The 56445-nt window shown below is 67.0% G+C and carries 54 protein-coding genes, 2 tRNA genes and 1 pseudogene (2 of these 57 only partly in view); 33 read left to right on the top strand and 24 right to left on the bottom strand.

Annotated elements, in window-relative coordinates; genetic code table 11:
- From AC6RIC_RS05005 to AC6RIC_RS04990, 4 genes are all read right to left on the bottom strand, one after another.
- Positions 1-429, bottom strand: partial view of a S8 family serine peptidase gene (locus tag AC6RIC_RS05005; protein ID WP_499735351.1) — the 5' portion only. 1053 nt of this gene lie to the left of the window's left edge; only the first 429 of its 1482 coding nucleotides appear in the window; it begins with the start codon at positions 427-429; its stop codon lies off the left edge, out of view.
- Between the two features lie 61 nt (positions 430-490).
- The gene (locus tag AC6RIC_RS05000) at positions 491-1183 is read right to left on the bottom strand and encodes a hypothetical protein (protein WP_499735350.1); all 693 of its coding nucleotides are present in this window, start codon (positions 1181-1183) and stop codon (positions 491-493) included.
- A 48-nt stretch (positions 1184-1231) separates the two neighbouring features.
- Positions 1232-1792 carry a sigma-70 family RNA polymerase sigma factor gene (locus AC6RIC_RS04995; protein ID WP_454655183.1) on the bottom strand — a complete coding sequence of 187 codons (561 nt, stop codon included), beginning with the start codon at positions 1790-1792 and terminating at the stop codon, positions 1232-1234.
- 251 nt (positions 1793-2043) lie between these two features.
- Positions 2044-2418: a DUF6481 family protein gene (locus tag AC6RIC_RS04990; protein ID WP_454034762.1), complete on the bottom strand. Its 375-nt coding sequence runs from the start codon at positions 2416-2418 to the stop codon at positions 2044-2046.
- 344 nt (positions 2419-2762) lie between these two features.
- Here AC6RIC_RS04990 and proB point away from each other — a divergent pair, with 344 nt between their 5' ends.
- The 9 genes from proB to AC6RIC_RS04945 all read left to right on the top strand — a co-directional run bounded on the left by proB (position 2763) and on the right by AC6RIC_RS04945 (position 11462).
- Positions 2763-3887 carry a glutamate 5-kinase gene (proB, locus tag AC6RIC_RS04985; RefSeq protein ID WP_499735349.1) on the top strand — a complete coding sequence of 375 codons (1125 nt, stop codon included), beginning with the start codon at positions 2763-2765 and terminating at the stop codon, positions 3885-3887.
- A gap of 111 nt (positions 3888-3998) precedes the next feature.
- A complete protein-coding gene (locus tag AC6RIC_RS04980; protein ID WP_499736556.1) occupies positions 3999-5240 on the top strand; it encodes a glutamate-5-semialdehyde dehydrogenase in 1242 nt (413 codons plus the stop codon).
- 15 nt (positions 5241-5255) lie between these two features.
- On the top strand, positions 5256-5879 hold the full coding sequence (locus AC6RIC_RS04975; protein WP_499735348.1) for a nicotinate-nucleotide adenylyltransferase: 624 nt from the start codon (positions 5256-5258) through the stop codon (positions 5877-5879).
- Between the two features lie 181 nt (positions 5880-6060).
- On the top strand, positions 6061-6360 hold the full coding sequence (rsfS, locus tag AC6RIC_RS04970) for a ribosome silencing factor (protein ID WP_499735347.1): 300 nt from the start codon (positions 6061-6063) through the stop codon (positions 6358-6360).
- 12 nt (positions 6361-6372) lie between these two features.
- Positions 6373-6852, top strand: a complete 480-nt coding sequence (rlmH, locus tag AC6RIC_RS04965) for a 23S rRNA (pseudouridine(1915)-N(3))-methyltransferase RlmH (protein WP_499735346.1) — start codon at positions 6373-6375, stop codon at positions 6850-6852.
- Complete coding sequence (locus AC6RIC_RS04960) at positions 6849-8195, top strand: murein hydrolase activator EnvC family protein (RefSeq protein WP_499735345.1); 1347 nt, start codon at positions 6849-6851, stop codon at positions 8193-8195. Before rlmH ends, AC6RIC_RS04960 begins: the two co-directional genes overlap by 4 nt.
- On the top strand, positions 8195-9538 hold the full coding sequence (locus AC6RIC_RS04955) for a S41 family peptidase (RefSeq protein ID WP_499736555.1): 1344 nt from the start codon (positions 8195-8197) through the stop codon (positions 9536-9538). Before AC6RIC_RS04960 ends, AC6RIC_RS04955 begins: the two co-directional genes overlap by 1 nt.
- 275 nt (positions 9539-9813) lie before the next feature.
- Entirely contained in the window at positions 9814-10941 is a 1128-nt protein-coding gene (locus AC6RIC_RS04950; RefSeq protein WP_499735344.1) for a divergent polysaccharide deacetylase family protein, read from the top strand.
- Positions 10938-11462, top strand: a complete 525-nt coding sequence (locus AC6RIC_RS04945) for an RNA pyrophosphohydrolase (RefSeq protein ID WP_454655168.1) — start codon at positions 10938-10940, stop codon at positions 11460-11462. The genes AC6RIC_RS04950 and AC6RIC_RS04945 overlap by 4 nt, the downstream gene beginning before the upstream one ends.
- A 7-nt stretch (positions 11463-11469) precedes the next feature.
- On the opposite strand, the gene AC6RIC_RS04940 is transcribed toward AC6RIC_RS04945, so the two are convergent.
- From AC6RIC_RS04940 to pdxR, 6 genes are all read right to left on the bottom strand, one after another.
- Positions 11470-12057 carry a hypothetical protein gene (locus AC6RIC_RS04940; RefSeq protein WP_454655166.1) on the bottom strand — a complete coding sequence of 196 codons (588 nt, stop codon included), beginning with the start codon at positions 12055-12057 and terminating at the stop codon, positions 11470-11472.
- A gap of 63 nt (positions 12058-12120) precedes the next feature.
- The gene (locus tag AC6RIC_RS04935; RefSeq protein WP_499736554.1) at positions 12121-12309 is read right to left on the bottom strand and encodes a hypothetical protein; all 189 of its coding nucleotides are present in this window, start codon (positions 12307-12309) and stop codon (positions 12121-12123) included.
- A gap of 43 nt (positions 12310-12352) precedes the next feature.
- Positions 12353-13015 carry an RraA family protein gene (locus AC6RIC_RS04930; RefSeq protein WP_499735343.1) on the bottom strand — a complete coding sequence of 221 codons (663 nt, stop codon included), beginning with the start codon at positions 13013-13015 and terminating at the stop codon, positions 12353-12355.
- 42 nt (positions 13016-13057) lie between these two features.
- Positions 13058-14263 carry an aminotransferase-like domain-containing protein gene (locus AC6RIC_RS04925; protein ID WP_499735342.1) on the bottom strand — a complete coding sequence of 402 codons (1206 nt, stop codon included), beginning with the start codon at positions 14261-14263 and terminating at the stop codon, positions 13058-13060.
- 18 nt (positions 14264-14281) lie between these two features.
- Positions 14282-15064, bottom strand: a complete 783-nt coding sequence (locus AC6RIC_RS04920; RefSeq protein WP_499735341.1) for a 2-keto-4-pentenoate hydratase — start codon at positions 15062-15064, stop codon at positions 14282-14284.
- Positions 15065-15123: 59 nt separating this feature from the next.
- Positions 15124-16608: a MocR-like pyridoxine biosynthesis transcription factor PdxR gene (pdxR, locus tag AC6RIC_RS04915; RefSeq protein ID WP_499735340.1), complete on the bottom strand. Its 1485-nt coding sequence runs from the start codon at positions 16606-16608 to the stop codon at positions 15124-15126.
- A gap of 200 nt (positions 16609-16808) precedes the next feature.
- Here pdxR and AC6RIC_RS04910 point away from each other — a divergent pair, with 200 nt between their 5' ends.
- The 8 genes from AC6RIC_RS04910 (at position 16809) to AC6RIC_RS04875 (ending at position 24289) form a co-directional block, all read left to right on the top strand.
- On the top strand, positions 16809-17585 hold the full coding sequence (locus AC6RIC_RS04910; RefSeq protein WP_499735339.1) for an ABC transporter ATP-binding protein: 777 nt from the start codon (positions 16809-16811) through the stop codon (positions 17583-17585).
- Between the two features lie 11 nt (positions 17586-17596).
- Entirely contained in the window at positions 17597-18394 is a 798-nt protein-coding gene (locus AC6RIC_RS04905) for a transporter substrate-binding domain-containing protein (RefSeq protein WP_499735338.1), read from the top strand.
- A gap of 83 nt (positions 18395-18477) precedes the next feature.
- Entirely contained in the window at positions 18478-19176 is a 699-nt protein-coding gene (locus AC6RIC_RS04900; protein WP_499735337.1) for an ABC transporter permease, read from the top strand.
- 2 nt (positions 19177-19178) lie between these two features.
- On the top strand, positions 19179-19907 hold the full coding sequence (locus AC6RIC_RS04895) for an ABC transporter permease (protein WP_454655148.1): 729 nt from the start codon (positions 19179-19181) through the stop codon (positions 19905-19907).
- Positions 19897-20703 (top strand): inositol monophosphatase family protein, encoded by an 807-nt coding sequence (locus AC6RIC_RS04890; RefSeq protein WP_499735336.1) that lies wholly within the window; start codon positions 19897-19899, stop codon positions 20701-20703. The genes AC6RIC_RS04895 and AC6RIC_RS04890 overlap by 11 nt, the downstream gene beginning before the upstream one ends.
- A gap of 41 nt (positions 20704-20744) precedes the next feature.
- Positions 20745-21590 carry an inositol monophosphatase family protein gene (locus AC6RIC_RS04885; RefSeq protein ID WP_499735335.1) on the top strand — a complete coding sequence of 282 codons (846 nt, stop codon included), beginning with the start codon at positions 20745-20747 and terminating at the stop codon, positions 21588-21590.
- Between the two features lie 232 nt (positions 21591-21822).
- Positions 21823-23259, top strand: coding sequence for an MBOAT family O-acyltransferase (locus AC6RIC_RS04880; RefSeq protein WP_499735334.1), 1437 nt, complete (start codon positions 21823-21825; stop codon positions 23257-23259).
- Between the two features lie 19 nt (positions 23260-23278).
- Positions 23279-24289: a hypothetical protein gene (locus tag AC6RIC_RS04875; protein WP_499735333.1), complete on the top strand. Its 1011-nt coding sequence runs from the start codon at positions 23279-23281 to the stop codon at positions 24287-24289.
- Positions 24290-24351: 62 nt separating this feature from the next.
- On the opposite strand, the gene AC6RIC_RS04870 is transcribed toward AC6RIC_RS04875, so the two are convergent.
- A complete protein-coding gene (locus AC6RIC_RS04870; protein WP_499736674.1) occupies positions 24352-24534 on the bottom strand; it encodes a hypothetical protein in 183 nt (60 codons plus the stop codon).
- A 48-nt stretch (positions 24535-24582) separates the two neighbouring features.
- Here AC6RIC_RS04870 and AC6RIC_RS04865 point away from each other — a divergent pair.
- Positions 24583-24699, top strand: a pseudogene (locus AC6RIC_RS04865) (IS3 family transposase); the annotation flags it as partial.
- A 211-nt stretch (positions 24700-24910) separates the two neighbouring features.
- On the opposite strand, the gene AC6RIC_RS04860 reads toward AC6RIC_RS04865, so the two are convergent.
- Positions 24911-24987, bottom strand: a tRNA-Arg gene (locus AC6RIC_RS04860).
- 34 nt (positions 24988-25021) lie between these two features.
- Between AC6RIC_RS04860 and AC6RIC_RS04855 the strand changes: the two genes are divergently transcribed.
- The 3 genes from AC6RIC_RS04855 (at position 25022) to AC6RIC_RS04845 (ending at position 28243) form a co-directional block, all read left to right on the top strand.
- Positions 25022-25786, top strand: a complete 765-nt coding sequence (locus tag AC6RIC_RS04855) for a hypothetical protein (protein ID WP_499735332.1) — start codon at positions 25022-25024, stop codon at positions 25784-25786.
- Between the two features lie 4 nt (positions 25787-25790).
- Positions 25791-27275 (top strand): M48 family metalloprotease, encoded by a 1485-nt coding sequence (locus tag AC6RIC_RS04850; protein ID WP_499735331.1) that lies wholly within the window; start codon positions 25791-25793, stop codon positions 27273-27275.
- Between the two features lie 98 nt (positions 27276-27373).
- A complete protein-coding gene (locus AC6RIC_RS04845) occupies positions 27374-28243 on the top strand; it encodes a dienelactone hydrolase family protein (protein ID WP_499735330.1) in 870 nt (289 codons plus the stop codon).
- 82 nt (positions 28244-28325) lie between these two features.
- On the opposite strand, the gene AC6RIC_RS04840 is transcribed toward AC6RIC_RS04845, so the two are convergent.
- From AC6RIC_RS04840 to AC6RIC_RS04815, 6 genes are all read right to left on the bottom strand, one after another.
- Positions 28326-28922, bottom strand: a complete 597-nt coding sequence (locus AC6RIC_RS04840) for a CarD family transcriptional regulator (RefSeq protein WP_499735329.1) — start codon at positions 28920-28922, stop codon at positions 28326-28328.
- A 374-nt stretch (positions 28923-29296) separates the two neighbouring features.
- Entirely contained in the window at positions 29297-29632 is a 336-nt protein-coding gene (gene fdxA / locus AC6RIC_RS04835; RefSeq protein ID WP_291653498.1) for a ferredoxin FdxA, read from the bottom strand.
- 170 nt (positions 29633-29802) lie between these two features.
- Positions 29803-30111: an RNA-binding S4 domain-containing protein gene (locus AC6RIC_RS04830; protein ID WP_454655057.1), complete on the bottom strand. Its 309-nt coding sequence runs from the start codon at positions 30109-30111 to the stop codon at positions 29803-29805.
- Between the two features lie 179 nt (positions 30112-30290).
- Positions 30291-33488 carry a helicase-related protein gene (locus AC6RIC_RS04825; RefSeq protein ID WP_499736553.1) on the bottom strand — a complete coding sequence of 1066 codons (3198 nt, stop codon included), beginning with the start codon at positions 33486-33488 and terminating at the stop codon, positions 30291-30293.
- Between the two features lie 408 nt (positions 33489-33896).
- Positions 33897-34316, bottom strand: a complete 420-nt coding sequence (locus AC6RIC_RS04820; protein ID WP_091860771.1) for a MerR family transcriptional regulator — start codon at positions 34314-34316, stop codon at positions 33897-33899.
- A 95-nt stretch (positions 34317-34411) separates the two neighbouring features.
- Positions 34412-35386 carry a KpsF/GutQ family sugar-phosphate isomerase gene (locus AC6RIC_RS04815; RefSeq protein ID WP_499735328.1) on the bottom strand — a complete coding sequence of 325 codons (975 nt, stop codon included), beginning with the start codon at positions 35384-35386 and terminating at the stop codon, positions 34412-34414.
- A 104-nt stretch (positions 35387-35490) separates the two neighbouring features.
- Here AC6RIC_RS04815 and AC6RIC_RS04810 point away from each other — a divergent pair, with 104 nt between their 5' ends.
- Positions 35491-37068, top strand: coding sequence for an outer membrane beta-barrel protein (locus AC6RIC_RS04810; protein ID WP_499735327.1), 1578 nt, complete (start codon positions 35491-35493; stop codon positions 37066-37068).
- Between the two features lie 157 nt (positions 37069-37225).
- On the opposite strand, the gene AC6RIC_RS04805 is transcribed toward AC6RIC_RS04810, so the two are convergent.
- Complete coding sequence (locus AC6RIC_RS04805; RefSeq protein WP_454655051.1) at positions 37226-39067, bottom strand: M3 family oligoendopeptidase; 1842 nt, start codon at positions 39065-39067, stop codon at positions 37226-37228.
- A 330-nt stretch (positions 39068-39397) separates the two neighbouring features.
- Here AC6RIC_RS04805 and AC6RIC_RS04800 point away from each other — a divergent pair, with 330 nt between their 5' ends.
- The 3 genes from AC6RIC_RS04800 to AC6RIC_RS04790 all read left to right on the top strand — a co-directional run bounded on the left by AC6RIC_RS04800 (position 39398) and on the right by AC6RIC_RS04790 (position 44907).
- Positions 39398-40894, top strand: coding sequence for a sigma 54-interacting transcriptional regulator (locus tag AC6RIC_RS04800; RefSeq protein ID WP_499735326.1), 1497 nt, complete (start codon positions 39398-39400; stop codon positions 40892-40894).
- A gap of 106 nt (positions 40895-41000) precedes the next feature.
- Complete coding sequence (locus AC6RIC_RS04795; RefSeq protein ID WP_499735325.1) at positions 41001-42917, top strand: L,D-transpeptidase family protein; 1917 nt, start codon at positions 41001-41003, stop codon at positions 42915-42917.
- A gap of 259 nt (positions 42918-43176) precedes the next feature.
- Entirely contained in the window at positions 43177-44907 is a 1731-nt protein-coding gene (locus AC6RIC_RS04790) for a peptidoglycan L,D-endopeptidase MepK (RefSeq protein WP_499735324.1), read from the top strand.
- A 126-nt stretch (positions 44908-45033) separates the two neighbouring features.
- Here the strand turns inward: AC6RIC_RS04790 and AC6RIC_RS04785 are convergent, their stop codons facing one another.
- Together AC6RIC_RS04785 and AC6RIC_RS04780 are read right to left on the bottom strand one after the other, a co-directional pair.
- Positions 45034-45642, bottom strand: a complete 609-nt coding sequence (locus AC6RIC_RS04785) for a glutathione S-transferase family protein (protein WP_499735323.1) — start codon at positions 45640-45642, stop codon at positions 45034-45036.
- 78 nt (positions 45643-45720) lie between these two features.
- Entirely contained in the window at positions 45721-46713 is a 993-nt protein-coding gene (locus AC6RIC_RS04780; RefSeq protein ID WP_454655043.1) for a LysR family transcriptional regulator, read from the bottom strand.
- A gap of 111 nt (positions 46714-46824) precedes the next feature.
- Here AC6RIC_RS04780 and AC6RIC_RS04775 point away from each other — a divergent pair, with 111 nt between their 5' ends.
- On the top strand, positions 46825-47430 hold the full coding sequence (locus tag AC6RIC_RS04775; RefSeq protein WP_499735322.1) for an FMN-dependent NADH-azoreductase: 606 nt from the start codon (positions 46825-46827) through the stop codon (positions 47428-47430).
- 72 nt (positions 47431-47502) lie between these two features.
- Here AC6RIC_RS04775 and AC6RIC_RS04770 read toward each other — a convergent pair whose 3' ends face one another.
- Positions 47503-47745, bottom strand: coding sequence for a DUF2312 domain-containing protein (locus tag AC6RIC_RS04770; protein ID WP_454655041.1), 243 nt, complete (start codon positions 47743-47745; stop codon positions 47503-47505).
- Positions 47746-48039: 294 nt separating this feature from the next.
- Here AC6RIC_RS04770 and AC6RIC_RS04765 point away from each other — a divergent pair, with 294 nt between their 5' ends.
- The 3 genes from AC6RIC_RS04765 (at position 48040) to pyk (ending at position 51373) form a co-directional block, all read left to right on the top strand.
- Positions 48040-49314, top strand: coding sequence for a glycerate kinase type-2 family protein (locus AC6RIC_RS04765; RefSeq protein ID WP_499735321.1), 1275 nt, complete (start codon positions 48040-48042; stop codon positions 49312-49314).
- Between the two features lie 2 nt (positions 49315-49316).
- Positions 49317-49760, top strand: coding sequence for a DUF1036 domain-containing protein (locus AC6RIC_RS04760; protein ID WP_454655040.1), 444 nt, complete (start codon positions 49317-49319; stop codon positions 49758-49760).
- A 173-nt stretch (positions 49761-49933) separates the two neighbouring features.
- A complete protein-coding gene (pyk, locus tag AC6RIC_RS04755) occupies positions 49934-51373 on the top strand; it encodes a pyruvate kinase (protein ID WP_454655038.1) in 1440 nt (479 codons plus the stop codon).
- A gap of 163 nt (positions 51374-51536) precedes the next feature.
- Here the strand turns inward: pyk and AC6RIC_RS04750 are convergent, their stop codons facing one another.
- Together AC6RIC_RS04750 and ykgO are read right to left on the bottom strand one after the other, a co-directional pair.
- Positions 51537-52190 (bottom strand): tetratricopeptide repeat protein, encoded by a 654-nt coding sequence (locus AC6RIC_RS04750; RefSeq protein WP_499735320.1) that lies wholly within the window; start codon positions 52188-52190, stop codon positions 51537-51539.
- Positions 52191-52330: 140 nt separating this feature from the next.
- On the bottom strand, positions 52331-52456 hold the full coding sequence (gene ykgO / locus AC6RIC_RS04745) for a type B 50S ribosomal protein L36 (protein ID WP_038363015.1): 126 nt from the start codon (positions 52454-52456) through the stop codon (positions 52331-52333).
- A gap of 241 nt (positions 52457-52697) precedes the next feature.
- On the opposite strand from ykgO, the gene AC6RIC_RS04740 reads away from it, so the two are divergent.
- The 4 genes from AC6RIC_RS04740 to AC6RIC_RS04725 form a co-directional block, all read left to right on the top strand.
- Positions 52698-52904: a hypothetical protein gene (locus AC6RIC_RS04740; protein WP_454655035.1), complete on the top strand. Its 207-nt coding sequence runs from the start codon at positions 52698-52700 to the stop codon at positions 52902-52904.
- 240 nt (positions 52905-53144) lie between these two features.
- Positions 53145-53221: transfer RNA gene (locus tag AC6RIC_RS04735), tRNA-Arg, on the top strand.
- A 79-nt stretch (positions 53222-53300) separates the two neighbouring features.
- Positions 53301-54476, top strand: a complete 1176-nt coding sequence (locus AC6RIC_RS04730; RefSeq protein WP_499735319.1) for a DUF6538 domain-containing protein — start codon at positions 53301-53303, stop codon at positions 54474-54476.
- Positions 54477-54901: 425 nt separating this feature from the next.
- Positions 54902-56445, top strand: the 5' portion of a protein-coding gene (locus AC6RIC_RS04725; protein ID WP_499735291.1) for a DEAD/DEAH box helicase family protein. It continues 1024 nt past the right edge of the window; the window shows 1544 of its 2568 coding nt (coding positions 1-1544); it begins with the start codon at positions 54902-54904; the stop codon falls past the right edge of the window.

The raw sequence follows: 56445 nt of genomic DNA, 5'->3' as shown, positions 1-56445 counted from the left end.
CACGGCGCGCAGGTCGCGTCCCGCCTCGAGCTTGGCCCGGATGATGGTGACGCCGGCGAGATCGAAGCGCTGGCGCGCAATCAATGTCGCGCCATAGCGGCGCAGCACGGTTTCCGCCTCGACATTGGGCGCGAGCTCGAACAGCACCTCGTCGGGCACGAACCGGTTCTCGTCGAGCGCCGGAACGATGCTGCGCTGGGTCCGCGGCTGGAGCCAGGAGCCCGGCGGCACGCGCATCGAGCGATTGGTTCCGCCGGCCGAGGGCTGCTGCGGGCTCGTCGTCGGCGCGACACGCTTGCCGTCGCCGCTCCCGACAGCCGTTTGGGCGGAAGCCAGCCCCGGCACGAGCGCCAGCACGCATGCGAGCAGGCCGGCACCGGCGAGGCACCGAACCGTGGATTTGCGGAGAGCAAACGGGGACGGCAGCATGACCTGACCCTCCTGCGACGACGACATCATGCCATGGCGCCTTGCAACCGCACCAGCCGGATCACGGCGCCGGTGCGACGAAGCTGACGATCGCGCTCTCGCCCTTCATTCGCGTCGCGATCGCATCGAGCTGGGCGGAGGAGAGCGAGGCATCGCCGACGCGCACCTTGAAGAAGCCGTTTGCGCGCGGGCCATCGACCACCGAGGCATCGAAACGCTTGAAGAAGGAGGCGATCTCGCCGGCCCGCGCTTCGGGCGAGAAACTCAGGAGCACATAGCTTTCCGAAGGCCGCGCGCCCGGCGCCGAGGCGGTCTGGAAGCCCGGGCCGCCGTCACGCAGCGCAAGCCCGGTGATCGCCACGCCCTGCAGCGCGATCAGGGCGATGGCCGCAGCGCTGGCATAGGCGAGGCGGCGCGGCGACTGTGCGGCCAGAAGCCCGCCGAGCCAGCCGAGAAGGCCACGGCTGTTCTCCTGGGCGCGGGCTAGAAGAGGCACCGGACGGGCTTCGGCCTCGATACCGGCCATCAGCTTGTCGAGAGCGTTATGAGAGGGAGCCCCGAGGCTCTCGTTGAGCAGCACCGTCTCGGCCATGTCGTCGCGGATGAGGTCGAGCCGGGCGGCGAGCTCGGCATCGGCGGCGAGCGCGGTCTCGACGCGGCGCTTGTCGGCGTCGGAGATCCGGCCGTTGGCATAGAAGGGCAGCAGCTCCTCGAGCTCGCGGCGCTTCGGATCGCTGGCGATGCTGTCGTTCATCACGCCACTCCCTGGGCGGCGGGGCCGCGCCTCATGAAAACGGAAATCTTACGGCCAGCCGCGGTCGATGCCGGCTGCCTTGAGCATCTCGCCCAGCTTCTTGCGGGCGTGGAAAAGCCGGGTCTTGACGGTGTTCTCGGGGATGCCGACGATCCGCGCGACCTCCTCGACGGAAGTCTCGTGGTAATAGACGAGGTCGATGACCTCGCGATGCTCGACCGAGAGCCGCTCGAGGCAGGCGCGGATGGCGAGACCCTTGTCCTGCTTCTGCAGCACGATCTCGGGGCCGTCGGCGTCGTCTTCGAGGCTTTCGGCATAGTCCTCGTCCAGCTCGGCGTCGCGGCGCTTGCGCAGCAGCGACCAGGCCTTGTTCCGGGCAATGGCGAGCAGCCAGGTCGAGACCGAGGCGCGAGCCTCGAACCGGTCCGCCTGTCGCCACAGATCCATGAACACGTCACTGATCACATCCTCGGCAAGCGTCTCGTCGCGGACGAGCCGCAGCACGAAACGGTAGACCCGCACCTGATGCCGCGAAAACAGCACCTTCATCGCGAGCCGGTCACCAGAGGCGATCCGTTTGACGAGATCCTCGTCCGATTCCGTATGCATTGCCCCTCGAAGGCCAGGCATCCCGGCTCGCATCCGGTTGTCGCGGCGAGCGGGGAAAAGGTTCAACCCGGCGCGCACATTAATCTGCATGCGCGGATTTGCCGATAGGTCGGCGGGGATCGGAGAGGAGTTTTTTGCCCGAAAAGCAGCCATTGCGCGGCGCGGACGCTGCCAACACAGTTAAGCGGATATGAAAAGGGGCGCTCACGGCGCCCCAGATCGCATTCAGGTGTATGCGGAAATTCCTGGCCTCAGCGGCGCTTGCCGGCCGTGCGCATCTGCATGTACTGCACGGCTTCCAGCAGCACCTTGCGCGGACGCTCGGCATCGCGCTTGGCCTGTTCGGCCTTGCGGGCGACTTCGCGGGCGATCTCTTCCTGGCGCTTCTCTTCCTCGATGCGCGCACGCTCGATCGCTTCCAGGCGCTCCTTCTCGGCCCGGATCTTCGCCTTCTCGGCTTCGCGCTCGGCGCGAGCCTGGGCGATGGCTTCCCGCTCCTCGCGTCGCTGCACCATCACCGGGTCGTCGGCCTTCGGCCGGGCCTTGAAACGCTCGAGCAGCGCCTTCTTGGCATTGGCGGAATTGGACTGGCGGTCGGTAAAGCTGCGGTCGTTCGGGTTCTTCAAGGGTGATCTTCTCTCGGGTTGTTACGGGCGTTTACTCGGCCTGCGCGGGCGAGATAATCCAGATCCGGCCGGATTGGTATCGAAATCGACGCGCGGCAGCCCCGCTTCCAGCGCTTATCGGGCGGCAGGTCCTGCATACTGCACGCTTGAAACGCATGAGAACGGCAGGATCGGCACCCTTCAGGCGGGCGGGCCGGATCCTGCATATGGGCAGCCCGCCCCGCCCTGTCAATGCAAACGGCCGGTGGCGGACGGTATTGGGGCTCGAAAAGCAGCTCTATGCTTTACAAGCGCCGCATTTTCCCCAACAGGCAGGGCGACTGCCGCAACAACGTCGTGCTCCCGTGAAGACGCCTCAGCTCTCCGATTTCCGTCGCATCGTCGTCAAGGTCGGCTCCAGCCTGCTGGTCGACCGCAGCCGCGGCCGCCTACGTCATGCCTGGCTCGCGGCCCTGGCCGAGGACCTCGCCGACCTGCACCAGCGCGGTGCCGACGTGCTCGTCGTCTCCTCCGGTGCGATCGCGCTCGGGCGCACCGTGCTCGGCCTGCCCTCCGGCCCGCTGCGGCTGGAGGAGAGTCAGGCCGCTGCCGCCGTCGGCCAGATCGCGCTCGCCCGCAACTGGGCCGAAGCGCTCGGCGCCCATGGCCTGACCGCCGGACAGGTGCTGCTGACCCTGGCCGACACCGAGCAGCGCCGCCGCTATCTCAATGCGCGCGCGACGCTAGGCCGCCTGCTCGACCTGCGCGCCATCCCGGTCATCAACGAGAACGACACCGTCGCCACCACCGAGATTCGCTATGGCGACAACGACCGGCTCGCCGCCCGGGTCGCGACCATGGCCGGCGCTGATCTTCTGGTGCTGTTCTCCGATATCGACGGGCTCTATACCGCTCCGCCCGCGAAGGACCCGGGCGCGCGGCATATCCCCGTCGTCGAGCGGATCACCCCGGAGATCGACGCCATGGCCGGCGGGGCAGCCTCAGAATTGTCGCGCGGCGGCATGCGCACCAAGATCGAGGCCGGCAAGATCGCGGCGGCCGGAGGCACCCATATGCTGATCGCCGACGGACGCGCGAAGAACCCGCTCGCCAGCGTCGCCGAGGGCGGCCGCTGCACTTGGTTCCTCACCGGATCGACCCCCGCCACCGCGCGCAAGACCTGGATCGCCGGCTCGCTGGAGCCACGCGGCACGCTGCATCTCGATGCCGGCGCGGCCCGCGCGCTGCGCGGCGGCGCAAGCCTGCTGCCGGTCGGCGTCACCCGGATCGAGGGCGAGTTCGCGCGCGGCGACGCCGTGCTGATCCGCGATCCCGAAGGCCAGCTCCTCGGCCGCGGCCTCGTCGCCTATGACGCCTCCGACGCGGCGCTGGTGCTCGGCAAGGCCTCGCGCGATATCGAAGCCGTGCTGGGCTATCCCGGCCGCGCCGAGATGATCCACCGGGACGACATGGCGCTCGGGCTGGGCTAAGCTTCCTCACGGGCCGGCTTTCGCCGGCAAACCTTGGGCTTGAACGAGATGACCGGCGACAGCGCATTGCGCATCATCGCGACGAACGAGACGGCCGATGTCGGCCGCGTCATGCAGGAGCTAGGCCGCCGTGCCCGCACTGCCGCGCGCAAGGTCGCGCTCAGCCCGGCCGAACAGCGCAATGCGGCGCTCCTCGCCATGGCCGAGGCGCTGCGCGCCCGCACAGCCAAAATCCTCGCCGCCAATGCGCAGGACCTCGCGGACGGCAAGGCCGCAGGCTTGAGCGCTTCCTTCATGGACCGCCTCGCCCTCGACGAGAAACGCCTCGCGGCCATTGCGGACGCCGTCGCCGCGGTCGCCGACCTGCCCGATCCGCTCGGCCGCGTGCTGGCGGAATGGACCCGGCCGAACGGCCTGCGCTTCGAGCGTGTCGCGACGCCGCTCGGCGTCATCGCCGTGATCTTCGAGAGCCGCCCCAATGTGACGGCCGATGCCGGCGCGCTCTGCCTGAAGAGCGGCAATGCCGCGATCCTGCGGGCCGGCTCCGATTCCTTCCGCTCCTCGACCGAAATCGCCGCCGCGATGCGCGAAGGCCTGGAAGCCGCCGGCCTGCCCGCCGACGCGATCCAGCTCGTGCCGACGCGCGACCGCGCCGCTGTCGGCGAGATCCTCTCAGGGCTGAACGGCAATATCGACGTCGTCGTCCCGCGCGGCGGCAAGAGCTTGGTTGCCCGCGTCCAGAGCGAGGCGCGCGTGCCGGTCTTCGCCCATCTCGACGGCAACTGCCATGTCTATGTCGACGCGAAGGCCGATCTCGCCATGGCCCGCGAGATCCTGCTCAACGCCAAGCTCCGCCGCACCGGTGTCTGCGGCGCGGCCGAGACGCTGCTGGTCGACGAGGCCTGCGCGGCAACGCATCTCGCTCCGCTCGTCACCGCCCTGCTCGAAGCCGGTTGCGCCGTGCGCGGCGACGAGACCACCCGCGCCGTAGATGCGCGCGTGACCGCCGCGACCGAAGAGGACTGGGCGACCGAATATCTCGATCGGATCATTGCGGTGAAAACCGTGCCCGGCCTGGACGCAGCGATCGACCATATCGAGCGCTACGGCTCGCATCACACCGACGCGATCGTCACCGCCGACGAGGCCGCCGCCGCCCGCTTCCTCGCCGAGGTCGATTCCGCCATCGTCATCCACAACGCCTCGACCCAGTTCGCCGATGGCGGCGAATTCGGTTTCGGCGCCGAGATCGGCATCGCCACCGGCCGCATGCATGCGCGTGGTCCGGTCGGCGTCGAGCAGCTCTGCTCCTTCAAGTACCGCGTCCATGGCGCGGGCCAGACCCGGCCCTGAGGCGAAGCCCGGCGCATGACGAGCGAGCTTCCGCGCCTGCCGTCCCGGCTGCCCTCCTTCGCGCCGGGCTTGCGGATCGGACTGTTCGGCGGCAGCTTCAACCCGGCCCATGACGGTCACCGGCTGGCGAGCCTCACCGCGCTGCGCCGTCTCCAGCTTGATCGTGTCTGGTGGCTGGTCACGCCCGGCAATCCGCTCAAGGACAACGCCAGGCTACCCTCGCTCGCCGAGCGCATCCACCAGGCTGAGAACGTCGTGGGCCATGCCCGCATCGACGTCACCGGCGTCGAGGCGATGCTGCGCACGCGCTACACCGCCGACACGCTGCGCGCCTTGAAGCGGCGTTGCCCGGGCGTGAACTTCGTCTGGATCATGGGCTCCGACAATCTCGCCGGTTTCCACCGCTGGAACGAGTGGCGCGAGATCGCCCGGATGATGCCGATCGCGATCATCGACCGGCCGGGCTCGACCCACAGTGCCATGGCTTCGCCTGCCGCCAACTGGCTCTCGCGCTGGCGCCTGCCCGAAAGCCGGGCCGCGAGCCTGCCGCGCATGCAGCCTCCCGCCTGGGTCTTCCTGCATGGCAAGCGCTCGACGTTATCCTCGACGATGCTACGCCGGCAGGCCGGCCGCGATTGAACTCCGGCGCCTTCCGGCTTATTTTGGACCCATCGCGCCACACGCGCATCAGGATCGAGAGGATACGTCACTGACCCGTCAAACCCTTGGTGAAGCCGAGCCGAAGCCGCTTCCCCAGGCTGCCGTCGCGGACAATCCCTCTGCCGACAGCATCACCCTCGCCCTGCGTGTTCTCGAGGACATGAAGGCCGAGGACATCACGGTGATCGACCTCGTTGGCAAGACCTCGCTGGCCGACGCGATGATCATCGCCTCGGGCAACGTCAACCGCCATGTCGCCGCCATCTCGGATGCCCTGGTCGAAGCCCTCAAGGCTTCGGGACTGCCCACGCCCAACGTCGAAGGCGTCCCTGCCTGCGACTGGGTGCTGATCGATACCGGCGACATCATCATCCACGTCTTCCGGCCCGAAGTGCGCCAGTTCTACAATCTCGAGAAGATGTGGGGCACCGACCGGCCGAACGAACGCCTCGACAGCTGACGTTCGCTTCGCATGCGGCTCGCGGTCATCGCCGTCGGCCGGCTCAAGGATGGGCCGGAACGCGAACTCTGCGAGCGCTATCGTGAGCGCGGCCTCGCGCTTGGCCGCGGCATCGGCCTCAGCGGTCCCGACATCGTCGAGATCACCGAGGGCCGTGGCCGCCGCCCCGAGGAGCGCAAGCGCGAGGAAGCCCAAGCCATCCTTGCGAAAGTCCAACCCGGCCTGATCATCGCGCTCGACGAGCGCGGCCGCCAGCTCGGCAGCGATGCCTTCGCCACCCGCCTCGCCACCGCCCGCGATTCCGGCACCAGCCATGCCAGCCTGATCATCGGCGGTGCCGACGGCCTGAGCGAGGAGATCCGCGACAAGGCTGACATCACGCTGGCCTTCGGCGCGCTGACCATTCCGCACCAGATCGTGCGGGCGCTCGTGCTTGAGCAGCTCTATCGCGCGATGACGATTATCTCCGGCCACCCCTATCATCGCGTATGACCTTGCTGATTCGCCCCGGACTGCGCGGCCTGTGCCTTGCCGCCCTGCTGGCGAGTTCGGCCGCCGCCCTCGCCCAGGCGCCCCAGCCCGACCCGGAAGCCCTGCAGCGCGAGGCGATGCAGAAGCTCGTCGAGAAGCAGGCCCGCGAAAGCGAGCTCAAGGCGATCGAGCAGCGTCTCGCCGGAAACACCGAGGCTCGCGCGAATCTCGAAAAGGAAGTGGCTGCGATCCGCGCCGATCGCGCCGCCCTCAACAAGGCGTTGCTCGACACCACCGCGAAAACCCAGACCGCCGAAGAACGCTTGGGCGCGCTGGAAAACCGGCTCGGCCTGCTGCAATCCAGCGAAGCCGCGATCCGGCGCTCGCTCGAGGGCCGGCGCAACCTGATCGCCGAAGTGCTGGCCGCGTTGCAGCGCATCGGCCGGCGCCCGCCACCCGCCGTGCTGGTCCGCCCCGAGGATATCCTGGAAGCCGTGCGCGCCTCGATGCTGCTCGGCGCCGTCGTGCCGGACCTCCGGCAGGAGGTCGAGATCCTCGGCACCGACCTCGCCGAACTCGTGCGGCTGCGCCAGGGCATCGCCACCGAAAAAGGCCGGATCGGCACCGAGATGGAGCAGATCGCGGCCGAGCGCCAGCGCCTGGCCTCCCTGATCGAGGCGCGGCGCGAGCGCGAGGCCAGCGCCGCCAGGGATGTCGAGCAGCAAGCCGCCCTCGGCAAGGAGCTCGCCGGCCAGGCCCGCTCGATGCGGGATTTCGTCGAGAAGATCGAGAAGGAGATCTCCGTCGCCAACAAGGCGGCCGACGCCGCCCGTCAGGCGATCGAGCAGGAGACCCGCGAGCAGCGCGAGCGCATGACGGCGCTAGCCTTCAAGGATCCGGCGCGGCTTGCCCCCAAGATCGCCTTCGCCGAGGCGAAGGGCCTGCTCTCCCTGCCCGTATCGGGATCACGATTGCGTGGTTTCGGCGATCCTGACGGTGCCGGCGGCACCATTCGGGGGATTTCTCTGGAAACCCGCGCCAACGCCCTAGTTTCGGCGCCTTCCGACGCTTGGGTGGTGTATGCGGGACCGTTCCGTTCGTTCGGGCAACTCTTGATCCTGAACGCCGGCGGGGGGTACTACATCTTGCTAGCCGGCATGCAGCGGATCGATGTCGCGCTCAATCAGTTCGTGCTGGCCGGGGAGCCGGTTGCGACGATGGGCGAAACGTCGGAAGCTGCCGCGACGACTGTAGGGGTGGGAACCGGGCAGCCGGTTCTGTATATCGAATTCAGGAAAGACGGCGTCTCGATCGACCCGACGCCGTGGTGGACGAAATCGCAAGGCGAAAAGGTTCGCGGATGATGCGCAAGGTTTCCCTCGTTCTCGCCGGCGCCATCATGGGCGCGGGCCTGACAGGACTGGCTACCCAGACGAGGCTGCTGTCCTCGACCAGCGCGGTCGCGGCCTCGGCCGAGGTCTATCGCAGCCTCAACCTGTTCGGTGACATCTTCGAGAAGATCCGCACCGACTATGTCGACAAGCCCGACGAGCAGAAGCTGATCGAGGCCGCCATCAACGGCATGGTCTCCTCGCTTGACCCGCACTCCTCCTATCTCGACGCCAAGTCCTTCCGCGACATGGACACCGACATGCGCGGCCAGTTCGGCGGCCTCGGCATCGAGGTGACGATGGAGGACGGCGTCCTCAAGGTCGCCAAGCCGATCAGGGACACGCCCGCTTCCAAGGCCGGCATCCTCGCCAACGACATCATCCGCCAGATCGACGGCGCCGAGGTGAAGGGCCTGTCCCTGACCCAGGCGGTCGAGAAGATGCGCGGACTGATCAACACCCAGGTCACGCTGAAGATCGACCGCCCCGGCAAGACCGAGCCGCTCGAATTCACCCTGACCCGCTCGACCATCGTCGTCCCGGCCGTCGAGGAGCGTGTCGAGGGCGATATCGGCTATATCCGCATCGGCACCTTCTCCGAGCAGACCTATGACGGCCTGCGCAAGGCGATCGAGAAGACCACGAGCGAGATCGGCGCCGACAAGCTCAAGGGCTACATCATCGACCTCCGCAACAACCGCGGCGGGCGCCTCGACCAGTCTGTGCTGGTCTCCGACGCCTTCCTCGACCGCGGCAAGATCGTCTCGACCCGCGGCCGCAACGCCGAGGAGACCCAGGTCTTCAACGCCAAGTCGGGCGACCTGACCAAGGGCAAGCCGGTCGTGGTGCTGATCAACGGCTCGTCCGCCTCGGCGGCCGAGATCGTCGCCGGCGCCCTGCAGGACCACAAGCGCGCGACCGTGATGGGCACGCGCTCCTTCGGCAAGGGCTCGGTCCAGACCGTGATCCCGCTCGGCTCGAACGGCGGCCTGCGCCTGACCACGGCGCGCTACTACACGCCGTCGGGCAACTCGATCCAGGCCAAGGGTATCACGCCGGATATCGAGATCCAGCAGGAGATCCCGCAGGAGATCAAGGACAAGCTCGTCGAGAACAAGGGTGAAGCCGCACTCAAGGGCCATCTCAAGGCCGGCGAGGGCGAGGAGCAGTCCGGTTCGAGCTCCTATGTCCCCTCCGACGCGACCAAGGACACCCAGCTCGTCGCCGCGCTGAACCAGCTCCGCGGCGTCAAGAAGGATGTCGCGGCCCCCGCCGACAAGCCCGCGACGCCCGAAGCGCCCAAGCAGCCGAACTGAGCCTGCGGGCTTCCGAGGCGACAGGCCGAGAGCCGGTCCGGCTCTCGTTTCCAGATCGATAACGCGTGACCGATCGGATTGCGATGCAATCTGATCGGCGCGTACTCTGACGCGCGGGCTGCTGATTCGGGTCCGCGTCGCAATTTCGAGGACGGCCTCTCTCGGCCGATACGCCGCTGACGGAGCTCAATCGACCGCTCGGCCAGGATCGCCCGGCGGCCTCTGGCAGGCCCTGGGGACGTTGGCTCGCGACGGCGGCGGCCGGCAGCGTTGGCGTGGCCATTCTGGGGCTCGTGCTGACAGTGGCGCTGCTCCGCGATCCCGATGGCGGCGAGCCGATCGCAGTGGCCTCGATCGAGAAGCGTTCTGCCCCCGTCTCCTCCGCCCCCGCCACCGCCGATCCCGCGGCTGCCACGCCCCGCGGGCCTGCCACCGCCGCCCAGCTCGAGAACAGTGCAGGGGTGACCGTGGTACGCGTCGGCGAGGACGCTCCGGAAGCCATCGTCATCACCATTCCCGACACGGCGCGCACGATCAAGCTCGCGACGGCCCCCGACAATCGCCTGGTCGAGCGCTCGCGTTACGGCCTGCTGCCGAAATCCGGGCCCGAAGGTGCGACGCCGGCCAAGATCTATGCCCGCCCGCTCGGCCCGGAACCCGCGACCAAGCCGGTCGGCCGTATCGCCATCCTCGTCGGCGGGCTCGGCATCAGCCAGAGCGGCACGGCCGACGCGATCGCGAAACTGCCGGCGCCGGTCTCGCTCGCCTTCGCGCCCTATGGCGCCGAACTCGAACGCACCGTCCAGCGCGCCCGCAGCGAAGGCCATGAGGTCTTCCTGCAATTGCCGATGGAGCCCTTCGACTATCCCGACAACGATCCCGGCCCGCATACGCTGCTGACCGGCCCGAAGGCGCCCGACAACCTCGACAAGCTGCATTGGGCGCTCGGCCGCTTTACCGGCTATGTCGGCATCGTCAATTTTCTCGGCGGCCGCTTTACCGCAGACGAAAGCGCGCTCTCCCCTGTCCTGCGCGAGCTTGCCGGCCGCGGCCTGATGGTCGTCGACGACGGCTCCTCCGCGCGCAGCCTGCTCGCCGGCTCGGCCGACCGCGCCCGCATCCCCTCCCTGAAGATCGACCGCGTCATCGACGGCGTCACCCGTGCCGACGCGATCGACAAGGAACTGGCCGCGCTCGAAAACCTGTCGCGCGAGCAGGGCATTGCGGTCGCAGCCGCGAGCGCCCTGCCGGTCTCGATCGAGCGGATCAACCGCTGGGCGCAGTCTCTGGAAGCCAAGAAGATCGTGATCGTTCCCGTCAGCGCCGCCCGCGACTTCCGTTCGCCCAAGAGCACCGGGTCGATCTCGACCGGATCGATCAAGACCACCGGATCGCTGCAATGACCGACAAGGCCCCCGAAGGCTACCGTCCCTGCGTCGGGCTCGCCCTCTTCAACGCCGAGGGTCTCGTCTTCGTCGGCCGGCGTGCCGACAAGACCAAGCGCGAGCATGTCGCGCCCGGCCATGCCTGGCAGATGCCGCAGGGTGGCATCGACGAGGGCGAGACGCCGCTGGAGGCCGCGCGCCGCGAACTCGCCGAGGAAACCAACGTCACCTCGGTCGAGCTTCTCGCCGAGGCGCCGGGCTGGCTCGCCTATGATCTGCCGGTCGATATCGGCAAGGAAGCCTGGAAGGGGCGCTGGCGCGGCCAGGCGCAGAAATGGTTCGCCTTCCGCCTCATCGGTTCCGAGGACGAGGTCGACATCCTGACCCCGGCCGGCGGGCACAAGGCCGAGTTCGACGCCTGGCGCTGGGCGCGTCTCGACGAGACCCCGGGGCTCATCATCCCCTTCAAGCGGGAGGTCTACCGGCAGGTCGCGCAGCATTTCGCGCCCTTCGCGGACGCCTCCGGCAAAAGGCGCTGAACGCGCGTCAGCCCATCGTGTAGACGACCCGCACGACCCAGTAGCTCTGGTAGAGGATATGCACGCTGGCGAGCGCGATATGGACCCAGCGCCGTGCGGAAACATATGCGACGAGACAGAGTGCCAGTCCGATCGGGACCTGCACGAGATAGTCGCCGCTGAGCTGGCTCCAGTGCTCGTTGCCCTTGATCAGGGTATCGACGACATCGAGCACGAAGGTTGCCGCCAGCAAGCCGAAGAACCAGTGCCGCCGCCGGATGAAGAAATCCTCGTAGCCGGCATATTCGGCGATATTGTCCGGGAACAGCAACGCCGAGATCAGATAGAGCACGACGGCATAGCCGATCAGGAAGAGATAGGCGCCGAAGCTCCAGACCGGGATGCGCGACAGGCCGAACTCCCACCACCAGAACAGCACGAGTTCGAGCAGGATCGAGCCGACCCAGAGCATGTGGAGCAGCGAGACCCGATACCGCCCGGGATGCTGTATGAAGCCGGCGATCCCCGCCAGCATCCGCGTGATGCCGAGGCCGATGACCATGCCCATGACGATGCGGACATGGGTAAAGATTTCATGCGGCGAGACAGTCTCCATGCTTCGTGCTTAGAGCATGCCGCTTTTTCGCGGAAGCACCGTCATTCCGGACCGTCCGGTTGATCAATGTCGGCGCAGTCGGTCGAGGACCTCGCCATGCAGGGCCGAGCTGCCGCTTGCCACGACGCAGCGATGACCGGAATGGATCGTCAGCTCCCGGCCGTCCCAATCGGTGATCGCGCCGCCGGCATTGCGCACGATCGGCGCCATCGCGCAGTCGTCGGACGGGTCGAGACCGCCATCGACGCTGATATCGACCGCTCCATCCGAGACGCGGCCATAGGGGCATGGCAGGTTAAGCCGGCGTCAACCCGAAGACCGCCTGTGCCGTCTGACCGGCCTTCAGGGCTGCTTCCCATTTCGCTTCCAGCACCAGCCGGGCCTCGGCATCGGCGATGCGGCTGCGGATCGTCGCCGGCGTCAGCGCGACCAGCCCGTCGTCGTCGCCGATCAGGAGGTCGCCGGGCGAGACGATCGCGCCCCCGATCACCACCGGGCGGTTGATCTCGCCTCGCTCCGCCGAGGACGGGCCGCGCGGCGTTACCGAGCGCGTGAAGACCGAGAAATCCGTCCAGCCGGCGAGCGTCCCGACATCACGGATCGCCCCGTCGCAAACGAGGCCGACGGCACCCTTGCGGCGGATGTGGCCGCCGAGGATCTCGCCGATCATCGCGCTCTCCGCATGGCCCGCCGCCGCGATAACCAGGACGTCGCCGGGGCCGATCACATCCATGGCACGCACGACGGAGCCGAAATCCGGCGCCTCGCAGAAGGCGGTCACCGCGCGCCCGAACAGGCGCGGCTGCTGTCCGGGCGGCCTCAGCGGGCGGATCGCCGGATCGATCTGGTTGAGGTTGCGGCCGAGATCGACCGCGACCGCAACGGGGATCGCCTGCCAGCGCGCGATCTCGGCCTCCGTCAGGTCGTTCTTCGGGACGGGATGGATGATCACGGGCATGGTGCGGTCCTCATCTGCCGATATCGGGGGGGTAGGCTTCGCTCAGCCGCCTGCGCGCGACCCGAGATGGGCCTTCAGGACACGGCCGAGCGCCGTGATGCCGGCCACGAGCCGCTCGTCCGTCTGCGTCGAATAGCTCAGCCGGGCATGGTTCGGCCGCTGCTCGAGCGCGAAGAAGGTCGCGCCGGGCACATAGGCGACGCGGGCCTCCGGAAGCGCATGGTCGAGCATGAAGGCGGCGGCATCGAAGCCTTCGGGGAAGGTCAGCCAGGTGAAGAGCCCGCCGCTCGCATCGGTACAGGCGATCTCCTGCGGGAAGCTCCGCCGGATCGTCTCCAGCATCAGGTTCTTCTTGTGGCGATAGGCGCTGCGGATCGTGGCGATATGCGCGTCGATGTCGTAATCCGCGAGGAAGCGCGAGGCGACCGCCATGTTGAGCGTGCTCGTCTGCGTATCGGCCGCAAGCTTGAGCAGGCCGAGCTGCTCGATCAACTCGGTCGAAGCAACGGCCCAGCCGAGCCGGAGGCCCGGGGCCAGGATCTTCGAGAAGCTGCCGAGATAGATCACCCGGCCCTCGGTGTCGAAGCTCTTGATCGGCGGGATGCGCTCGCCCTCGAAGCGGATATCGCGATAGGGCGAATCCTCGAGGATGATCACATCATGCTCGTTGGCGATCTCGACCAACCGCTTGCGCCGCGCCAGGCTCATGGTGACGCCGGTCGGGTTCTGGAAATCGGGGACCGTATAGATGAACTTGGCTCCCGGATTGGCCTTCAGCGCCGCGTCGAGCGCCTCGACATCCATGCCGTCCTCATCCATGCCGACCGTGACATAGCGCGGCTCGCAGGGGTTGAAGGCGATCAGCGCCCCCAGGAAGGTCGGGTCCTCGACGATGATGATGTCGTCCTTGTCGATCAGCAGCTTGGCGACGAGATCGAGCCCCTGCTGGCCGCCCTGGAGGATCAGAACCTCGTCCTCTGTGCAGCGAACACCGTCGCGCGCCATCCGCTCGGCGATCTGCCGACGAAGCAGCGGCATGCCGTTCGAGACGGTGTATTGCAGCGCCTCCTGTCCGTTCTCGGCCAGCGTCTTGCGGAAGACCTCGTCCAGCCCCGCGATCGGGAACAGCGAGGCGTCGGGATAGCCGCCGCCGAATGAGATCACGCTGGGATCGGCGCCCAGCCGCAGAAGCTCGCGGATAGCGGAGGGCTTGACCCGGCTCATCCGGGCAGCGAGGCGATGCGCCATGATCTTGTTCTCCGGCACTCAGGCGGTGACGTTAAGCTCGACGGCGCCGATGCCTTCGAGCTCGAAGCGATAGGTTTCGGTCTCGGTCGGGAAGCGCGTGGTAACGAGGCTGCCGGTCATCACGATCTCGCCGGCACGCAGGCTCTGCCTCTTCGCCGCCAATGCATTGGCGAGCCAGGCAAGCGGCGCGAAGGGGTGGCCGAGCACGTCGCGGCCATGGCCACGGTCGATCTCCGTTCCATTGCGGCTGACCGTTCCCGGGACGGCATCCAGCGTCGGCCAGTTGCTGCGGAACGCCGACAGCACCACGCCGCCATTCCAGGAATTGTCGGCAACCAGCGAGAGCACGTCGAGCTCGGCATAGTCGGCAGCTCGGTCGTCGACGATCTCGATCGCGGCGCAGACGCCGGCGACATGCTCCGCGATGCTTTCCTGCGTCCAGGCCGGCCCTCCGACGGGTAGATCGCTGGCCATGCGCACCGCGATCTCGAACTCGAGGCCCATGCGGCCATAGTCGGCGGTCGCGAGGCGCGCGCCGGAATGGTGCAGCCGGTCGGCCAGCACAACGCCCGCTATCGGATGGGGAATGCCGCACATCGCCTGCATGCGCTGCGAGGTCAGGCCGATCTTGTAACCGATAGCTGCGCCGCAGCGCGGCTTCAGCAGCGAGACATAGCGCTCTTGCACGGCATAGGAATCGTCGAGCGAGGCGATGCCGTTCGCCGCGGCGAAAGGCCGGAACTTTTCGTTGCGGTCATGCTCATCGATCAGTCGCCGCGCCAACCCGTCCCTGTCCGTCATCCCGTCCTCCTGTCCCGGCCCTGCTGATGCCGGGGTGAAACGATCGATTCCCAAAAGCCCTAGGCCGCAGCCATGATCTCGGCGAAACGCCGCACCGCCGGGGTTATCCGTTCGGGCACGGTATTGCCGAAGCCGAAGACGAAGCCCGTGGCCGTCTTGTCTTGCAAGCGGTAGCGCGACAGCGCGGGCGCATCGATGCCGCGCTGGCGCGCTGCATCGGTAACGGCAGCGTCGTCCAGCGGACCCAGCGCATGGGCCGTCAGATGCAATCCCGCGGTCACGTCGGGAATGAGCAGGCGGTCACCGAGTGCCTGCCTGAGGGCATCGACCAGGATCGTCGCCCGCTCGCGATAGATGAGCCGCATGCGCCTGACATGCTTGGCGAGCACGCCGCGCCCCATGATGTCGGCCACCATCTGCTGCAGCGGCGGCGGCAGGTAGCAGGAAAACACCAGCTTCGCGCGATAGAACAGCTCGACCAGATCGGGCGGCAGCACCAGATAGGTCAGGCCGAAGGACGGCGAGAAGATCCGGTTGATATTGCCGATGAAGATGACGCGCTGGTCAGCATCGAGCGAGAGCAACGAGGGGAGCGGCTGGCGGTTGATGCCGATCGGGCTGCTGTAGTCGTATTCGATCACCCAGGCATTGCGGGCCCGTGCCCAGGCCAACAGGGAGAGCCGGCGCTCCATCGACATGGTCGAGCCATAGGGGAACTGGTTGGTCGGCGAAGCGATCACGATCCGGGCGTCGTCCGTCTCCGGCCCGAAGCGATCGGTGCTGAGGCCTTCCAGATCGACGCGCTGCGGCAGGATGCGGGCGCCGTTGGCCACCATGGCGGCTGTTCGCGTCGGATAGCCGGGGTCCTCGATGACGACGCCGTCGCCGGGATCGAGCAGCAATTGCGCCAGCAGGATGAAGGCCTGCGTCGTGCTGGCGACGACGGCGATCTGCTCCGGCCGGCAAGGCACGCCTTCGTATTCGCCGAGGTATTTCGCGATCTGCTGGCGCAAGGCGGGCAGGCCCAGCCGCTCGCTGAAATTGAACTGCGGCCAAGGCTCCGAGCCCCAATATTCGGCGGTGCTGCGGCTGATCTCCCCGAAGGGCAATTCGTCGAGCGCCGGCAGCAGGGGGCTGAGATCATAGCCGAGCTCGCGCTCGCTCGGCAGCGCCAGCCCCATCAGGGCATTGCCACGCGCGGCCAGCACGCGCGATTGCCGGGGCGGCTGCGGAGCGGGCGACGGCTCGCCGATCCGGCGATGCATGTCTTCGGGCAGGTCCTTCTCGATATAGGTCCCCGCACCCGTGCGCCCATGTGCGTAGCCTTCGTTCTTCAGGCGGTTATAGGCGAGCACGATGGTCGAGCGGGAGACGCCGAGCTCGTCTGCAAGCTTGCGCGACGGCGGCAGATGCATGCCGCGGGGGATCGCGCCGTCGACGACCAGCGCCCGAATTTGCCCGGCGATCTGGTCATAGAGCGGCTCCGGCCCGCCCGGCGCCAGCGCGATCGTGTTCCAGAAGGGATAATTGAAGCGCGCGTTCATAGCCTGTCGCGGTCGGGGCGGGTCCGGTCGGTAGCTCTCGGCGATTGAGCGGCGCGTCGCACGAGCGGTCAAGCATGTCGCCGGATTGGTATGCTCGACTCGAAAGAATTGGTACTTGAGGCTGTTTTTAGCCGTCGGTACCGTCCCTGCCAATCGCGATCGGACAAAGCCGGTCATCCAGCGCAAGCGGAGGGGAAAACGTGTCTCGACCCGAGGCGAAGACCGTCCTCACGGCGGACGACATCCACAAGAGCTATGGCGACTTCCCGGTGCTCAAGGGCGTCAGCCTGGCAGCCCGCGAACGCGACGTCATCTGCATGATCGGGGCAAGCGGCTCGGGCAAGAGCACCTTCCTGCGCTGCATCAACCTGCTTGAAACGCCCGAAGCCGGCTCGATCCACTTCGAAGGCGAACAGCTGAACCTCGGGCGCCGTGGCAATGGCACTGCGGCTCTGGACGCCCGCCAGATCAACCGCATCCGCAGCCGGATGGGCATGGTGTTCCAGAGCTTCAACCTCTGGAGCCACCTGACCGTCCTCGACAATGTCACGATCGCGCCGATCAAGGTGCTGGGCGTGCCCAAGGCGGAGGCAAAGGAGCGGGCCGAGGCCCTGCTCGCCAAGGTCGGCCTGTTCGACAAGCGCTTCCACTACCCCGCCCATATCTCCGGCGGCCAGCAGCAGCGCTGCGCCATTGCGCGTGCGCTCGCCATGGAGCCCAAGCTCCTGCTCTTCGACGAGCCGACCTCCGCCCTCGACCCGGAACTGGTCGGCGAGGTGCTGGGCGTCATGCGCCAACTCGCGGAGGAAGGGCGGACGATGATCGTCGTGACCCATGAAATGGCCTTCGCCCGCGAGGTATCCAACGAGGTGCTCTTCCTTCACGAAGGGAAGATCGAAGAGCGTGACACGCCGGAAAACATCTTCGGCAATCCAACGTCCGAGCGGTGCAGGCGCTTCCTGCAGCGGGTTCTGTGAGGAGAAGAACCATGAAGAAGACAGCACTCACCCTGCTGACTGGCGCAGCGCTGCTGCTGGCCGGCTCCGCCTTCGCCCGCGAGGTCAAGGTCGGCACGGAATGCACCAACCCGCCCTTCAACTTTCGTACGGCGGGCGGAGAGCTGACCGGTTTCGACGTCGACCTCGCCCGCGAGATCGGCAAGCGCGCGGGCTTCGAGCTGCAATTCGTCTGCCAGGCATTCGAGGGGCTGATACCGGCCCTCTCGGCCCGCAAGTTCGATCTCATCCTCGCCAGCCTTTCGATCACGGAAGCGCGCCAGAAGAGCATCGATTTCAGTGTTCCCTATCGCGCCTCGACCGGCCGCTTCGTCGGCCCGAAGGGTTCCAAGCTGGAGCCCGTGACCGCGGATGGGAAGCCCAATCCCAAGGCGCTCGACGGCAAGGTCGTCGGCATGATCCGCGCCAGCACCTATGACCGCTACTTCACCGAGCAGTTCCCCGGCGTGCAGATCTCGCGTTACGAGAATTACGAGACCTTGCTGCTCGACCTCATCTCGGGCCGGGTCGACCTGATCATGGCCGGGCCGATCAAGATGGAAGGCTTCTTCGAGGACAAGCAGGGCAAGGACTTCGCCTTTGTCGGCCCCGAGCTGGAAAGCATCAAGTATTTCGGGCCGGGTGTCGGCGTCGGGCTGCGCAAGAACGAGCCGGAGCTGCTGGCCAAGGTCGACGAAGCGCTGAAGGGCATGTTCGCCGACGGCACCTTCAAGGCGATCAATCGAAAATACTGGAAGTTCACGGTCATGCCGAGCGTCTGGACCGACTGAGCCACCCCGGCGGCAAGAGCATGATCCGATGCCGCAGGTGCCGGCCATGTCCGGCACCACCCTCCCCCTGACGGGAACGCAATATGACGGCAGACCTCTTTCAGGGTTGGGGCACCCAGCTCTTCTGGGGAACGATGGTCACGCTCAAGGTCGCGTTCCTGACCTTGGCGGCGGGGCTCGTGATCGGGCTCCTCGTCGCGCTCGCCAAGCTCTCTTCGTCGCGGTTTCTGCGCGCGGCGGGCGATCTCTACACCACCTGCATCCGCGGCACGCCGGAGCTGCTGATCATCCTGCTCGTCTATTTCGGCAGCACCGTCGCCTTGTCGGCCGCGCTGCGCTGGATCGGCGGGCCGAACACCTCTTTCGAGATGCCGGCGCTCGGCGCAGGCGTGCTGGCGCTGAGCCTGGTCTTCGGCGGTTACGCGGCCGAGATCTTCCGCGGCGCCTTTCTCGCCATCCCGCCCGGCCAGATCGAGGCGGCCAGGGCCTTCGGCATGTCGCCGCTGACCCTGTTCGTCCATATCCGCCTGCCGCTGATGTGGCGCTACGCCCTGCCGGCGCTCGGCAACATCTGGATCTCGCTGATCAAGAACACCTCCCTGATCTCGGTGGTCGGCCTCGAGGAGCTGATGCGCGTCAGCTACATCGCGACCTCGGTGACGCGCAGCCCGTTCCACTTCTACATGCTCGCGGCGCTCATCTATCTCCTGCTGACGATCGCCAATTCCCTCATCATCGAATGGCTGGAAACCCGCGCGAACCGCGGCGTCCGGAGGGTCTGATCATGGACCTCTCGCTCATGATCGAGAGCCTCCCGCGTCTGCTGCAAGGCGCGGTCCTCACCCTCAAGCTCCTGCTGCTGACGGAGGTCATCGGCTTCGTCTGCGCGCTGCCGCTCGGCATCCTCTACGCCAATGGCAGCCGCGCCGCCCGCGCGCCGATCTACGGCTTCGTCTATTTCTTCCGCGGCACGCCGCTGCTGGTGCAGATCTTCATTGTCTATTACGGCCTCGCCCAGTTCGAGTTCGTGCGCCAGAGCTTTCTCTGGCCCTGGCTGCGTCAGCCCTTCGTCTGCGCCTTGCTCGCCTGCGCGCTGCATTCGACCGCCTATACGACCAACATCCTGCGCGGCGCGATCCAGGCCGTGCCCGCCGGCGAGGTCGAGGCCGCACGTGCCTGCGGCATGTCCGCCTTCCAGGTCCAGCGCTTCATCGTGCTGCCGATCGCGCTCCGGCTCATGCTGCCCGCCTACAGCAACCAGGCGATCGGCATGCTGAAGGGCACCTCGCTCGCCAGCACGATCACGCTGATGGAGCTGACCGGCGTCGCCAACACCATCGTCGCCAGCACCTTCCAGCCCTACGAACTCTTCATCATGGCGGCACTGATCTACCTCGCGATCACCCTCGTGATCACGCGCTGCTTCAAATACCTCGAATACGCGCTCAGCAAGCACCAGCGCCCGCTCAAGAGCACAGCCGCGATATCCGTACAGGTCCGTCATGCCGACTAGCGACATCAGGAACTTCATCGCCTTCGCCCAGGGGTTGGCGGAAGCGAGCGGCACGATCATCCGCGACGCTGCCCGTCAGAACAACGCCTTCGTCTCCAAGGGCGACGACAGCCCGGTCACCGAGATCGACCGCGGCGTCGAGACGGAACTGCGCCGCCGCATCGGCGAGGCCTTCCCGGAACACGGCATCCACGGCGAGGAATTCGGCGCGCAGGCGACGGATGCCGAATATGTCTGGGTGCTCGACCCGATCGACGGCACCAAGGCTTTCGTCGCCGGCATCCCGGTCTTCGGCACGCTGATCGCGCTCACCCGCAAGGGCGTGCCCGTCCTCGGCGTCATCGACCAGCCGATGACGCGAGAACGCTGGATCGGCGCCGACGGCTACCCGACCACCCTCAACGACATCCGCGTCGCCACCTCCGGCCGCAGACTCCTCCCGGAAGCCGTCCTGTCGACCAGCAATATCGAGCTCTACGATCCGCAGACCCTGCCGGTCTTCCAGGCGCTGCGCGCGTCGGTGCATTGGTGCGTCTATGGCGGGAGTTGCTATTCCTACGGACGGCTCGCCTCGGGCGGGATCGACATCGCGATCGACCGCTTCACCACCCCGCATGACGTCCTCGCCCATGTCCCGGTCATCGCCAATGCCGGCGGTGTCATCACCGACTGGAGGGGCGCGGCGCTGACGTTGCATTCGAGCGGGCATTGCCTCGCCGCAGCCAATCCCGACCTGCACCAGGCGGCGCTGCGCGCGATCGCTGCCCCGCGAGCCGGGATCATGCCGGCGGCGTGAGCCGCCCGACCAGTGCACTCAACCCAGCCAGGTTAGCCGTCATGACCACCAAATCCCGGACCCGCAGCGAGATCGTCGAGGCCATGAAGGAGGCCGCTCGGATCGGCGGCGCCTCGCTCGCCGAGAATTTCGCGCGTCTCTCGGCCCTGCCCATCCTGGAAAAGGGCCCATCCGACTTCGTCTCCGCCGCCGATATCGAATCCGAGCGCCTGATCGTCGCCCATCTCAACCGGGAGCTGCCCGAGGTCGCGGTACTCGGCGAGGAAGGCGCGGCCTCTCCCGATGCCGGAAACGGGCTCAGGATCATCATCGACCCGCTCGACGGGACCAACAACTTCCTGCACGGCATCCCGCAATTCTCGGCCTCGCTCGCCCTGATGGAAGGCGACCAGGTGACGGCGGGCGTGACCTTCAATCCCCTGAGCGGCGAGATGTTCTGGGCCGTGGCCGGAGAGGGCGCCTATCTGGGCAATCGAAGACTGAACGGCTCCAGTCGCAAATCCCTCGCCCACGCGGTCGTCGGAACCTGCTTTCCCTATAACGGCAAGGGCGACACCGAGAAGGCCGCCCGCGAGATGGCGGCGATCATGCCGCGCGTCTCCGGCATCCGCAGCCCGGGCTCGGCGGCGCTGGAGATCGCCTATGTCGCGGAAGGTCGCTTCGACGGCTTCTGGACCTCCGGCGCCAAGCTCGACCTCTGGGACCTCGCCGCCGGCGTGATCATCGCGCGGGAGGCCGGCTGCCTGGCGACCGAGATCGATGGCGAGGGCGACCCCCTCCAATGCCGCAGCCTCGTCGTCGCGCCCCGGCAATTCCACGGGCAGTTCATCGATATTTTCCGCTCGACCCGTGCGACAGGCGCACTGAACAGAGCCGCTCTTGCCTAGCATCGCGCCCGATGTCCGGACGTGGGAGGGGATGGCGCACCAGCGTTGAGGCACCGACGGCCGGGTAGCGCGACGAACACCCACGGAAGCCCACGGCCCGGGCGAGGGCCCTGCTGGATCGCCGAGCCGTTGCCGCCGAGGGCGAACTGACCGGCATCAACAAACGCCGGCACGAAAGACGCTACCGGTGAACATCCGCTGACATCCAACGCCGACTTCCGGGTGAGCGCGAATGTTGTTCAACAGCTGGACGTTCTGGTTATTCTTCGCCGTCGTGCTCCCCGTCTACTGGCTTCTGCCGTTTCGTGCCCAGACGTTTTTCATCCTCGGGGCCAGCTACTTCTTCTACGGATGGTGGGACTGGCGCTTCCTGCCCCTGATCGCCTTCTCGACAGTGATGGATTTCTACCTTGGCTTGCTCGTGGCTTCGGCACCGTCGGACAAGGCCAAGCGGCGATACGTCTGGCTCTCGGTCGCCACGAACCTCGCGCTGCTGGGCTTCTTCAAGTACTACAACTTCTTCACCGCCGAGGTCGTGGCGGCGCTCAACGCAGTGGGCCTCGACGTCTCGCCGCCGCTCATCCAGGTGATCCTGCCGGTCGGGCTCTCGTTCTACACCTTCCAGAGCATGAGCTACGTCTTCGACATCGCCCGCGGCGTCACCAAGCCGGCGACGAGCTTTTGGAACTTCGCGCTCTATGTGTCCTTTTTCCCCCACCTGGTCGCCGGCCCCATCATGCGCTCCGGCGCCAAAGGCCAGGACCCGCTCGGCCGAGGCCTCCTAAAGCAGCTCGAGACCCCCCGGGTCCGGCGCTCCGACGATTTCGTGGTCGGCTTGTACTACATTCTGATCGGTCTCTTTAAGAAGGTCGTGATCGGCGACAACCTCGCGCTGGTGGTGAACTCCATCTTCGGTCGCGATCCGTCCCAGCTCACCGGGGTCGAATGCCTGATCGGCGTGTACGCGTTCGCCTGGCAAATCTACGCGGACTTCTCGGGGTACAGCTCCATCGCACAGGGCATCGCCCGGTGGCTGGGCATCGACCTGATGGACAACTTCAAGTCGCCCTATTTCGCCATTTCGCCGAGCGACTTCTGGCGGCGCTGGCACATCAGCCTGTCGACGTGGCTGCGCGACTACCTGTACGTCGCCCTCGGCGGCAATCGCGGGACCGGATACATGGTCATCCGCAACCTCATGATCACGATGCTCCTGGGCGGCATCTGGCACGGGGCCAACTGGACCTTCGTGTTCTGGGGCCTCTATCATGGCGTGCTGCTGTGCCTGTACCGGATCGCGGGGTGGGAGAAGGAGCGGCCTCTGAGCGCCTTCGCGCGCGGCTGGCGCATCGTGCTGATGTTCCACCTGGTCTGCTTCGGTTGGCTGCTGTTCCGGGCCGAGAGCATGCGGCAAGTCGGAACCTTCCTGCACCTGATGGCCACGGACTGGCGCGTGACGCCGGACGCCGTGTCCATGCTGCTCCTGATCGCCTTCTACGCCCTTCCGCTCTACCTGTTCGAGTACTGGACCGGCGTCCGAGCGAAGAATTCCCTCGCCCTGCTACGCAGCGCGTGGCCTGCCCGCGCGGCCGTCTACTCGTACGCCGTGTTGATGCTGATCTTCTTCCAATCGCCGAACAGTCACGAGTTCGTCTATTTCCAGTTCTGACGATCGAGGGGGGACGCCCGTGCTTCGAAGCGCTTTCGGCGGCGGATCCGACTGGAAGGTCCTCTCCTCCGTGCTGGCGATCCTTCTCGCCGGCGAACTCGGCCTGTACCTGGCCGAGCCCCGCCTGTCGCTCGACGTCCAGCACATCAGGAGCATTCCCACCATCGTGCGGAACTTCGAGGCGGCGCCGGGACCCGGCGTTCTCTTCCTTGGAAACTCGCTGACCCGGGCCGGAATCCGGCCCGACGTGGTCGAGGGCGCGTGGCCGCCCCACCGCCTGCCCCAGGCGAAGTTCGCCCTCGTCTACCCTGACGACACGAGACTGCTGGACTGGTTCTACGTATATCGGCGCTTCGTCGAGCCGGCTCGATCCCTGCCGCGCGTCATCGTCATCTGCTTCGCCCAGAGCCAGCTCGCGGACGGCCAGCCCCTGCAGCCCGAGCGCCTCGGCAGTCAGTTCGCCGGGTTCCCCCTCCTCTCGGAGGCCTTCTCCGACGACGTCCTCTCCGCGAGCGACCGGATCAGCTACCTGCTCGGTGCGACTTCGAGGGTGTGGGCCAACAGGGAGCGGGTGCAGACGCGCGTGCTCGCGCTCATTCCCGGCTACGAGGCGCTGGCGCAGACGTTGAACGAGGCCGCGAGCGTGCGCCAGCGTGCCTCCGGGAACGGCCGGCCTGACACCTACACCCGGCTGGCGCGCTTCATCGAGAGGGCCGGGAAGGACGGCGTCGGCGTCGTCTTCGTCGCGACCCCCCTGCCCAGGCGCTTCCCGTTGCCCGACGACCTTCGAAGAACGATCCGCGACGGCGGTGCCGAACTGCTCGACCTGCAGGGAACGGAGCCCGCCGATCCGCGCGACTTCCCGGACGGCTACCACTTGTCCCCGACGGCGGCCGAGCGGTTCTCCGAGTCCCTCGGCGTCGCACTGGCGGCGAACGCCTACTTTCGGACGGCCCTCCTGGGAAGGCGCCCGGCGGACCATTCGAGGTCGGCCGCAGGCCGATCCGACCTGGCGGCAGCGGCGCACTGAGCGAAACCCCAGCGGCGAGGGCCACGAAGCGGCTCGCCGCGCCGGGGCGACGGGTCCCCGATTTAGTCTCGTTTGAGGGTTCGCCGAAACTCGATGGGCGTGACGCCGGTCCAGCGCCTGAAGTCGCCGTTAAGCTGAGCGAAGTGGCGAACGGCCATTTCGGCCTCGATGACCGTCTGCGGGCGTGGCTTTCGGCCGCCAGCCATGCCGCTGCCTTCCTTCCATGCCGCCAGCGCCTTCGACAACGTCGGCCCGCGCTTCGCTTCCCCAGCCGCCAGATCGACCCCCGGTGCGAAGAGGCAAGGCAGGACGTGTTCGACTACATCGAGATGTTCTACAACCCAAAGCGCAAGCACGTCAGGAACGGGATGCTGTCACCCGTCGAGTTCGAACGGCAGCACGAGATGTAACCCGACGGCGTCTACGAAACTCGGGGCTATTCAGACATAAGGCTCGGCTAGGTCCTCCGGCACGCGGAAGTTCAGATACCAAGCCCCCCGCTTGTTACGACGCCATAGCTTCACGGACGTGCGTTTCCCGCGCATGTGTGTTGCAGGTTGACGCGTCGATAGTGCTGATATCTGAGGAAGTTGCAGCAAATCAAGGATTTGCGCGGAGAGCTGGCCTCCCGGAAGGGATTCGAACCCCTGACCTACGGTTTAGGAAACCGTTGCTCTATCCTGCTGAGCTACCGGGAGGCACAGAACTCCGTGTAGCATAATCACGATGCGGGTGAAGTCCCTTCTTGCCATCGTCATGTTCGCCGCCTTCGCGACAACTCCGGTGCGGGCAGCGCCCGGCTGCGCGCCCGACGCCGATGCGGCCACGACGGCGCAACTGACCGGGCTCGACCCAGCCGGAGACCCGCTTCTGGACGATGGCCGGAGATTGCGCCTCATCGGCCTCGCGCCACGCCAGAATGCCGAGGAGACGGCGCGCTTCGATGCGGGCCTGCGCGGCTTCCTCGGCCGACCGCTCGGCCTGTCCGTCCTCGGCGAGCCCGATCGCTGGGGCCGCCTGCCCGCACGGCTGTCCGTGCCGTCGGCGTCGGCGCCGGCACAGGACCTCGCGCAACTGCTGCTGCGGCAGGGAGCGGCCCTGCCCATGCCGGAACCTGGCTTGTCCCCGTGCGAAACGCCGCAGACGGCCCCCGTTCAGAAAACGGTAACATCTGGGACGCAAGTTTCGCCGCTGACGGCGGTCGATGGCCATGATCTCGCCGCGGTAAAGGCGCAGGAGGGTCGTTACGTCATGCTGGAAGGCCGGATCGCCTCGGTCGGCGAGCGCTCCCAGCGGACCTATCTGAACTTCTCCCGCCGCCCGAAGGAGGCTGCCTCGATCGTCCTGTCGCGCAGCCTCTGGCGCGAACTCAAGAGCGCCGGCTGGACCGCGAGCGATCTCGGCGGTAAACGGCTGCGCGCCTATGGTGTCCTGTCCGGGCGCGACGGCCTCCTGCTGGAGGTCGCATCCCGGGCCGCGCTGGAACTGATCGACTGAGGACATGCAGCAGCCCCCGCGAGCATCGCTTTCGCGACTTTCGAAGCAGCTGGCAGCCATCGTGCTGCCCGGTCTGCTGCTCGTTGGCTGCCTTGGCGACCAGAGCCCGCTACTGCCGGCGAGTTCCACCTCCGAAAACGAGATCGCGCCGCGCATCAGCACGGTCCAGCGCGCCTCCGACCAGGAGCATCAGCGCCTGCTCGCAGCCTTCGGCGGCGAGTATCGCGCGCCGCGCGCCCGCGCGGCCCTCGACGAGGTCGTCCAGCGCCTCGCCAAAGCCGGCGAGGGCCAGATCGGCCATTACGAGATCACCATCCTGAATTCGCCGGTGGTCAACGCCTTCGCCCTGCCCAATGGCCGACTCTATGTCACGCGCGGCCTGCTGGCATTAGCCAACGACACCTCCGAGATCGCCTCCGTGCTGGCGCATGAGATCGCCCATGTCACCGCGCAACACGCCGTCGAGCGCGCCGAGAAGGAAGCGGAATCGGCGTTGGTGAATCAGGTCGTCTCGCAGGTCCTGAAGGACCCCACGCGTGGCGCGGCTATCAGCGCCGGCTCGAAGCTCTCGCTCGCCAAGTTCTCGCGCCAGCAGGAACTGACCGCCGACCAGATCAGCGTCCGCAACATTTCCCGCGCCAGCTACGACCCCTATGGCGCCGGCCGCTTCCTCGCCACGCTCGGCCGCAACACCGCCTTCCGCAGCAGCGGCCAGAACCAGAGCGCCGACGACAAGCGGCTCGACATCCTCTCCAGCCATCCGCAGACGCCCGAGCGCATCGCCGCCGTCACCGCGGCAGCCCGCCAGATCGGCGCGCCCGGCATCGGCGAGCGCGACGCCAATCGCTGGCTCGCTGCGATCGAGGGCCTGGCCTATGGCGACGATCCACGCGACGGCGTGGTCCGGGGCCGGCGCTATCTCAACAGTGCGCTGCGCATCGGCTTCAGCGCGCCGGACGGCTTCAGCCTGGAGGCCGCCCAGGACATGGTCATCGGCGTCAGCGCCAATGGCACGCAGGCGCTGCGCTTCGATTCCGTCACGCTGAAGAGCGGCCAGACGCTGGAATCCTATGTCGCCGCCGGCTGGATCGAGGGCGTCGAGACCACTGGCATCGAGAAAATCGAGGTCGCCGGCCAGCCCGCCGTCCGCGCCCATGGCCGCGGCACCGACTGGACCTTCCGGCTCGCCGCCGTGCAGATCGGCGACCGGGTCTATCGCTTCATTCTGGCCGCACGTGGCGGCAGCGACCCGGAACGGCAGATGCGCGGCATCATCGACAGCTTCCGGGTGATGACGCCTGCGGAAGCGCAATCCATCCGCCCGATGCAGATCCGGCTGGTCGCAGCGGAAGCCGGCGACACGATCGCAAGCATGGCCGAGCGGATGCCCGAGCAGGATCGGCCTGGCGAGCTGTTTCAACTTCTCAACGGGCTCGACCGCAATGCCGCTCTGACGCCCGGCCAGCGCTACAAGGTCGTCGCCGAGTAGCCTTCGCCTTCACAAGGCCGCGAGTCGTTTCCCACCCCCCTCCTGCATCGCGCGGCGGACGCTATGCTCGGCGCAAGGCCATGATCAGGGAGGCAAGAATGGCGCTCGATCGCCGGATCGTCGAACTCTACGACGAATATACGCATAAGCCGCTCGACCGCCGCGTCTTCATGAACCGGCTGCTCGCCATCGCCGGCACCGCGGCGGCGGCCGAAGCCGCACTTGCCCTGCTGGAACCCAATTACGCGCATGCGCAGCAGGTGGCACCGGACGATGCCCGCATTACCGCCAGCCGGTTCGGCCAGACCGTCGATGGCGTGGCCTTGAAGGGCTATCTCGTCACGCCCAAGGCTGAGGCGAAGCGCGGCGGTGTCCTCGTCATCCACGAGAACCGCGGCCTCAACCCCCATATCGAAGACATCACCCGCCGCATGGCGCTGGAGGGCTTCACCGCGCTCGGCCTCGATTTCCTGACCCCTCTCGGCGGCACGCCGACCGACCCCGACGCCGCCCGCGCGCTCTTCCCGCAGCTTCCCGCCGAAGCGGTCATCGCCCAGGGCCGCACCGCGCTCAAATACCTGGCCTCACGCCCGGATGCGACCGGACGAACCGGTGCAGTCGGCTTCTGCTGGGGCGGCGGCGCGGTCAACGACCTCGCCGTCTCGGTGCCCGAGCTATCGGCCGGCGTCGTCTTCTACGGTCGCTCGCCCGATCTCGCCAAGGTGCCACAGATCAAGGCCCGTCTCCTGATCCAGCAGGCCTCGCGCGACACCCGCCTCGTTCAGATGCTGCCGGATTACGAGAAGGCGCTGAAGACAGCCAATATCCAGTACGAGGCCATCGTCTATCCCGATGTCGACCATGCTTTCATGAACGACACCAGCGCCGAGCGCTACAATGCCGCGACGGCTAAGCAGGCCTGGGCGCGGACGGTTGCGTTCCTCAAGGCTGAAACGGGGACGGCGTAGCGCCCTTTGGCTCAGCCTCAACCCAACAAAAAACCCGGCGGTCGCCCGCCGGGTTTTTCGTCGATAATGAATAGAACGCCGCTCAGGCGGCTTCTTCCGCCAGATCGTCGTTGTCGCCTTCCATCTCGGCTTCGGCTTCCGCCTCGGCCTTGCTGGCGCGGCGCGGAGACTTGGCGAGCTGGCCCTCGATCTTCTTGAGCGCCTCGGTCTCGGTGACGTCGTCGACCACGGCGATCTCGCGGGTCATGCGGTCGAGGGCAGCCTCATAGAGCTGGCGCTCGGAATAGGACTGCTCGGGCTGGGCCTCGGAACGGTAGAGGTCGCGCACCACTTCGGCGATGGCGACGAGATCGCCGGAATTGATCTTCGCTTCGTATTCCTGCGCGCGACGCGACCACATGGTGCGCTTGACGCGGGCGCGGCCGGTGAGCGTGGTCAGTGCCTTGGAGACGGATTCCGCATCGGCGAGCTTACGCAGGCCGACGCTGGCGGCCTTGGCGGTCGGAACACGCAGCGTCATCTTGTCCTTGGCGAAGCTGACGACGAACAGTTCCAGCTTGAACCCTGCGACTTCCTGCTCTTCGATCGCCGTGATCTGACCCACGCCATGGGAGGGATAGACGACGTATTCGCCCGTCTTGAAACCCTGGCGCACAACAGCTTTCTTCGCAGTGGACATGCCGTTACGACTCCTGACCGGCCCGCTCGACGCGAGCACGTGATGATCTGGCCTCCGGCCGGCTGGCAGGAGACTTCCGCCTGATGCGACGCTTTGAAAACGCACCGCTTCACGCTCCCTAGTCGATTGTTTCATTGGGCCCTGCCGAGAACGACCACCTAGGCCCGGCGCCGAAGCCGGCTCTCTCAGCGTTCGTGATCTTTGGGGGCGCCCCGATTGCTGGAATCTCGCAGGGGCATGCGGAACGACTTCGACTGGGCTAGCTTGTAGCACAAAAATCACGCCGAATCAAAGGTAAACGCCGGACGGCGCTCCCCTGCGGCAGCATGGCGAGGTCGTGATGAGTGCAGCGCGGGCGGCGAAAAGCGCCTGGTTCAGTCGCCTTCGCCCGGTTCGGGCGAGAGCATTTCGAGCTTGCCGGGGACGCCGTCAAACGCCTTGGCGTCCGCCGGCGGGTCCTTCTTCTGGGTGATGTTGGGCCAGCTCGCCGCAAACTTGCCGTTGAGCTGCAGCCAGCTTTCAAGGCCCGGCTCCGTGTCCGGCTTGATCGCCTCGGCCGGGCATTCCGGCTCGCAGACGCCGCAATCGATGCACTCGTCGGGATGGATGACGAGCATGTTCTCGCCTTCATAGAAGCAGTCGACCGGGCAAACTTCGACGCAATCCATGTACTTGCACTTGATGCAATTCTCGGTGACCACATAGGTCATGGGTCGGCCCTTCCAACGCTTCTAAACAGCCCCATAAACCCTTGCCCGGCGCAGGTTTCAAGGTCGTTTTCGTGATCTCTTGCAGAACGATTTGTCATTCGGGAGGCGCCGCGGAGAAGATTTCATTCCCCGGCCCACTTTCAGCATCTGCCGGCTGACAGGGCGCGGATTTAATCCTCGTCCCCCGGCTCCGCAAGCGACGCATCGCCGCTGCCGCCGTCGAGCCGCTCGTAAAGCTGCTGGGCCACCGCGAAGGAGCCACGCCGTTCGGCGAAGCCGAGGACCTGAACCACGACGGTCGCGTGCGGCAGAGCAAGCGTCAGCACGGCCCCGATCCGAATTCCCTGCGCCGGGTTGTCGCATCGACGCCCTGCGATGCGGACATGGCCATCCTCCACCAGACGCACGGCCGCCGGGCGGTTGCGGGCGAAGCGCGCGAACCAGAGCCATTTGTCGAGGCGCTGACGATCCTCCTGCAAGCCGCCCGCGCCTCCCTAGTCAGAGTGGGCCGAGGCAGCCGACTTGATGCGGAACCGCCTCGTCATCCCGGGCTTGCCCCGGGATCCATTGGAGAGCGCCGAGCCCTCCGATGGTTTCCGGATCGTCGCCGCCATCGCGGCTTGTCCGGAATGACGACGCGCGGTCACCGAAGCTTGCCTCAGTTCTTGCTGCCTTCGAGCTGGGCCTTGAGGGCCGCGAGCTTGGCGAAGGGCGAATCCGGGTCCGGCTCGCGATTGGCCGGGCGCGGACGCGGCGTCTGCTGGAAGCGCTCGGCCCCGCCCCGCTCCTCGCGACGCGGACCACCGGGGCGGCCGTCGCGCTTGAAATCGGGACGCGGACCGCGATTGCCCTCGGGACGGTCCTGCCGCTGCGGGCGGTCGTCGCGACGCGGACGGTCGTCCTGGCGCGGACGCGTATCCTGGCGCTGCGCCGGAGCTCCCTCGCCCGCGGCCGGACGGTTGTCGGGCCGCCCGTCACGGCGCGGGCCACCGGGGCGGCCCTCGCGCTGCGGCCGATCGCCGCCACGGCGCTCGCCACCTTCGCGGCGCTCACCGCCCTCACGACGGCCACGCGGATTGCCCTGCTCCGGCCGGCGTCCGCCCTGATGGCGATGCGGTCGCCAGATCTCGATCAGCTCAGGTTCGGCCGGCGTGGCTTCAGCGGCGGGAGCTTCGTCAGCAACGGCTTCGACAGAAGCCGTCTCCTCGGCCGCTGCAGCCGGAAGCGCGGCCATCGCGTCGGCCGGCACCGGCTCGCGCGCCGCGTCCAGTTCCGTTTCGGTCAGGATCGGAAGATCAGCGGCCTCGACGGCAGGCGTCTGGCCCTCAGTCGAACCATCCGCGTTCAGCGCGGTCGCCGGCTCGCTCGCGCCCTCGGTCTCTGCGGTCGCCTCGGCGACTTCGCCCGAAGCCGCAGTCTCTTCCGCTTCACCGGCCACGACAGGCTTCGCCGGCTCGGTCGCCGCCGGAGGCGGCGCCAGCGGCACGGTGATCGCCGGTCCCGGGCGCTTGACCGAAACATAGCCGAGCGAACGCAGGATCGAGGCGAAGTCCTCGCCCGCGCAGCCGACGAGCGAGGTCATCGCACCGGTCGCGACGAAGCCGTCCTGATCGGCGGCGCCAGCCGGCGGCGTGCCCTGTGTGACGCCGGGGCGATACGCGATCGCCGGGCGGATGAGGTCCGCAAGGCGTTCGAGGATGTCGACGCGCACGGCCCGCTCGCCACAGACGCGGTAGCCGGCAGCGCGGTACAGGCCCTTCGGCACGGCCTTGTCGACCGGGAACGAGGTCCGGCCCGAGGCCGCGAGATGGGCGATGTCGTCGAGCCCGGCCGTCTCCGGCCCGCCATGCTTCAGCGCCCAGAGCTGGGCGGCGAGCGCGCGCGGCGCAGGCTTCAGCAGCGCCGGCATATAGATGTGGAAAGCGCCGAAACGGATGCCGAGCTGGCGCAGCGCCGCGCGGCCTTCCTGATCGAGCGTCTTCATCTCCTCGCCGACCTTGGAACGCTCGAGCACGCCGAGCGCCTCGGCCGCCTGATAGGCGATGCCGCGCGCGATGCCGGTGACGTTCTCGGCCGCTTCCAGGATCTGCACGGCGCCGAGCAGGCGGGTGATGTGGTTCTTCAGCCAGAGATTGAGGCGGGCCTCGACCTGTTCGCGCGCGGGACCGCCGAGATGCTCTTCCACCAGCAGGCGCAGCCGCGGCTCCAGAACCTTCTCGCCGGCGGTAAGACGCGCCACCGGCTCGCCGGTCCAGCGGATCAGCCCATCATGCGACAGCACGAAGGCATCGTCGCCCGCCAGCACGACGCGCGCCGCCCTAGCCTCGATCTCGGAGCCCAGCGCCTTCATCGCCGCCAGGTTCAGGGCCTTGACCTCGGAACCGCCGGCCTTTGGATCCGCCGTGAAGCGGAAGCCCTGCAGCATCCCCACATGCTGGCCCTCGACGAGCACGTCGCCCGTCGCGGTGACCTCAGCCTCCAACATCGCATTCTCCCGCAAGCGGCGCATCAACACGCTGGTGCGCCGATCGACAAATCTGTGAGCCAGCCGCTCGTGCAGAGCGTCCGACAGCTTGTCCTCTACAAGACGCGCCATGCCCTGCCAATGCTCTGGATCAGGTAACCAGTCAGGACGATTGGCGACATAGGTCCAAGTCCGGACCTGCGCGATCCGTGCCGAGAGCGTGTCGATCTCGCCATCGGTGCGGTCGAGCGCGGCGAGTTGCGCGGCATACCAGTCGGCATCGAGCCGGCCGTGGCGCATCAGCCTGAGATACAGCGTCGTCGCGAGATCGGCGTGCTGCATCGGCGATATCTTGCGATAATCCGGCAGGCCGCAGACCTCCCAGAGCCGCTCGACCGCCGCGCGGCCCTGCGCCAGCTTCGCGATATCCGGGTCCCGCGCCAGCACTTCCAGCGTCGTCATATCCTCGGCGATCAGCGCCCGCGTCAGCCCCTGCTCGGACGGCTGGATGTTCAAAGTGTCGAGAAGGCCGCCGACCGAGCGCAAATCGAGATCGGAATTGCGCCACTGCATCTGGCGGATCGGCTCGAAGCGGTGATTCTCGATCGCCTCGACGAGTTCGGCATCGAAAGGCGGGCAGCGCCCGCTGGTGCCGAAGGTGCCGTCGCGCAGATGGCGGCCGGCGCGCCCGGCGATCTGGCCGAACTCGGCCGGGTTGAGCCTGCGATAATGGTGTCCGTCGAATTTCCTGTCCGCCGCGAAGGCGATGTGATTGACGTCGAGGTTGAGCCCCATGCCGATTGCGTCGGTCGCGACGAGATAATCGACATCGCCGGACTGGTAGAGTTCGACCTGAGCATTGCGGGTCCGGGGTGAAAGCGCCCCTAGCACCACGGCCGCCCCGCCCTTCTGCCGGCGGATCAGCTCGGCGATCGCATAGACCTCCTCGACCGAGAAGGCGACGATGGCCGAGCGTGGCGCCAGGCGCGTGATCTTGCGGTCGCCGGCGAAGGTGAGCTGCGACAGGCGCGGGCGCGTCACGACATTCACGCCCGGCATGAGCTGCTCGATCAGCGGGCGCATCGTCGCGGCGCCGATCAGCATGGTCTCGGCCCGGCCGCGCCGGTTGAGCAGGCGGTCGGTGAAGACATGGCCGCGGTCGAGATCGGCGGCAAGCTGGATCTCGTCGATGGCGACGAAATCGACCGCGAGATCGCGCGGCATCGCCTCGACCGTGCAGATCCAGAAGCGCGGCCGCTCGGGCTTGATCTTCTCCTCGCCGGTGACGAGCGCGACGGACTGCGCACCGACCTTGTCGACGACGCGCTGGTAGACCTCGCGCGCGAGCAGGCGGAGCGGCAGGCCGATCATCCCGGTGGGATGGGCGATCATGCGCTCAATGGCGAGATGGGTCTTGCCGGTATTGGTCGGGCCCAGCACGGCCGTGACGCTATTGGCGCGGGCGGCGGGCGGCAGCGAACGAAAAGGAAGCAAGGCGAAGGAGCCGATCTTCTCGCCCGCCCATGCGGGCGGGAGCGTGGACGGAGCTTATGCAAGTCTCAAACAGAGACTCGATAAGAACGAGTCTGGAACGAAGCGGGGCCGAATCGCTGACTCCGACAGAATCGGGTTTTGTTCCCTTTTCGGAGTCTAGCCCCTGGCAGCGTGGGCCCTGTCGTCATCGCGCCCTCCCGGATTGGCGTGGCGAGGCAGCGTTCAACGCCGCCCGGCAGGAACCTATTTAAGCCTTTTTACCCCGGAGACGAGAGGCAAGACAGGTTTCGGGGCTGCGCCGCTGCTTCAATGATGGGCGTGGTCGCACTGCCCGTGATCGGCGAGCGCCTCGATGATCGCGCAATCGCAGGCCGCGACGCCGCCCGAGCAGGTGGTCGCGATCCGCTCCAACTCCTTCTCCAGCGAGCGTAGTTTCGCAATCTTGTCGCGGACCTCGTCGAGATGGGCGACCGAGATCGCATGCGCCTCGTCGCAAGCCATGCCCGGCGTGTCGGATAGCTTCAGCAACGTGCGGATATTCTCGACCGCGAAGCCGAGATCGCGCGCGTGCTTGATGAAGGCGAGCCGTTCGGCATGGCGCCGGCCATAACGGCGCTGGTTGCCCTCGGAGCGTTCCGGCGGCGGCAGCAAGCCGACCTGCTCGTAATAGCGGATGGTCTCGACCTTGACCCCGGTGCGATCCGCCAGCGCACCGATCGGCATCACGCGTTCGAGCTTGCCGGCAACGGTCATGGCAGCACCTCTAAAGCTATAGTCTCTACAGCTTTAGATAGCGCGCTGCTGCCGGGTTGCAAGCCCGATCAGGCGACGCCCATCGCCAACAGGTCGTGGACATGGACGAGCCCGGCCGGGCGCCCCTCGCCATCGACCACGATCAGCGCGGTGATCCGGCTGCGATTGACCAGCTCCAGCGCTTCGACCGCCAACGTATCGAGTCCGATTCGGCGCGGATTCGCCGTCATGATATCGCGTGCCCTGAGCGAGGCGCCCCCGCCCATCGCCGTCTTGCGGCGCAGGTCGCCATCGGTGACCACGCCGGCAAGCTTGCCGTCCAGATCCATCACCACGGCGCAGCCAAAACCCTTGTCGGAGATCATCGCGATAACGTCCGGCAGCAGCGTGTCCAGACCGATCAACGGCAGGTCGGTGCCGCGATGCATGATGCTCTCGACCGTCTTGAGCTGCGCCCCGAGCTTGCCGCCGGGGTGGTAGACGAAGAAATCCTGCCGCGAGAAGCCGCGCGCCTCCAGCAAGGCCACCGCCAGCGCATCGCCGAGCGCCATCTGCATCGTCGTCGAGGTCGTCGGCGCGAGCCCGTTCGGACAGGCCTCCGTCGCCTTGGGCAGGACGAGCGCGATATCCGCCTCCTTGCCGAGCGTGCTCTCGGCATTGGCGGTGATAGCGATCAGCCCGACGCGGAAGCGGCGAGTATAACCGACGAGAGCGGCAAGCTCGACCGCCTCGCCCGACCAGGACAGCGCGATCACCACATCCTCAGGCTGCACCATGCCGAGATCGCCATGGCTCGCCTCGGCCGGATGGACGAAATGCGCGGGCGTGCCGGTCGAGGCCAGCGTCGCCGTGAGCTTGCGCCCGACATGGCCGGACTTGCCCATGCCGGAGACGATCACGCGCCCGCTCGAGGCGCGGATCATGGCGATGGCGTCAGCGAACGGCCCGCCCAGACCGTCTGCCAGTGCGGCATGGAGCGCGTCGAGACCGGCGCGCTCGGTGGCGATGGTGCGAAGGGCGGAGTCGCGGATATCGGCTGTCATGGCCGGCGCTGTAGCACGGCGGAGCCAGTCATTTCCACCATCTGCCGACAGCCCCGGCGCGCGTTGACGGCTCCTTAACCCTGTTCGTTCTAACTCCGTTAACCATGCGCGCCATCCGCGCGCCCGTCATCTGGAGCCCTGCGACGCCCGTGTCCGGCCGCGCGACGACCCTGCTTCTGTCCGGCACGGCCTTGGCCGCGCTGGCACTCGCCTGTGCAACCGCGCAGGCGCAGCAGATGCCGCGCGCCAATCTCAGAACCGGCACGCCCACTTATGTCGCGCAGCAGCCGGCAACGCCCCAGCCCGCCCTCTCGCCGGCAACGGCCGAGCCGGAAGCCATCCGCGATCCCGCCGGACTGGTCCAACGGCAAGGCTCCGCCGTCTCGGGGCGGCAGCCGCCGCGCGCCAGCCAGCCCATTCAGGCGCCGGCACTGCGTGGTGTCACCCAGCGCCAGTTCCGGCCGCCGCAACCCGCTGTCACGGTGTTGCCCCCACCTCCGCCTCCGGCTCCGCCGCCCCGGCGTCGCGCCGCGAGCGAAGAAGATCCCTACGCCGCGCTCGGCATCCGCCTGGGCTCGATCACGCTACGACCTTCCGTCACCAATTCGGTCGGCTACGACACCAATCCGCAGCGCACATCGGCGCCGGGTACCAAGGGCTCGGGCTACAGCCGCCACGAGGGCGAGCTGGAGATCCAGTCCGACTGGAACGTCCACGAGCTCAAGGGCAAGCTGCGCGGCGGCTACATGGAATTCTTCCGTGCCAAGGATGCCTCGCGCCCCGATGCCGAGGGCAATCTCGACCTGCGGCTCGATGCGACGCGCGATACCCGCATCCTCCTGGAAACGCGGCTCAGGCTCGACACGCAGCGGCCGGGCTCGCCGGACTTGACAGCCGCAGTCACCGGCCGTCCGCAGATCTACCAATATGGCGGCTCGGCCGGCGTCACGCACGACTTCAACCGGCTGCAACTGACATTGCGCGGCTCGGCCGATCGCAGCGACTACGAGGATGCCCGCCTGTCGAATGGTGCGATGCTCTCGCAGAAGGATCGCAATCAGACGCAGTACGGACTGCGCCTGCGCGCCGCCTACGAGGTCACGCCCGGCTTCAAGCCCTTCGTCCAGGCCGAAATCGACCAGCGCGAGTTCGACGAGAAGGCCGATTCCAGCGGCTATATGCGTTCCTCGAACGGTCTGACCGGCCGCATCGGCTCGACCTTCGAGATCAGCCGGCAGCTCACCGGCGAGGTCTCGGGTGGCTATCAGGATCGCAAATACGACGATAACCGCCTGAAGAACCTGCGCGGTTTCGTCGGCGATGCCGCGGTGTTGTGGTCGCCGACGCCGCTGACCACGGTGACGTTGCGCGGAGGCGCCGAGCTCGGTGACACCACGATCGCCGGCTCCTCCGGCACGACCGTACGGCGCGCCACGCTGGAAGTGGCGCATGCGCTGCGCCGCAACCTCGCCGTCACCGGCTTCACCAATTTCAGCCGGACCGAATATGACGGCCAGGGCCTGCGCGAGGACTACACCAATGTCGGCGCGCGGCTCGAATACAAGCTGACCCGCACCTTCGCCGTGCGCGCGAGCTTCACCCACGAGCGCCTGAACTCGACCGCGCAGGGCTCGGACTACACCGCGAATGTCTCGCTGGTGGGTCTCAGGGTGCAGTTCTGATTTTCACCGCAACCTCGAGGTCATCCCGGGCGTAGCGCAGCGAAGACCCGGGATCCATGCCGGAACGGTTCAGGCATGGATCCCGGATCGGCGCCGCTATCGCGGCTTGTCCGGGATGACTCGCATAAAATGGAGACGGCAGCGGAGGCCTTGGCCCTCACTCCATCCCTTCGAGCTCGATGATCATGCCCTCGATCATCCGAAGCCCGATCTGCCAGAAGCCGGGGTCCTTCGCATCGAGCCCGAAGGGCGCCAGCAGCTCGCCATAAGGCTTGCTGCCGCCGGCCGAGAGCAGCGCGAAATAGCGCTCCTGGAAGCCCTCGGCGGCGTTCTGGTAGACGCCGTAGAGCGAGTTCACCAGGCAATCCCCGAAGGCATAAGCATAGACGTAGAACGGCGAATGGATGAAGTGCGGAATGTAGCACCAATAGGGCTCGTAACCGCTCGACAGCTGGATCGCCGGGCCTAGACTCTCTTCCTGCACGCTCATCCAGATCTGGCAGAGCGCTTCCGGCGTCAGCTCGCCTTCGCGGCGGGCTTCATGGACCTTGCGCTCGAAGGTGTAGAAGGCGATCTGGCGCACGACCGTGTTGATCATGTCCTCGACCTTGGCCGCCAGCATCGCCTTGCGCTGCTTCTTGTCGTTGGTCGAGTCGAGCAGCCTGCGGAAGGTCAGCATCTCCCCGAACACGCTCGCCGTCTCGGCCAGCGTCAGCGGCGTCGGCGCCATCAGGGCCCCGTTCGGCGCCGCCAGCACCTGATGCACGCCATGGCCGAGCTCATGCGCCAGCGTCATCACGTCGCGCGGCTTGCCCTGGTAGTTCAGCAGCACATAGGGATGCGCCGACGGCACGGTCGGATGCGCGAAGGCACCCGGCGCCTTGCCGGGGCGCGGCGGGGCGTCGATCCAGCGCTCGTCGAAGAAGCGCCGGGCGATATCCGCCATCTCCGGCGAGAAGGCGCCATAGGCGGAGAGTACGGTCTCGCGCGCCTCGGTCCAGGGAATCGTGCGCTGCTCGACCTGCGGCAGCGGCGCGTTGCGATCCCAGAAATCCAGCTCCTCGCGGCCGAACCACTTCGCCTTCAGGCGGTAGTAGCGATGCGACAGGCGCGGATAGGCCTCGCGCACGGCGGCAACGAGAGCATCCACGACCTCACGCTCGACCCGATTGGCGAGATGCCGGGAATCCGCGACGTCCTCGAACTTCCGCCAGCGGTCGGAGATTTCCTTGTCCTTGGCGAGCGTGTTGGTGATCAGCGCGAAGATGCGCAGCTCCTTACGGAACACCGTGCTCAGCGCTTCCGCCGCCTTGCGGCGCACCTCGCCATCGCTGTCCTGCAGCTTGTTGAGCGTGAGCTCCAGCGTCAGCTCTTCGCCGTCGACGATGAAGCGCAGCGAGGCGATGGTCTCGTCGAAGAGCCGGTTCCAGGCGGCCGCGCCCGTCATCGACTTCTCGTGGAACAGCGCCTCGATCCGGTCGTCGAGCTGATGCGGCTTGTCCTTGGCGAGATCCTCCAGCCAGGGCTTCCAGTGCGAGAGCGGCGCTTGGCTCGCGACCTTCGCCAGCACCTCCGGCTCGATCCGGTTCAATTCCAGCTCGAAGAACAGCAATTCGGTGATGGCGGCGTTCAGCTTGTCCTGCGTGTCGCCGTAGAACTTGGCGCGCTGCGGGTCGGTGGTGTCGCCGGAATAGACCAGGCCGGCATAGGCGCCGATCCGGCCGAGTAGGTCGCTCAGGCCCTCATAGCTCTTCACCGCGGCGGCCAGCGTCGCGCTGCCATCGGGCGCGGCGGCGAGTTCGGAGAGCTTGCCGCGATAGCGGCCGGCCAACGCCTGCGCCTCGACGAGGCCGCGGTCGAGATCGCGCTTGAACTCAGGTGATTCGATGCCCGGATAAAGGTGGCTCAGGTCCCATTCCGGCAGATCGCCGGTCGCCTGCGCCGGTTTTGCCGCCCCCGCCTTCGTGGCGGAACGCAGGACGGTCTGATGAAAACCCATTCGCTCGATACCTTCGCGCACTGAAACGTGCCCTTCCATAAAGGCTGCGCTGCGGCTTGGCCATGGATTGCGAGCCACGGCCGTCATTGCGAGCGCAGCGAAGCAATCCAGGGGGGACTGGGTTGAACGGTGCAGCCCGGTCCCCCTGGATTGCTTCGTCGCTCCGCTCCTCGCAATGACGCCCAGTGCGGAACCGGACGCATCACATCCGCCATCGGCCCCGAGCTTAAACCCCGCTTAACCCTTCTGGCCGACCATGCCCCAGAACGGAACAGGTGATTCCGCCTGTCGCCAAGATTTCTTTCATGCTGCACGGGCTTTCGAGGTGCCATGACCGACACCGTCCTCATCGTCGACGATGATCCCGTCCAGCGTCGCCTGCTCGACGCGATGCTGAAGCGCTTCGGCTACGATGTCGCGAGCGCCGACAACGGCGAGGCGGCGTTGACCTTGCTCGGTGTGCCGGAGGGCGAGCGCTTCAGCGCCATCGTCCTCGACCTCAACATGCCCGGCCTCGACGGCATGGGCGTGCTGGCGGCGCTGCGCGAGCGCGGCATCGAGATCCCCGTCATCGTCCAGACCGCCAATGGCTCGATCGAGACCGTCGTCTCCGCCATGCGGGCCGGCGCCGTCGATTTCGTGGTGAAGCCCGTCGGCGCCGAGCGCCTGCAGGTTTCGCTGCGCAATGCGCTGAAACTCGGCGCGCTCGAGCACGAACTGCGCCATATCAAGCGCCGCGCCTCGAACACGCTGGGCTTCCGCGACCTCGCGACCAAGAGCCCGGACATGGCACGCGTCGTCCGGTTGGCCGAGCGCGCCGCGAAATCGAACATCCCGATCCTGATCGAGGGCGAATCGGGCGTCGGCAAGGAGGTGCTGGCGCGCGCCATCCAGGGCTCCAGCGACCGCAAGGGCAAGCCCTTCGTCACCGTGAACTGCGGCGCGATCCCGCATAACCTTGTCGAGTCAATCCTCTTCGGCCACGAGAAGGGCGCCTTCACCGGCGCGACCGAGCGCCATCTCGGCAAGTTCGTCGAGGCCAATGGCGGCACGCTCTTCCTCGACGAGGTCGGCGAATTGCCGCTCGATGCACAGGTCAAATTGCTGCGCGCCATCCAGGAAGGCGAGGTCGACCCTGTCGGCGGCAAGAAGTCGGTGCGCGTCGATATCCGCCTGATCTCGGCCACCAACAAGAGCCTGCTCGACCAGGTGAAGCGCGGCGAGTTCCGCGAGGATCTGTATTACCGCCTCAACGTCTTCCCGATCACGCTGCCACCCTTGCGCCAGCGCCGCGAGGACATCGCCGACCTGGCGCGCGGCTTCCTCGCCCGCTTCGCCGCCGAGGAGGGCCGCAAGCTCACCGGGCTCACAGCCGAGGCCGCCGCCCTGATCACCGGCTATGACTGGCCGGGCAATGTCCGCCAGCTCGAGAACGCCGTGTTCCGCGCCGTGGTCCTGGCCGACGGGCCGGAGCTCGACACCACCGAATTCCCGCAGATCGCCGCGCAGATGGACGGCTACGAGGTCCGCATTCCGCCGGCGCCTGCCCCGCTCGCCCGCTCCGAGGCGCAAGGCGAACCGCCGCCGCGCATCATCCAGATGCCGGTACGCGATCCCAACGCCCTCGACCTCGTCGCCGGCTCCGACATGCGCAAGCTCGACGACCTCGAACGCGAGATCATCACCTTCGCGCTCGCGCATTACCGCGGCCACATGTCCGAGGTCTCGCGCAAGCTCGGCATCGGCCGCTCGACGCTCTATCGCAAGCTCAAGGATTACGGGCTGATCGAAAGCGAATCGAACGGCGACGAAACCGACGCGGCCTGAGCCGCGACCAATCGAAATGGGGCGGTCTGTTGCACCGCCGCATCTTGTCTCAACCAACCGAGTCACGCAGGAATGGCGGGATTCGGCAGCAATCGGGATAGCGACCATGCGTCCTCGCCATTGGGCGAACCTGACCTCGGCATCCGCCCTGGCCATTATTCTGGGATGCCTCCCGCTCCGCGCCGAGACCCCTCTCAACACCGATACGACGCTCGGCATTCCGCTGCCGGAACAGCCCGCGCTCAGCCTGTCCGATATCGCGCCGCCGGCCTCCGCCGCGCAGGCTGCGACCGCCCCAGTTCATTCCGCCGATACCGAGATCGTCACCGGCACGGTGATCCCCGGCAACCGCCCGCTGGACCCGGCAAAGCAGGATGCCGCCGCCCCACTCGACATCACCCAGGAAGCGGTGACGCTCGACATTCCCGAAATCGAGATGCCGGCCGCCGACCCGGCCCTGACGCCCGTCGTCAAACCGCCGGCTCCGGCCGAGATCGCCCCGCAGACCGGCCCGCTGCGCACCGTCGAGCCGCTGGTGCCGATGCCGGAGGTGCCGAAGGTCGTCGTCGAGCTTCCGCCCGGCGCGGAATTCTCCGCCGCGATCGCTGCCGCCCTGCCGGAGGCGCTGACGCTGCGGCGCCTTGGCGAGCGCGAGCGCAACGAGATCGTCGCCGCCTATCAGGCCAACGAGAACCGCCCCTTCTGGGTCGGCGGCAAGGGCTGGAACGAGGCCGGTAAGCGCATCGCGACGCAGCTCGGCCGCGCCGCCGAGGATGCCTTACGCCCGAACGACTACCCCCTCCCGGTCTTCGAGGCGAGCAACAAGGCCGGCCTCGCGGAGGCCGATATCCGCCTCTCGGCCATCGCCGTGCTCTATGCCCGCGACGCCCGCGGCGGCCGTCTCAATCCGCGCCAGCTCTCGAAGCTGATCACGCCGACGCTCTACCTGCCTTCCGCCACCGAGGTGCTCTCGGAGCTCGCCGGCGCGACGGACGCCGGCGCCGTGCTCGCCGCCTACAATCCGCCCCATGAGGGCTATCGCCGCCTCAAGGCCAAGCTCGCGGAGATGCGCGAGCATCTCGACGACACGCCGCTGGTGCGCATTCCCGCCGGCCCGCCGCTCAAGCTCGGCATGCGCGACGAGCGCGTGCCGCTGGTGCGCGCCCGTCTCGGCCTTGGACCGAGCGAGGAGCCAGTCTTCGACCGCTCGACCGCGCTGGCCCTGACCGATTTCCAGAAGAAGGCTGGCCTGCCCGCCAATGGCACCCTGAGCGAGCGCACGCTCGCAGCGCTCGGCAAGCCGGCCAGTGCGCGCGGCGAAGAGGACATCATCGCCCAGATGGAGCGCTGGCGCTGGCTGCCGCCCGATCTCGGCACCGACCACATCATGGCCAATGTTCCGGAGATGCGCGTGCGCGTCATCCGCTCGGGCAAGGTCGTGCACGAGACCCGCGCCATCATCGGAAAGCCGGAATCGGCGACGCCCATCTTCTCGCACAAGATGGACCACGTCATCGTCAACCCGTCCTGGTATGTGCCGCCCTCGATCCTGAGGAAGGAATTCCTGCCGGGTCTTGCGGCCGATCCGGAATACGCCGCCAAGCGCGGCTATGTCGTGACCCGCGCCAAGGGCGGCGGCATCTCGGTGCGCCAGCCGCCGGGCGAGCGCAACGCGCTCGGCTGGATCAAGTTCATGTTCCCGAACGAGCATGCGGTCTATCTGCACGACACGCCGAATCGCCGCCTCTTCGCAGGCGAGCGACGCGCGCTCAGCCATGGCTGCGTCCGTGTCGACAACCCTTTCGCGCTGGCAGACCAGGTGCTGGGGCCGGAATGGACAAGCGATCGGCTGAAGAAGCTGATCGGAAAGGGTGAGCGCCGCATCAACCTGTCGCAGCCCCTGCCGATCCACCTCGTCTACAACACTATCGTCGTCGGCGATGATGGGCAGATCACCCGCTTCGACGACGTCTACGGTTTTCACAGGCTCGTCAGGCAGGCACTGGAGCAGCAGGGCGGCTGAACGAAGGCGCTCGCATCGCGGGCACCTTTTCGCCACGATCCGACTTTAGCCACCTTCGGCAGGAAATTCTTGGCGTGGCGATTGCCGGCTCGCTAACGAGACGTTAACGCTTCTCCGCAACTGTTCGTTCACGTTTATCGCACCGCTTCGGCGGGGACACCGAGACGGGTCAGACAGATTGGGCAGGACAACCGCCACGCTTGCAGGATGCGCGTCGTCCGGCATCAAGCCGACCGCGCGACAGGCGCTTGCGCTCGGCTTGGCCCTGGTCGCATCGCTGGTCGGTATCCGCGGCACGCAGAACGCCGTCGCCAACGGCGACACCCGCACCATCACCATCCGGCACATGCACACGAAGGAAGAGACGACCGTTACCTTCAAGCGTGACGGCCGCTACGATGGGGCTGCGCTGGAAAAACTGAACTGGGCCCTGCGCGACTGGCGCACCGACGAGCCCACCCGCATGGACCCCCGCCTCTTCGACGTCGTCTGGGAGGTTCAGCGCCAGCTCGGCTCCGACCAGCCCTTCCACGTCGTCTCGTCCTATCGCGCGCCGGGCACCAACGCGATGCTGCGCCGCCGCTCCCGCGCCGTCGCCAAGCACAGCCAGCACATGCTCGGCAAGGCGATGGATTTCTACCTGCCGGATACGCCGACGGCCCGTATCCGCGAAATCGGCATGCGGCTCCAGCGCGGCGGCGTCGGCTTCTATCCGAACGCCCATACGCCCTTCGTCCATCTCGATGTCGGCTCGGTGCGCTCCTGGCCGCGCATGACGCGCGACCAGCTCGTGCGCCTCTTCCCGGACGAGAAGACCGTGCATCTGCCAGCAGACGGGCAGCCACTCTCTGGTTACGAGCTCGCCAAGGCTGAGATCCTGTCGGGCGGCGGCGCCGTCGCCGGCTATGCCACCGCAGAGCTCGACGAGGGCGCCGTCATCGCCTCCGGCCGCAAGAGTCTCTGGGCCTCGCTGTTCGGCGGCGACGAGGAAGAGGCCGATGCCCGCCCGGCCGCGCGCGGCCGCCGCGCCGCGCCGCGGCAGCAGCCGACGGTCATGGCCTATGCCAACACCAACAGCTACGGCGACGCCAACTCGCCGGATGGCGGCCGCCTCGCCGTCGTCCTGGGACAGCAACAGCAACCAGCCGAACCCGTGACGCGTTCGCTGACGCGCGAGCGGTCGGAACGTCTGGCGCCGCAGGTCAACGCCGCTCCGCCGCAGCCCGCCCCCGTCCCGCAAGCACCGGCTCAGGCGATTGCCGTTGCTGCCGTTCCACCGCAGCGCGGCCCGCAGGAAATCAGGCCGCAGTTGATCGACGCGCCGCTGCCGCTGGCACGACCGCGCGGCCTGTCGCTCCCGGCGGAGGACGGCGCGCCCATCCAGATCGCCGCCCTGCCCGCAGCCGGTGGCGCGCTCGCCTTCGCGCCCCAGCCCGAGCAAAAGCTCGTGCTCGCCTCCCTGCCGCCGCGCCGCCCCGGCGAAGTGGCCGGCCCGAGCGAGATCATCGTCGCCGGACGGCCCACCAACGCCCCGCTCCCGCCGATGCGGCCGACCGCGCTTGCCGATGCTGCCATCGCCTCGCTGCGTGGGACCGGTTCCCCGGAAGCCCCCCTCGCCCAGGCTGCCGAAGGACGCCTCGTCACCGCCTCGCTGCCGCCGGTGCGGCCGCGCGAGGGTGGCGTCAGCTACGCGACGGCGACACAGCGCTCCACTCCGGTCCCGGAAGAGCCCGAGGACACCGCCGAGATGGATCGCGGCGGCCTGAACTCGCTGTTCGCCGCCGTCTCGCGCACTGGCAGCACGCCCGGCAAGCCGGTGAATGTCGCGACCGCCCGCGCCCGGGCCGCCGGCCCCTCCGGCGCGCCGATCGCCGGCCCGAGCCCGGCGGCGGCGCTGGGCTTCAGCCATGCCGATCCGGTCGATGCCAAGCCCGGCACCTTCTCCGGCCCGGCCGTCCGTCCGCTTCCGACGAATTTCGTCCAGAACTAGAGCATTTTCGAGCGAAGTGGACTCCGGTTCGCGTGAAGAACCAATGGTCCGCGTCAGCGAACATGCGTTGAAATAAGAACTTATGGCAGTTCCGCGTTTCGGAGAATTGCGGAACTGCCATAGCGCTTATTCCCGGTCGATCGGCCAGGCCTTGAATACGTCGAGCGCCTCGCAGGCGCGCGCCTGCGCCGCAAGTGCCGGCCAGCGCTCTTCCGGTACGAATTCCGGGATCACGAAGCGGCAGAAGCCCCAGGCGATGGCGGCCGCGATATCGCTCGGCAACAGTTCCGGTCCGGCCGTCAGCTCGCCCTCCTTCGCCGCCGCGTCGAGCAGATCGAGCGCGACGTGGAGCTGAGCGACGATGCGCTGCTGCCAGGGCGCGTAGCGCTGTGCCTCCGGGCGCTTGCGTTCGTATTCGATCGAGACCGCCTTGTCGGCCGCGACGATGCCGATGCCGGTCAGCGCCAGATCACGGCACCTCGCCACACCTTCGAGCGGGCGCAGCGAGCGTCCCGCGACATCCTCGAAATGCTGGATGATCAGCAGAGATTCGCTGATCGCGATGCCGTCATCGGTGACGAGCGTCGGCGCCTTGATCAGCGGGTTGATCGCCCGGAACTCCGCCATGTGCCGAAAGACCGAGACCGAGCGATGCTCGAACGGCACTTCCAGCAACGTCCCCGTGATCGCCGCGCGGCGGACATAGGGACTATCCAGCATTCCGACGAGCAGCATCGCGACCTCCGTTTCAATGTGGCGGGAGACTGCCGAAACCGGACCGCAAAGCCACGCGAATTCGCGTGATGCGCGGGATCACGCCGCTTGATGCGCAGGGCCAGTGGCGGGCGTGAGCTGTTCGCTCAGCGGTTCGTCGAGCCTCAAGCCGCGCTGATGCGCCTCCATCTGGCAGGGGTCCCAATAGGGCGTGCCACCGAAGCGCTCGACCAGGAGGTCGATCAGCACCCGGACCTTGCCGGGGACATAGGCGCCGGGCGGGCGCACGACATAAAGCGCCCGCGTCGGCATCGGATAATCCAGCAGGACCGGCACGACCGCGCCGGAGCGGATCGCATCCGAGGCGATGAAGGTCGGCAGTACGGTCAATCCCAGCCCCGCCACCGCCCATGACAGCAGCGTGTCGCCGCTGTCCGAGTGCATCCGGCCCGGTGGCCGCACGGTGATCCAGCGCTTGCCGGTCCGAAACACCCAGTCCTGATCGTTCGTGCCGCTATAGAGCAGGCAGTCATGGTCATTGAGATCGGCCGGGATCGCCGGGCGCCCGCGCCGTTCGAGATAGGCCGGGCTGCCGACGACGGTCGCATGGACCGGCGCGATCTTCCGTGCGATCAGGCTGGAATCCTTCAGCGAGCCGATCCGGATCGCGGCGTCGAAGCGCTCGCCGATCAGGTCAACATAGCGGTCGCTCGCCTGCACGTCGATTTCGAGGCGGGGATATAATTGCGCGAGCTCGCCGAGCAGCGGCGCGACGTGCCGGTTGCCGAAGGTCATCGGCATCGCCAGCCGCAGCCGCCCGGCGACGCCGCCCGCGCGTTGCGCCACGGCCTCGCGCGCTTCCTCCAGCTCGGCCAGGATGCGCTCGCTGCGTGCCTTGAACTCGAGCCCGGCCTCGGTTGCCGTGACGCCCCGCGTCGTCCGGCTGAGCAGGCGCGTGCCAAGTTCCTCCTCCAGCCGGCTCACCCGCCGGCTGACGATCGATTTCGCCAGGCCGAGCGTCTGCGCCGCCCGGCCGAAGCCACCGGCTTCGACCACCGCGATGAAGCTTCTGATATCGTCGAGTTCCGCCATCGGCGTTCCTCCCACAGCAACAGTTTGGTTCCGATTATGGCGGTTCTAGCGCCGTTCGTGAACCACTACCTTGCCGGTCATCGAAATCATTCCGCCACAGGAACCCTCGTCATGGCCTCCATCCTCGTCCTCAACAGCAGCGCCTCCGGCCCGAATTCGGTCTCGAAGCTTCTCGTCCAGAGCACGGTCGAGCGGCTCGGCAGCCAGAAGCCCGGCCTGAAGGTCGTCGAGCGCGATCTCGACGCCGCTCCCGTTCCGCACCTCAACGCCGAGACCACCGCGGCGGTGCGTGCCGGCATCACCGAGACCCCGGCCCAGCGCGAGGCGCTCGCCCTGTCCAACGCGCTGGTCGAGGAGCTGAAGGCGGCCGACACCATCGTCATCGGCGCGCCCATGTATAATTTCGGCATCCCCTCGACGCTGAAGAGCTGGTTCGACTACGTGCTGCGCGCCGGCGTCACCTTCCGCTACAGCGAGGCCGGCCCCGAGGGCCTGCTCAAGGGTAAGCGCGCCATCGTCGTCGAGAGCCGCGGCGGCCTCTATAGCAGCGGCCCGGCCCAGGTCATGGATTCGCAGGAGCCGCATCTGCGCACGATGCTCGGTTTCGCGGGCATCACCAACGTCACCTTCATCCGCGCCGAGAAACTGGGCTATGGCCCGGAGGCGCGCGAGGAGGCGATCCGCAACGCCAATGCCGAACTCGCCCTCGTCGCCTGAGTCTCCCTTCAACGAAAAGCCCCGCATCGGGAAACCGATGCGGGGCTTTTTCATGCCTGCGTGGAAAACGGCCTACACCGACTCGCCGACCGCCTGCAGATAGAGGTCGAGAATCGCTTCCTCTTCCTTGCGCTCTTCGAGATCGCGCTTGCGCAGCGCCACGACCTTGCGCAGCACCTTGACGTCGTAGCCGTTGCCCTTGGCCTCGGCATAGACCTCCTTGATGTCGTCGGCGATCGTCTTCTTCTCTTCCTCGAGCCGCTCGATGCGCTCGACGATGCTCTTGAGCTGGTCGCCCTGAACCGGATCGTCCATCTGATAACCTTCTCGGATACGAAATTGGCCGGAAGCGTTCGCCCGGATCAGGCCTGCCCGTCAAGACCGAACTCACCCTCGCCTCGCCGCCCTCAACAGTCCTGATGCCGCTGCGCGGGAATCCGCTCGGTCCGCATGGCGATGGTCCTCCAGAAACTGCGGCCGGATCCGTGGAGAGCGGATGACGGCGCCGCCACAGCGACCTACAACGGTTCAGGAGCAAGCCCGCTGCGGCGTGGCGGAAACGCAAGGGAGCCGCGTGGCGTGCCGCAATCCAATACCTCAATAGCAGCGATGCGCGCGACCGCCCGCGCGATCTTCGACACTGCCGTCGCCCGCGCCCATCCCGCCGGCTGCCTGCCACAGCATCTCCCCCCGCCACCTGCCACAGGACGCCTGATCCTGCTCGCCGCCGGCAAGGCCGCTGGCAGCATGACCGCGCTGGCCGAAGCGCATTATCTCGATCAGGGCTTTCCGCCCGAACGGCTTCTCGGCCATGCCGTCGCCCGGCACGGCTACACGGCGCCCACCCGGCATGTCCCGATGGTCGCGGCCGGCCACCCGGTACCCGACCAGGGCAGCATCGACAGCGCCGAGCGGGCGCTCGCGCTTGCCGCTTCCGCGACGGCGGACGACCTCGTGCTCGTCCTGCTCTCCGGCGGCGGCTCGGCCAACTGGGTCGCACCGGCCGGCGGGCTCGCGCTCGCCGAGAAGCAGGCGGTCAACAAGGCGCTTTTGCGCTCGGGCGCGCCGATCGGCGAGATGAACATCGTCCGCAAGCGGCTCTCGCGGATCAAGGGCGGCCGGCTCGCGCTCGCTGCCGCCCCGGCGCGGCTGCTGACGCTCGCGATCTCCGACGTGCCCGGCGACGAGCCGACCGCGATCGCCTCCGGCCCGACCGTGGCCGATCCCAGCACGACGGCCGAGGCCCGCGCCATCGTCGCCCGCTATGGGCTCAGCCTACCACCGGCCGCACGCGCCCTGCTCGACGAGCCCGGAAACGAGACGCCGAAGCCCGGCCACCCGGCCTTCGCCAACACAGAATACCGGATCATCGCCCATCCGGCCGATGCGCTGGCTGCGGCACGCGCAGCGGCGGAGGCTGCCGGCTATGCCGTGCACGATCTTGGCGCCGATCTCGAGGGCGAGGCGCGCGAGGTCGCAGCCGCCCATGCCGATCTCGCCCGGCGCCTCAAGCGCGAGGGCCGGCGTGCCGCCCTCCTCTCCGGAGGCGAGCTCACCGTGACACTCCGCGGCTCGGGCCGGGGCGGCCCCAATCAGGAATATGCGCTGGCGCTCGCGATCGCCCTGGCTGGCGAGCCCGGCATCGTCGCGCTCGCCGGCGATACCGACGGCACCGATGGCGGCGGCGGCGAGGCCACCGACCCGGCCGGCGCCCTGGTCGATCCCCAGACTTTGACCCGTGCCGCCGAGATCGGCCTTGATCCCGCCCGATCCCTCGCCGACAACGATTCGACCGGCTTCTTCGAAGCGCTCGGCGATTTGCTGCAACCGGGACCGACCCTGACCAATGTCAACGACTGCCGCGTGATCCTGATCGAACCGTGAGAATGCCGGGCTCTCCTCGAACGGTCCTCCCCCTCGCCTTCTGCGCGGCCGCCTTCCTTGGAAGCGTGGCGCCGGCGAAGGCCGATCTGCGCATGTGCAACACCACCTCGAGCCGCATCGGCGTTGCGATCGGCTATCGCGATGCGCAAGGCTGGATCACCGAAGGCTGGTGGAACATCAGCCCGCGCGGCTGCGAGACGCTGCTGCGCGGCACGCTGGCAGCGCGCTTCTACTACGTTCATGCCGTCGATTACGACAAGGGCGGCGAATGGACCGGCAAATCGGTCATGTGCGTGCGCAACAAGGAATTCACGATCCGGGGCATCGAGGACTGCCTGGCCCGCGGCTACGACCGCGCCGGCTTCTTCGAGGTCGATACCGGCGAACAGAAGAGCTGGACGATCCAGCTCACCGATACGAGCGGCGGCGCGGCTCCTCGGCCTTAACCAGCTTACGCCGGACGAAAATCTCGGCATAAGGTAGATAACCGACGCAGGGTCAGCCGGCCCTGCGGACAAGAAACGGAGGCGAGGCCCCGGCGACGGGCATACCTCGCTCCACAACGAGCGAAAGGGCGCGGCCGGAGCCATGTGGGCTCGCCGGTCGCAGGGGAAGAACAATGAAGCGCGAACGCCGGATCAAGATCATCGCCACCCTGGGCCCCGCCTCCTCGACCGAGGAGATGTGCGCAAAACTGTTTTCCGCTGGCGTCGACGTCTTCCGCATCAACATGAGCCATACCCAGCGTGAGACGCTGGCCGAGAAGGTCGCGATGCTGCGCGGACTGGAGAGCAAGTTCCGCCGCCCCGTCGGCATCCTCGCCGACCTGCAGGGTCCGAAGCTCCGCGTCGGCCAGTTCGGCGGCGACGGCGGCGTGATGCTGGAAAAGGACGCGCGATTTATACTCGATTCAAATCCCGCCTCTGGCGATACCAAGCGCGTCCACCTGCCCCACCCCGAAATCCTGAATGCGCTCGAGCCCGGCCACCACCTCATCCTCGACGACGGCAAGCTGCGCCTCGTCGTCGAGAAGGCTTCGCCGACGGAAGCCGTGACCAAGGTTCTGATCGGCGGGCGCCTGTCTTCGCGCAAGGGCGTGAGCCTGCCCGACACCACGATCGCCGTCTCCGCCATGACCGAGAAGGACCGCGCCGATGCCGAGGTCGCAGCCGAGGTCGGCGTCGACTGGATCGCGCTTTCCTTCGTGCAGCGACCCGAGGACATGGCGGAACTGCGCAAGATCGTGCGCGGCCGTGCGCTGGCGCTCGCCAAGATCGAGAAGCCGCAAGCCGTGGTCCGCATGGAGGAGATCATCGACGCATCCGACGCGATCATGGTCGCGCGCGGCGATCTCGGCGTCGAGATGCCGCTGGAGAAGGTGCCGGGCACGCAGAAGCGCCTGACCCGCATGGCCCGCCTCAAGGGCAAGCCCGTCGTGGTCGCCACCCAGATGCTGGAGAGCATGATCACGAGCCCGGTGCCGACCCGCGCCGAGGTCTCCGACGTCGCCACCGCCGTCTTCGAGGGCGCCGACGCCGTGATGCTCTCGGCCGAGAGCGCCGCCGGCCAGTATCCGGTCGAGGCGGTGACGATGATGAACAGCATCGCCGAGGAGGTCGAGAACGACGCGGTTTACCGCTCGATCCTCGAATCGCAGCGCAACGAACCGGAAGCCACCGGCGCCGACGCCATCGCCAAGGCCTCCCACGAGATCGCCGAGACGCTGAACCTCAAGGCGATCTGCGCCTGGACCTCCTCGGGCTCGACCGCCTTCCGCATCGCCCGCGAGCGTCCGAACTCGACGGTGATCGCGCTGACCCCGAACCGCGCCACGGCGCGGCGCCTGACGCTGGTCTGGGGCGTGCACGCGATCGTCACCAAGGATGCCAGCGACGCCGACGACATGGCCTTCCGCGCCTGCAAATTCGCGGTGCGCGAACATTATGCCAAGATGGGCGACAGGATCATCGTGGTCGCGGGCGTGCCTTTCGGAACGCCGGGCGCGACCAACATGGTCCGCATCGCCTTCGTCGCGCAGGAGCATGTCGAGAAGGCTTGAAGGGCGAGGCCCAGAAGATCTGCTTACACCGTCATTCCGGACAAGCTGCGAAGCAGCGCTGATCCGGAATCCATCGTAGGGCGCTTCGCCTCATGATGGATTCCGGGTCAGACCCGGAATGACGGCGTGTTTCCGCACAAGGCGAGGCAACGCCGACTACGCCTTACGCGTCGCGGCCGTCGACATCCGTCTTCAGCGAATCGACCGCCTTCTTCACGGCGTCGAACTGCGGATAGATTTCCAGCGCCTTGCGGAAGGCCTTCATCGCGGCCTTGTCGTCGCCCTGCTGGCGCAGGATCATACCCAATCCCATCATGGCGCCGTAATGGCGCGGCTCGCGCTTCAGCGTCTCGCCGATATCGAGCATGGAGCGAATCGCATCGCCCATCAGGTAGAGCGCATTGGCGCGCTGGTTCCAGGCCTCGGCCCAGTCCGGCTGCAGGCTGATGACGCGATCGAGCAGTTCGATCGCGAGCTCGTTCTGCTTGTCCTTGAGCGCCTGCTGGGCACGGGTCATCAGCAGATCGGCCGTGTCGGAACCCGAACGGGCCCAGCGCCGCTGGATCAACCGCGCGACGCCCTCAGCCTCCTCCTGCGTGGCGGCATCGTGCAGGCGCTGAAACAGCCGCTCCAGCGTCGCCGCCGGACTGCGCTGCGGCGTATTGGGCGTGACCGGGTTGTCTACCTTGTCGTCAGGCGCCACGGTGCCGGGCCGCGACGGCGGCACGGGCTGGGCAAAGGCCGTGCTCGCCGCGAACGGACTGGCCAGAGCCAACAGCAGCGCGACAGCAACGGGCGTGATGCGAGGGCGGATCATGCCCGCAACTCTAGCCGGAGCAGCCGCATCGTCAAATCACAGCCGGGGGAGCGCGCAACGCAAAGAGCGGGCACGCCACCGGCGCCCCGCTCTTCAAAATCCCAACCGAGGCAACCGCGCGGCAGAAGCCGCGCGACGTCTCAGCCCTGACGCGCCTTGAAGCGCTTCTGGACCTTGTTGATGATATAGACACGGCCCTTGCGGCGCACGAGCTGGTTGTCGCGATGGCGCGCACGCAGCGACTTCAGCGAATTACGGATCTTCATCGTCTCAACTCCATCGGCCCGCCCGCGTGAGATGGGCCGGTCAAAAACCTTCAGCCTGCGACGCGAACCACGAAGGTCCTCACCGCCCATGCAATGGTGCGACTGATGCGATGCCGGCTGTATACGGATTTTTGCGCGGACCGCAAGAGCGATCGCCATCATTGCCTTGCAAAAGCCCGACTGGGGCCGCTTTGACAAGACTCACCCGGCCACCATGGCTGGACAATCGAAGGAACCGACCATGCGCCTCTCCTCCCTTGCCCTCGTCGCTACCGCCCTCATGCTCGGCGCCTGCGGCAACACCGTCGAGCAGCGCATCGGCGGCGCGGCCGTCGGCGCCGGCACGGGCGCCGTGGTCGCAGGACCGGTCGGCGCCGTTGTGGGCGGCGCTGTCGGCGCGGTATCCGGCCCGTCGGTCGCGCGCGCCACACGCCGCGCTACGCGCTGATCCGGCGCAGCCGTCATCGCAGGCGGGCTGGGCGCCCGCTTGCGGCGGCACCCGCATCCTGCATGACCTCTGGCCGGGCTCTCCGCCTCCACGGCATCGCGATCCGCGCCGGTCAAGGCGCGCCAGGGGCCAATCACAACAATTCGATGACTTCGCGATTTTGAGGGTTGCCAAGACAAAACGGACCGGCTATCTCCCCCGTCATCAGGCCGGACGCAACGCGTCATGACGCTCTGAGACGCGCCCGTAGCTCAGCTGGATAGAGCATCAGACTACGAATCTGAGGGTCAGAGGTTCGAATCCTTTCGGGCGCGCCATTTTCTTCCTGCCAAATGTCCTCCAAGTGTTTGAGCGGCAAGCGGTTTTCACCGTTTGACCGTACTTGGAGTGTACCAAGTGGTAGACCAAAATGCGATTTATACCTTCACGAAGCGCGGAGTTTTTTACTTCACGCGGAGGGTTCCAAAGTCGCTTCAGGCTCGCTTCGATAAACCCCGCATAGTCACCTGCCTGCACACGCGCTCGCTCCCGCAGGCGAGGAAATCCGCGCAGGTGCTGTCTTCACAGTTGGAGACGGTCTGGGCTCAGATGTTGCTCGAAGGGGTCCTGCGGCCCGTCGCCGCTTCGACTTTTCGACCCACATCGACGCCGACCGTGGAAGCCGGACCGTCTATGACACTGTCCGAAGCAGGCGATCTCTATCGTCGCCTGAAGGGAGCCGGGAAAGGCAAGGGCTTCAAAGCCTATGCTGACCGTCATCTCGGCTACGTCGTCGAGAGCCTGGGCAATGCCTCGATCGTTGAACTCAACCGCTCCGACGCAGGCCGTTTCCGTGATTTCCTAATCGCTAAGAAGCTGACGACAAGCTCGATCAAACGGGTTTTCGCGACGGTGCGTGCAGCGGTCAATCTGGCGATCTCCGAGCACGGGCTCGACTGCACGAACCCCTTCTCCGGCACCTTCATCCCGGAGGTTGGGATAAAGACAGTTCGGCCCCCGATCCCGAGCAACTTGATTCGTTCCGTGCAGGACATCTGCTTGGATATGGGCGATGACAAGCGTCTTCTCATCGCGCTGATCAGCGATACCGGCCTAAGGCTTGCTGAAGCTCTGGGGCTGGTGAAGGCAGATTTGAAGCTTCACGCAACCATTCCGCATATCGTGCTCAAAGCGCATCCATGGCGCTCGCTGAAAACGGCCTCCAGCACGAGGACCGTGCCACTTGTCGGCGCGTCCTTGGCGGCGGCCCGGCGGCTTTCCGGGAGCGCGAGAGGTAGCCTGCTGTTTCCGCGATACGCGACGCTGACCGATGTGAATGCCAACTCCGCCAGTGCCTCTCTCAACAAATGGCTTCGCTCTCGACTGCCAGACGGCTGCGTGATCCACTCATTCCGACATAGCCTCCGGGATCGGCTGCGTGCTGCCGAGTGCCCGGCCGATGTGGTTGATGCGATCGGCGGCTGGACAACCCAGGGCGTCGGCCATCGATACGGCGCTGGTTACACCCTGGAAGTGAAGCATCGCTGGATGAAACTCATCGAGCTTCAAACTCCAAGTACGGTCAAACGGTGAAAACCGCTTGCCGCTCAAACACTTGGAGGACATTTGGCAGGAAGAAAATGGCGCGCCCGAAAATCTCCGACGCCTGCCTGCCTCCTCGCTGAGCGAGCAAGTTCAGAGGGTTATGCCGGGCGCGAGAGCGCGGCGCAATGGGCTGCGGTCAACCGGGCGAGGCGTTGGCTTCGTGATGGCGGAGACCGCGCTTGAGCGTTGAGCGAAGTTTATTGCCAGGGCGAAGCCGCTTCATGGATAAGTACGGACAGAGCGGATTTGCCGCTCAGGCCCCTGGCGGGGTCGAGTGTTGTGGCGACGCTAAATATACCTGTCGGGCAATTGCCGCCCGACCTTAGTTCGTGCGTGTCGCCAACGATCCTTGACCACTGAACCCGCGAGGTGCCGCCACCCCTCGCGGGTTTTATTTTAGGATCGTTGTTTTTATGTCCATCCATTACCTGAACGCCCTGGCGGGGGCGGGCAAGACGCGTGCCTTGGTGCGCTATGCCGACCGCCTTGCCCGGAAGGGCCTGAAGACCCTCATCGTCCAGCCGACGAAGGACCTCATCGACAACACCGTCGCAGACGAGCTTGAGCAGATCGGACCGAGCTATCCGGTGACACGCTTCCACGGCGGCAGGGGCTCCGGCTTTGTAGTCGGCGCGGTTGTGCAGCACCTGAGGCAAGCCAAGCCCGACCAGGGCGAGATCGTGTTCATCACGCACGAGGCGTTCATCAGGCTGCCTTACGTGCATCGGCCCGACGATTGGGTGCTGCTGTTCGACGAGGTCCCGGCGGTCGATGTGTTCGACCCGTACGAACTCCCCGTCACCCATTCGCTGATCACCAGCCATCTGGTCCTGGACCCGCGTGGTCCGGCCCATGCCCGGTTGAGGTGCCGCGACGACAACGCGGCGAAGGTCATCGGCAAGATTGCCGACAACGAGGATGGCGACGTGCTGCTGGAGAAGCTCCAGCCCCTGGCGCGCCGCCTCGTCTCGGAGCACTGGCAGGTCCATGTCGATCAGAAGCAGTACCGCCGCTTGATCCGGGGCGAGAAGACCGACAGCACCCTCAACACCTACGCGGTGCTGAAGCCGAGCATCTTTGCGGGCTTCAAGCGGGTGATCCTGGCCTCGGCCTGTATCGAGGAGACCATGGCCTATAAGCTGTTCGCGGCCCAGGGCTGCAAGATGCAGCCGGTGGCGGGGCGTCTGCTTCGCGATCTTCGCTATACCCGGCATGAGCACGGGAGCCGGATCACGATCTTCCATGCCTGCGACGAGGCGTGGTCGAAGCGCTTCCGCGACAAGCAGGTCGAGGACGGCGTAGGCGGCGCGATCAAGCTCGGCGACAAGGTCGGGATCGCGGTCCTCGACCAGTTCGGGGACGAGCCCTTCCTCTGGATGGGCAACAAGGACGTGAAGGACAGCTTCTTCGGGGTCGCCGGGGCTCAGCGTTTGCCGAACACGCCGCATGGCCTGAACCAGTATCAGCACTTCCACAACATCGTGGTGATCTCGGCGCTGAACCCGCCGCCGCAGCACTTCCGCTTCCTGGCCGAGTTTGGAATCGATGGCGACGAGGTCCGCACCGCCCACTACCGGACGGCGGTCTATCAGGCGGTGATGCGCTCCTCGATCCGCAACCCGGCGGATCAGACCGCGAAGCGGGTCGTGGTGATGGATCGCGACACCGCCGAATGGCTCGCCGATCTCTTCCCCGGCGCGACCGTCGCGCCGCTGCCCGGTCTCGATGTGGTGCCGCGCAAGGGCAAGGCCGGACGGCCTCGCCAGCACAAGAGCGGCAGCGAGAGGACCAAGTCCTGCCGGGACGAGAAGCACAAAGCCCTTCTCGCCGAACTCGACCGGCTCAACGGGACCGACTTCGCCATGAACGGCTATCCCGATCTCAATCCAGGTGCGTTCGGCTGTAACGATATTGCTTCTATAGAAAGGGATTACGTTACACCGATATCGCCTCTCAG

Source organism: Allobosea sp. TBD101 (genome assembly GCF_059817965.1).
Note: the sequence above shows the minus strand (reverse complement) of the source record. Positions and strands in the feature narration are given on the sequence as shown.

What these genes read in the sequence shown, in the direction of transcription:
- AC6RIC_RS04940 (WP_454655166.1), bottom strand. Translation starts at nt 12,057, where the DNA reads ATGGAGACTGTCTCGCCGCATGAAATCTTTACCCATGTCCGCATCGTC.
- AC6RIC_RS04955 (WP_499736555.1), top strand. Translation starts at nt 8,195, where the DNA reads ATGCGCAAGGTTTCCCTCGTTCTCGCCGGCGCCATCATGGGCGCGGGC.
- AC6RIC_RS04845 (WP_499735330.1), top strand. Translation starts at nt 27,374, where the DNA reads ATGGCGCTCGATCGCCGGATCGTCGAACTCTACGACGAATATACGCAT.
- ykgO (WP_038363015.1), bottom strand. Translation starts at nt 52,456, where the DNA reads ATGAAGATCCGTAATTCGCTGAAGTCGCTGCGTGCGCGCCATCGCGAC.
- AC6RIC_RS04925 (WP_499735342.1), bottom strand. Translation starts at nt 14,263, where the DNA reads ATGGCGCATCGCCTCGCTGCCCGGATGAGCCGGGTCAAGCCCTCCGCT.
- AC6RIC_RS04880 (WP_499735334.1), top strand. Translation starts at nt 21,823, where the DNA reads ATGTTGTTCAACAGCTGGACGTTCTGGTTATTCTTCGCCGTCGTGCTC.
- AC6RIC_RS04785 (WP_499735323.1), bottom strand. Translation starts at nt 45,642, where the DNA reads ATGCTGCTCGTCGGAATGCTGGATAGTCCCTATGTCCGCCGCGCGGCG.
- AC6RIC_RS04740 (WP_454655035.1), top strand. Translation starts at nt 52,698, where the DNA reads ATGCGCCTCTCCTCCCTTGCCCTCGTCGCTACCGCCCTCATGCTCGGC.
- AC6RIC_RS04780 (WP_454655043.1), bottom strand. Translation starts at nt 46,713, where the DNA reads ATGGCGGAACTCGACGATATCAGAAGCTTCATCGCGGTGGTCGAAGCC.
- AC6RIC_RS04995 (WP_454655183.1), bottom strand. Translation starts at nt 1,792, where the DNA reads ATGCATACGGAATCGGACGAGGATCTCGTCAAACGGATCGCCTCTGGT.
- AC6RIC_RS04770 (WP_454655041.1), bottom strand. Translation starts at nt 47,745, where the DNA reads ATGGACGATCCGGTTCAGGGCGACCAGCTCAAGAGCATCGTCGAGCGC.
- AC6RIC_RS04945 (WP_454655168.1), top strand. Translation starts at nt 10,938, where the DNA reads ATGACCGACAAGGCCCCCGAAGGCTACCGTCCCTGCGTCGGGCTCGCC.
- AC6RIC_RS04905 (WP_499735338.1), top strand. Translation starts at nt 17,597, where the DNA reads ATGAAGAAGACAGCACTCACCCTGCTGACTGGCGCAGCGCTGCTGCTG.
- AC6RIC_RS04765 (WP_499735321.1), top strand. Translation starts at nt 48,040, where the DNA reads ATGCGCGCGACCGCCCGCGCGATCTTCGACACTGCCGTCGCCCGCGCC.
- AC6RIC_RS04885 (WP_499735335.1), top strand. Translation starts at nt 20,745, where the DNA reads ATGACCACCAAATCCCGGACCCGCAGCGAGATCGTCGAGGCCATGAAG.
- AC6RIC_RS04800 (WP_499735326.1), top strand. Translation starts at nt 39,398, where the DNA reads ATGACCGACACCGTCCTCATCGTCGACGATGATCCCGTCCAGCGTCGC.
- AC6RIC_RS04900 (WP_499735337.1), top strand. Translation starts at nt 18,478, where the DNA reads ATGACGGCAGACCTCTTTCAGGGTTGGGGCACCCAGCTCTTCTGGGGA.
- AC6RIC_RS04760 (WP_454655040.1), top strand. Translation starts at nt 49,317, where the DNA reads ATGCCGGGCTCTCCTCGAACGGTCCTCCCCCTCGCCTTCTGCGCGGCC.
- AC6RIC_RS05000 (WP_499735350.1), bottom strand. Translation starts at nt 1,183, where the DNA reads ATGAACGACAGCATCGCCAGCGATCCGAAGCGCCGCGAGCTCGAGGAG.
- AC6RIC_RS04975 (WP_499735348.1), top strand. Translation starts at nt 5,256, where the DNA reads ATGACGAGCGAGCTTCCGCGCCTGCCGTCCCGGCTGCCCTCCTTCGCG.
- AC6RIC_RS04930 (WP_499735343.1), bottom strand. Translation starts at nt 13,015, where the DNA reads ATGCCCGTGATCATCCATCCCGTCCCGAAGAACGACCTGACGGAGGCC.
- AC6RIC_RS04920 (WP_499735341.1), bottom strand. Translation starts at nt 15,064, where the DNA reads ATGACGGACAGGGACGGGTTGGCGCGGCGACTGATCGATGAGCATGAC.
- AC6RIC_RS04805 (WP_454655051.1), bottom strand. Translation starts at nt 39,067, where the DNA reads ATGGGTTTTCATCAGACCGTCCTGCGTTCCGCCACGAAGGCGGGGGCG.
- fdxA (WP_291653498.1), bottom strand. Translation starts at nt 29,632, where the DNA reads ATGACCTATGTGGTCACCGAGAATTGCATCAAGTGCAAGTACATGGAT.
- AC6RIC_RS04810 (WP_499735327.1), top strand. Translation starts at nt 35,491, where the DNA reads ATGCGCGCCATCCGCGCGCCCGTCATCTGGAGCCCTGCGACGCCCGTG.
- pdxR (WP_499735340.1), bottom strand. Translation starts at nt 16,608, where the DNA reads ATGAACGCGCGCTTCAATTATCCCTTCTGGAACACGATCGCGCTGGCG.
- AC6RIC_RS04960 (WP_499735345.1), top strand. Translation starts at nt 6,849, where the DNA reads ATGACCTTGCTGATTCGCCCCGGACTGCGCGGCCTGTGCCTTGCCGCC.
- rsfS (WP_499735347.1), top strand. Translation starts at nt 6,061, where the DNA reads ATGAAGGCCGAGGACATCACGGTGATCGACCTCGTTGGCAAGACCTCG.
- rlmH (WP_499735346.1), top strand. Translation starts at nt 6,373, where the DNA reads ATGCGGCTCGCGGTCATCGCCGTCGGCCGGCTCAAGGATGGGCCGGAA.
- AC6RIC_RS04890 (WP_499735336.1), top strand. Translation starts at nt 19,897, where the DNA reads ATGCCGACTAGCGACATCAGGAACTTCATCGCCTTCGCCCAGGGGTTG.
- AC6RIC_RS04840 (WP_499735329.1), bottom strand. Translation starts at nt 28,922, where the DNA reads ATGTCCACTGCGAAGAAAGCTGTTGTGCGCCAGGGTTTCAAGACGGGC.
- AC6RIC_RS04775 (WP_499735322.1), top strand. Translation starts at nt 46,825, where the DNA reads ATGGCCTCCATCCTCGTCCTCAACAGCAGCGCCTCCGGCCCGAATTCG.
- pyk (WP_454655038.1), top strand. Translation starts at nt 49,934, where the DNA reads ATGAAGCGCGAACGCCGGATCAAGATCATCGCCACCCTGGGCCCCGCC.
- AC6RIC_RS04850 (WP_499735331.1), top strand. Translation starts at nt 25,791, where the DNA reads ATGCAGCAGCCCCCGCGAGCATCGCTTTCGCGACTTTCGAAGCAGCTG.
- AC6RIC_RS04895 (WP_454655148.1), top strand. Translation starts at nt 19,179, where the DNA reads ATGGACCTCTCGCTCATGATCGAGAGCCTCCCGCGTCTGCTGCAAGGC.
- AC6RIC_RS04825 (WP_499736553.1), bottom strand. Translation starts at nt 33,488, where the DNA reads ATGATCGCCCATCCCACCGGGATGATCGGCCTGCCGCTCCGCCTGCTC.
- AC6RIC_RS04980 (WP_499736556.1), top strand. Translation starts at nt 3,999, where the DNA reads ATGCAGGAGCTAGGCCGCCGTGCCCGCACTGCCGCGCGCAAGGTCGCG.
- AC6RIC_RS04815 (WP_499735328.1), bottom strand. Translation starts at nt 35,386, where the DNA reads ATGACAGCCGATATCCGCGACTCCGCCCTTCGCACCATCGCCACCGAG.
- AC6RIC_RS04750 (WP_499735320.1), bottom strand. Translation starts at nt 52,190, where the DNA reads ATGATCCGCCCTCGCATCACGCCCGTTGCTGTCGCGCTGCTGTTGGCT.
- AC6RIC_RS04795 (WP_499735325.1), top strand. Translation starts at nt 41,001, where the DNA reads ATGCGTCCTCGCCATTGGGCGAACCTGACCTCGGCATCCGCCCTGGCC.